General features: G+C 73.1%; 54 protein-coding genes and 2 riboswitches (2 of these 56 running past the window's edge). Of the genes, 37 read left to right on the top strand and 17 right to left on the bottom strand.

Annotated elements, in window-relative coordinates; all coding sequences use genetic code 11:
• The 3 genes from ctaD to R4Z62_RS08355 all read left to right on the top strand — a co-directional run.
• Positions 1–1,605, top strand: the 3' portion of a protein-coding gene (gene ctaD, locus R4Z62_RS08365; RefSeq protein WP_018567410.1) for an aa3-type cytochrome oxidase subunit I. Its footprint begins 141 nt before the window's first position; 1,605 of the gene's 1,746 nt are visible here — the last part of the coding sequence; its start codon lies off the left edge, out of view; the stop codon is at positions 1,603–1,605.
• Complete coding sequence (locus tag R4Z62_RS08360; RefSeq protein WP_018567411.1) at positions 1,602–2,000, top strand: cytochrome c oxidase subunit 4; 399 nt, start codon at positions 1,602–1,604, stop codon at positions 1,998–2,000. The genes ctaD and R4Z62_RS08360 overlap by 4 nt, the downstream gene beginning before the upstream one ends.
• A gap of 132 nt (positions 2,001–2,132) precedes the next feature.
• Positions 2,133–3,404: a L,D-transpeptidase gene (locus R4Z62_RS08355; RefSeq protein WP_491519450.1), complete on the top strand. Its 1,272-nt coding sequence runs from the start codon at positions 2,133–2,135 to the stop codon at positions 3,402–3,404.
• A gap of 65 nt (positions 3,405–3,469) precedes the next feature.
• On the opposite strand, the gene R4Z62_RS08350 is transcribed toward R4Z62_RS08355, so the two are convergent.
• Entirely contained in the window at positions 3,470–3,868 is a 399-nt protein-coding gene (locus tag R4Z62_RS08350; protein ID WP_491519449.1) for a response regulator, read from the bottom strand.
• Between the two features lie 201 nt (positions 3,869–4,069).
• Between R4Z62_RS08350 and ctaE the strand changes: the two genes are divergently transcribed.
• From ctaE to R4Z62_RS08320, 6 genes are all read left to right on the top strand, one after another.
• Positions 4,070–4,690 (top strand): aa3-type cytochrome oxidase subunit III, encoded by a 621-nt coding sequence (ctaE, locus tag R4Z62_RS08345; protein WP_026252473.1) that lies wholly within the window; start codon positions 4,070–4,072, stop codon positions 4,688–4,690.
• A 62-nt stretch (positions 4,691–4,752) separates the two neighbouring features.
• A complete protein-coding gene (gene qcrC / locus R4Z62_RS08340; RefSeq protein ID WP_018567415.1) occupies positions 4,753–5,562 on the top strand; it encodes a cytochrome bc1 complex diheme cytochrome c subunit in 810 nt (269 codons plus the stop codon).
• Positions 5,559–6,617 carry a cytochrome bc1 complex Rieske iron-sulfur subunit gene (gene qcrA, locus R4Z62_RS08335; protein WP_064532635.1) on the top strand — a complete coding sequence of 353 codons (1,059 nt, stop codon included), beginning with the start codon at positions 5,559–5,561 and terminating at the stop codon, positions 6,615–6,617. The genes qcrC and qcrA overlap by 4 nt, the downstream gene beginning before the upstream one ends.
• On the top strand, positions 6,614–8,254 hold the full coding sequence (gene qcrB / locus R4Z62_RS08330; RefSeq protein ID WP_064532633.1) for a cytochrome bc1 complex cytochrome b subunit: 1,641 nt from the start codon (positions 6,614–6,616) through the stop codon (positions 8,252–8,254). The genes qcrA and qcrB overlap by 4 nt, the downstream gene beginning before the upstream one ends.
• A gap of 161 nt (positions 8,255–8,415) precedes the next feature.
• Positions 8,416–9,480, top strand: coding sequence for an anthranilate phosphoribosyltransferase (gene trpD, locus R4Z62_RS08325; RefSeq protein ID WP_381743702.1), 1,065 nt, complete (start codon positions 8,416–8,418; stop codon positions 9,478–9,480).
• Between the two features lie 104 nt (positions 9,481–9,584).
• Positions 9,585–9,701: riboswitch (SAM riboswitch) on the top strand.
• Positions 9,702–9,885: 184 nt separating this feature from the next.
• Positions 9,886–11,247, top strand: coding sequence for an aminotransferase class V-fold PLP-dependent enzyme (locus R4Z62_RS08320; protein ID WP_491519448.1), 1,362 nt, complete (start codon positions 9,886–9,888; stop codon positions 11,245–11,247).
• Between the two features lie 36 nt (positions 11,248–11,283).
• On the opposite strand, the gene R4Z62_RS08315 is transcribed toward R4Z62_RS08320, so the two are convergent.
• Complete coding sequence (locus R4Z62_RS08315) at positions 11,284–11,565, bottom strand: Lrp/AsnC family transcriptional regulator (protein WP_018567420.1); 282 nt, start codon at positions 11,563–11,565, stop codon at positions 11,284–11,286.
• The gene (locus R4Z62_RS08310) at positions 11,562–12,314 is read right to left on the bottom strand and encodes a rhomboid family intramembrane serine protease (RefSeq protein WP_491519447.1); all 753 of its coding nucleotides are present in this window, start codon (positions 12,312–12,314) and stop codon (positions 11,562–11,564) included. The genes R4Z62_RS08315 and R4Z62_RS08310 overlap by 4 nt, the downstream gene beginning before the upstream one ends.
• Positions 12,315–12,468: 154 nt before the next feature.
• Between R4Z62_RS08310 and R4Z62_RS08305 the strand changes: the two genes are divergently transcribed.
• From R4Z62_RS08305 to R4Z62_RS08285, 5 genes are all read left to right on the top strand, one after another.
• Entirely contained in the window at positions 12,469–12,708 is a 240-nt protein-coding gene (locus R4Z62_RS08305) for a hypothetical protein (protein ID WP_018567422.1), read from the top strand.
• 60 nt (positions 12,709–12,768) lie between these two features.
• Entirely contained in the window at positions 12,769–14,118 is a 1,350-nt protein-coding gene (locus R4Z62_RS08300) for an NYN domain-containing protein (RefSeq protein WP_064532626.1), read from the top strand.
• 259 nt (positions 14,119–14,377) lie between these two features.
• A complete protein-coding gene (locus tag R4Z62_RS08295; RefSeq protein ID WP_064532624.1) occupies positions 14,378–15,412 on the top strand; it encodes a C40 family peptidase in 1,035 nt (344 codons plus the stop codon).
• Positions 15,413–15,670: 258 nt separating this feature from the next.
• Positions 15,671–16,708 carry a C40 family peptidase gene (locus tag R4Z62_RS08290; protein WP_064532621.1) on the top strand — a complete coding sequence of 346 codons (1,038 nt, stop codon included), beginning with the start codon at positions 15,671–15,673 and terminating at the stop codon, positions 16,706–16,708.
• A gap of 31 nt (positions 16,709–16,739) precedes the next feature.
• Complete coding sequence (locus R4Z62_RS08285; protein WP_491519446.1) at positions 16,740–17,930, top strand: hypothetical protein; 1,191 nt, start codon at positions 16,740–16,742, stop codon at positions 17,928–17,930.
• Positions 17,931–17,984: 54 nt separating this feature from the next.
• On the opposite strand, the gene R4Z62_RS08280 is transcribed toward R4Z62_RS08285, so the two are convergent.
• Positions 17,985–19,241, bottom strand: coding sequence for a glycosyltransferase 87 family protein (locus R4Z62_RS08280; protein ID WP_491519445.1), 1,257 nt, complete (start codon positions 19,239–19,241; stop codon positions 17,985–17,987).
• 134 nt (positions 19,242–19,375) lie between these two features.
• Between R4Z62_RS08280 and R4Z62_RS08275 the strand changes: the two genes are divergently transcribed.
• Positions 19,376–20,518: a glycosyltransferase family 4 protein gene (locus R4Z62_RS08275; protein ID WP_064532615.1), complete on the top strand. Its 1,143-nt coding sequence runs from the start codon at positions 19,376–19,378 to the stop codon at positions 20,516–20,518.
• 566 nt (positions 20,519–21,084) lie between these two features.
• Here R4Z62_RS08275 and R4Z62_RS08270 read toward each other — a convergent pair.
• Positions 21,085–22,881, bottom strand: a complete 1,797-nt coding sequence (locus R4Z62_RS08270) for an AMP-dependent synthetase/ligase (protein ID WP_491519444.1) — start codon at positions 22,879–22,881, stop codon at positions 21,085–21,087.
• 354 nt (positions 22,882–23,235) lie between these two features.
• Between R4Z62_RS08270 and R4Z62_RS08265 the strand changes: the two genes are divergently transcribed.
• The 6 genes from R4Z62_RS08265 to R4Z62_RS08240 all read left to right on the top strand — a co-directional run bounded on the left by R4Z62_RS08265 (position 23,236) and on the right by R4Z62_RS08240 (position 28,554).
• The gene (locus tag R4Z62_RS08265; RefSeq protein WP_064532612.1) at positions 23,236–23,991 is read left to right on the top strand and encodes a metallophosphoesterase family protein; all 756 of its coding nucleotides are present in this window, start codon (positions 23,236–23,238) and stop codon (positions 23,989–23,991) included.
• A gap of 119 nt (positions 23,992–24,110) precedes the next feature.
• A complete protein-coding gene (locus R4Z62_RS08260) occupies positions 24,111–24,578 on the top strand; it encodes an SRPBCC family protein (protein WP_385498750.1) in 468 nt (155 codons plus the stop codon).
• A gap of 67 nt (positions 24,579–24,645) precedes the next feature.
• Positions 24,646–25,827: an ArsA family ATPase gene (locus R4Z62_RS08255; protein WP_491519443.1), complete on the top strand. Its 1,182-nt coding sequence runs from the start codon at positions 24,646–24,648 to the stop codon at positions 25,825–25,827.
• Between the two features lie 57 nt (positions 25,828–25,884).
• Positions 25,885–26,592: a DUF5304 domain-containing protein gene (locus R4Z62_RS08250; RefSeq protein ID WP_491519442.1), complete on the top strand. Its 708-nt coding sequence runs from the start codon at positions 25,885–25,887 to the stop codon at positions 26,590–26,592.
• Positions 26,593–26,647: 55 nt separating this feature from the next.
• On the top strand, positions 26,648–27,601 hold the full coding sequence (locus R4Z62_RS08245; RefSeq protein WP_018567434.1) for an ROK family glucokinase: 954 nt from the start codon (positions 26,648–26,650) through the stop codon (positions 27,599–27,601).
• A 206-nt stretch (positions 27,602–27,807) separates the two neighbouring features.
• Positions 27,808–28,554, top strand: a complete 747-nt coding sequence (locus tag R4Z62_RS08240; protein ID WP_491519441.1) for an endonuclease/exonuclease/phosphatase family protein — start codon at positions 27,808–27,810, stop codon at positions 28,552–28,554.
• A 56-nt stretch (positions 28,555–28,610) separates the two neighbouring features.
• Here R4Z62_RS08240 and R4Z62_RS08235 read toward each other — a convergent pair whose 3' ends face one another.
• Together R4Z62_RS08235 and R4Z62_RS08230 are read right to left on the bottom strand one after the other, a co-directional pair.
• Positions 28,611–29,303, bottom strand: coding sequence for a hypothetical protein (locus R4Z62_RS08235; RefSeq protein WP_491521852.1), 693 nt, complete (start codon positions 29,301–29,303; stop codon positions 28,611–28,613).
• Positions 29,304–29,517: 214 nt separating this feature from the next.
• Positions 29,518–30,297 carry an alpha/beta hydrolase gene (locus tag R4Z62_RS08230; RefSeq protein WP_382847444.1) on the bottom strand — a complete coding sequence of 260 codons (780 nt, stop codon included), beginning with the start codon at positions 30,295–30,297 and terminating at the stop codon, positions 29,518–29,520.
• A gap of 161 nt (positions 30,298–30,458) precedes the next feature.
• On the opposite strand from R4Z62_RS08230, the gene R4Z62_RS08225 reads away from it, so the two are divergent.
• The 5 genes from R4Z62_RS08225 (at position 30,459) to R4Z62_RS08205 (ending at position 35,611) form a co-directional block, all read left to right on the top strand.
• Entirely contained in the window at positions 30,459–31,223 is a 765-nt protein-coding gene (locus R4Z62_RS08225; protein ID WP_491521851.1) for a lysophospholipid acyltransferase family protein, read from the top strand.
• A gap of 47 nt (positions 31,224–31,270) precedes the next feature.
• Positions 31,271–32,605, top strand: coding sequence for a MacS family sensor histidine kinase (gene macS, locus R4Z62_RS08220; RefSeq protein ID WP_491519440.1), 1,335 nt, complete (start codon positions 31,271–31,273; stop codon positions 32,603–32,605).
• Complete coding sequence (locus tag R4Z62_RS08215) at positions 32,602–33,294, top strand: response regulator (RefSeq protein WP_491519439.1); 693 nt, start codon at positions 32,602–32,604, stop codon at positions 33,292–33,294. Before macS ends, R4Z62_RS08215 begins: the two co-directional genes overlap by 4 nt.
• Positions 33,295–33,475: 181 nt before the next feature.
• Positions 33,476–34,504 (top strand): 6-phosphofructokinase, encoded by a 1,029-nt coding sequence (locus R4Z62_RS08210; protein WP_381743715.1) that lies wholly within the window; start codon positions 33,476–33,478, stop codon positions 34,502–34,504.
• Positions 34,505–34,615: 111 nt separating this feature from the next.
• Positions 34,616–35,611, top strand: a complete 996-nt coding sequence (locus tag R4Z62_RS08205) for a 2-hydroxyacid dehydrogenase (RefSeq protein WP_018567442.1) — start codon at positions 34,616–34,618, stop codon at positions 35,609–35,611.
• Here R4Z62_RS08205 and R4Z62_RS08200 read toward each other — a convergent pair.
• On the bottom strand, positions 35,563–37,455 hold the full coding sequence (locus R4Z62_RS08200) for an anthranilate synthase family protein (RefSeq protein WP_491519438.1): 1,893 nt from the start codon (positions 37,453–37,455) through the stop codon (positions 35,563–35,565). The two genes, R4Z62_RS08205 and R4Z62_RS08200, sit on opposite strands and share 49 nt — an antisense overlap.
• A gap of 115 nt (positions 37,456–37,570) precedes the next feature.
• Positions 37,571–37,633: a trp operon leader peptide gene (locus R4Z62_RS08195; protein ID WP_107440782.1), complete on the bottom strand. Its 63-nt coding sequence runs from the start codon at positions 37,631–37,633 to the stop codon at positions 37,571–37,573.
• 77 nt (positions 37,634–37,710) lie between these two features.
• Here R4Z62_RS08195 and R4Z62_RS08190 point away from each other — a divergent pair, with 77 nt between their 5' ends.
• The 3 genes from R4Z62_RS08190 (at position 37,711) to R4Z62_RS08180 (ending at position 40,966) form a co-directional block, all read left to right on the top strand.
• Positions 37,711–39,093, top strand: a complete 1,383-nt coding sequence (locus R4Z62_RS08190) for a glycoside hydrolase domain-containing protein (protein ID WP_491519437.1) — start codon at positions 37,711–37,713, stop codon at positions 39,091–39,093.
• A 97-nt stretch (positions 39,094–39,190) separates the two neighbouring features.
• On the top strand, positions 39,191–40,543 hold the full coding sequence (locus R4Z62_RS08185; RefSeq protein ID WP_389466870.1) for a class II 3-deoxy-7-phosphoheptulonate synthase: 1,353 nt from the start codon (positions 39,191–39,193) through the stop codon (positions 40,541–40,543).
• Positions 40,544–40,702: 159 nt separating this feature from the next.
• Positions 40,703–40,966 (top strand): (2Fe-2S)-binding protein, encoded by a 264-nt coding sequence (locus tag R4Z62_RS08180; RefSeq protein ID WP_491519436.1) that lies wholly within the window; start codon positions 40,703–40,705, stop codon positions 40,964–40,966.
• A 27-nt stretch (positions 40,967–40,993) separates the two neighbouring features.
• Here the strand turns inward: R4Z62_RS08180 and bfr are convergent, their stop codons facing one another.
• A complete protein-coding gene (bfr, locus tag R4Z62_RS08175; protein ID WP_381743719.1) occupies positions 40,994–41,512 on the bottom strand; it encodes a bacterioferritin in 519 nt (172 codons plus the stop codon).
• 163 nt (positions 41,513–41,675) lie between these two features.
• Between bfr and R4Z62_RS08170 the strand changes: the two genes are divergently transcribed.
• On the top strand, positions 41,676–42,332 hold the full coding sequence (locus R4Z62_RS08170) for a sulfite oxidase-like oxidoreductase (RefSeq protein WP_064532590.1): 657 nt from the start codon (positions 41,676–41,678) through the stop codon (positions 42,330–42,332).
• Positions 42,333–42,360: 28 nt separating this feature from the next.
• Here R4Z62_RS08170 and R4Z62_RS08165 read toward each other — a convergent pair whose 3' ends face one another.
• The 5 genes from R4Z62_RS08165 to thiO form a co-directional block, all read right to left on the bottom strand.
• Positions 42,361–43,284: a deoxyribonuclease IV gene (locus tag R4Z62_RS08165; RefSeq protein ID WP_491519435.1), complete on the bottom strand. Its 924-nt coding sequence runs from the start codon at positions 43,282–43,284 to the stop codon at positions 42,361–42,363.
• Between the two features lie 102 nt (positions 43,285–43,386).
• The gene (pknB, locus tag R4Z62_RS08160; RefSeq protein ID WP_491519434.1) at positions 43,387–45,336 is read right to left on the bottom strand and encodes a Stk1 family PASTA domain-containing Ser/Thr kinase; all 1,950 of its coding nucleotides are present in this window, start codon (positions 45,334–45,336) and stop codon (positions 43,387–43,389) included.
• 124 nt (positions 45,337–45,460) lie between these two features.
• Positions 45,461–46,255 (bottom strand): thiazole synthase, encoded by a 795-nt coding sequence (locus R4Z62_RS08155; RefSeq protein ID WP_064532585.1) that lies wholly within the window; start codon positions 46,253–46,255, stop codon positions 45,461–45,463.
• A gap of 4 nt (positions 46,256–46,259) precedes the next feature.
• On the bottom strand, positions 46,260–46,460 hold the full coding sequence (gene thiS / locus R4Z62_RS08150; protein ID WP_064537313.1) for a sulfur carrier protein ThiS: 201 nt from the start codon (positions 46,458–46,460) through the stop codon (positions 46,260–46,262).
• A 32-nt stretch (positions 46,461–46,492) separates the two neighbouring features.
• Complete coding sequence (thiO, locus tag R4Z62_RS08145; RefSeq protein WP_064532583.1) at positions 46,493–47,656, bottom strand: glycine oxidase ThiO; 1,164 nt, start codon at positions 47,654–47,656, stop codon at positions 46,493–46,495.
• A riboswitch (TPP riboswitch) is annotated at positions 47,654–47,765 on the bottom strand. Its footprint overlaps the gene before it by 3 nt.
• A gap of 149 nt (positions 47,766–47,914) precedes the next feature.
• Between thiO and R4Z62_RS08140 the strand changes: the two genes are divergently transcribed.
• From R4Z62_RS08140 to R4Z62_RS08120, 5 genes are all read left to right on the top strand, one after another.
• Positions 47,915–49,195, top strand: coding sequence for an NAD(P)/FAD-dependent oxidoreductase (locus tag R4Z62_RS08140; protein WP_491519433.1), 1,281 nt, complete (start codon positions 47,915–47,917; stop codon positions 49,193–49,195).
• 100 nt (positions 49,196–49,295) lie between these two features.
• A complete protein-coding gene (locus R4Z62_RS08135) occupies positions 49,296–49,661 on the top strand; it encodes an Rv2175c family DNA-binding protein (protein WP_018567455.1) in 366 nt (121 codons plus the stop codon).
• Positions 49,662–49,902: 241 nt separating this feature from the next.
• Positions 49,903–50,565, top strand: coding sequence for a thiamine phosphate synthase (gene thiE / locus R4Z62_RS08130; protein ID WP_355479885.1), 663 nt, complete (start codon positions 49,903–49,905; stop codon positions 50,563–50,565).
• Between the two features lie 153 nt (positions 50,566–50,718).
• On the top strand, positions 50,719–51,642 hold the full coding sequence (gene metF, locus R4Z62_RS08125) for a methylenetetrahydrofolate reductase [NAD(P)H] (protein WP_018567457.1): 924 nt from the start codon (positions 50,719–50,721) through the stop codon (positions 51,640–51,642).
• A 57-nt stretch (positions 51,643–51,699) separates the two neighbouring features.
• Positions 51,700–52,749: an SCO2102 family sporulation regulator gene (locus tag R4Z62_RS08120; protein WP_491519432.1), complete on the top strand. Its 1,050-nt coding sequence runs from the start codon at positions 51,700–51,702 to the stop codon at positions 52,747–52,749.
• 123 nt (positions 52,750–52,872) lie between these two features.
• Here R4Z62_RS08120 and R4Z62_RS08115 read toward each other — a convergent pair whose 3' ends face one another.
• On the bottom strand, positions 52,873–54,402 hold the full coding sequence (locus R4Z62_RS08115; RefSeq protein ID WP_491519431.1) for a phytoene desaturase family protein: 1,530 nt from the start codon (positions 54,400–54,402) through the stop codon (positions 52,873–52,875).
• 456 nt (positions 54,403–54,858) lie between these two features.
• Positions 54,859–55,488, bottom strand: coding sequence for a TetR/AcrR family transcriptional regulator (locus tag R4Z62_RS08110; RefSeq protein WP_064532572.1), 630 nt, complete (start codon positions 55,486–55,488; stop codon positions 54,859–54,861).
• Positions 55,489–55,697: 209 nt separating this feature from the next.
• Between R4Z62_RS08110 and R4Z62_RS08105 the strand changes: the two genes are divergently transcribed.
• Positions 55,698–56,318: an SAV_6107 family HEPN domain-containing protein gene (locus R4Z62_RS08105; RefSeq protein ID WP_491519430.1), complete on the top strand. Its 621-nt coding sequence runs from the start codon at positions 55,698–55,700 to the stop codon at positions 56,316–56,318.
• 174 nt (positions 56,319–56,492) lie between these two features.
• Positions 56,493–57,048, top strand: partial view of a methyltransferase gene (locus R4Z62_RS08100; protein WP_064532568.1) — the 5' portion only. Its footprint extends 230 nt past the window's final position; 556 of the gene's 786 nt are visible here — the first part of the coding sequence; it begins with the start codon at positions 56,493–56,495; its stop codon lies beyond the right edge, outside the window.

Raw genomic sequence — 57,048 nt, 5'->3', positions numbered from 1 at the left:
TACCTGGTGACGTCGTTCGCGTTCTTCTGCATCGGTGGCGTCATGGCGCTGCTGATGCGTGCGGAGCTGGCCCGTCCGGGCCTCCAGCTCATGTCGAACGAGCAGTTCAACCAGGCGTTCACGATGCACGGCACGATCATGCTGCTGATGTTCGCGACGCCGCTGTTCGCCGGCTTCACGAACTGGATCATGCCGCTCCAGATCGGCGCGCCGGACGTGGCCTTCCCGCGGCTGAACATGTTCGCCTACTGGCTCTACCTGTTCGGCTCGCTCATCGCGGTGGGCGGCTTCCTCACCCCGCAGGGCGCGGCCGACTTCGGCTGGTTCGCCTACGCGCCGCTCTCCGACGCGGTGCACTCGCCGGGTATCGGCGGCGACATGTGGATCATGGGTCTGGCCTTCTCCGGCTTCGGCACGATCCTCGGCTCGGTCAACTTCATCACCACGATCATCTGCATGCGCGCGCCCGGCATGACCATGTTCCGCATGCCGATCTTCGTGTGGAACGTGCTGCTGACCGCGGTGCTGGTCCTGCTCGCCTTCCCGGTGCTGGCCGCCGCGCTGTTCGCCCTGGAGGCGGACCGCAAGTTCGGTGCGCACATCTTCGACGCGGCCAACGGCGGAGCACTGCTGTGGCAACACCTCTTCTGGTTCTTCGGCCATCCAGAGGTGTACATCATCGCCCTGCCGTTCTTCGGCATCATCAGTGAGGTCATCCCGGTCTTCTCCCGCAAGCCGATGTTCGGCTACATGGGTCTGATCGGCGCCACGATCTCCATCGCGGGCCTCTCCGTGACGGTGTGGGCGCACCACATGTACGTCACCGGCGGTGTGCTGCTGCCGTTCTTCTCCTTCATGACCTTCCTGATCGCGGTACCGACCGGTGTGAAGTTCTTCAACTGGATCGGCACCATGTGGAAGGGCAGTCTCTCCTTCGAGACACCCATGCTGTGGGCGACCGGCTTCCTGATCACCTTCACCTTCGGTGGTCTGACCGGTGTCATCCTGGCCGCGCCGCCGCTGGACTTCCACATCTCCGACTCGTACTTCGTGGTGGCCCACTTCCACTACGTCGTCTTCGGCACGGTCGTCTTCGCGATGTTCTCCGGCTTCCACTTCTGGTGGCCGAAGTTCACCGGCAAGATGCTGGACGAGCGCCTGGGCAAGATGACCTTCTGGATGCTGTTCATCGGCTTCCACGGCACCTTCCTCGTGCAGCACTGGCTGGGCACCGAGGGCATGCCGCGACGCATCCCGGACTATCTGGCGGCGGACGGCTTCACCGCGCTGAACACGGTGTCGACGATCTTCTCCTTCCTGCTCGGCCTGTCGATCCTGCCGTTCTTCTACAACGTGTGGAAGACGGCCAAGTACGGCAAGCCGGTCAACATGGACGACCCGTGGGGCTACGGCCGCTCCCTGGAGTGGGCGACGTCCTGCCCGCCGCCGCGGCACAACTTCCTCACCCTGCCGCGGATCCGCAGTGAATCCCCGGCGTTCGACCTGCACCACCCGGAGATCGCCGCGCTGGACCAGCTGGAGAACGCCGGTCACGGCGGGTCCGAGAAGGCTGCCGTCGCCGGCGGCAAGGAGGCCGGCAAGTGAAGATCCAGGGCAAGATGTTCATCTGGCTGAGCGTCTTCCTGCTCGTCATGGCGATCGTCTATGGCGTGTGGTCGAAGGAGCCGGCCGGTACCACGGCGCTCTTCCTCTCGTTCGGCCTGAGCATCATGGTCGGCTTCTACCTCGGCTTCACGGCCAAGCGGGTCGACGCCGGCGCTCAGGACGACAAGGAGGCCGATGTCGCGGACGACGCCGGTGAGCTGGGCTTCTTCAGCCCGCACAGCTGGCAGCCGCTCGCGCTCGGCGTCGGTGGCGCGCTGGCCTTCCTGGGCGTGGCCCTGGGCTGGTGGCTGCTGTACTTCGGCGCGCCGATCATCCTGATCGGTCTGTTCGGCTGGGTCTTCGAGTACTACCGCGGTGAGAACCGCACCCAGTAGCACACGGCGCACTTCGGGGAACCCGGGCACTCCATCGAACGAGTGTCCGGGTTCCCTCTTTTTGTCGTACCGGTGTCCCCCGGACGGACGATCCACCGTGCCGGAGTTGACGGGGCTCCTTAGCGTGCTGCCATGAGCACCGAACTGTTCTCCCGGGGCGCAAAGGCCGGTCTCAGCTGCACCGCGCTGGTGGTCGCCCTCGGCGCGGGCGTCACCGCCTGCGGCGCGGACGACAACCCGCTGGCCGCCGACCCGTACGACGCGGCGGATCAGATCGCCTTCAGCGGGCCCACCGAGGCCGGCAAGAAGGCCGACCCGGACAAGCCCCTGGTGGTCACCGCCACGGGCTCCAGCGGACACCTCACGGACGTCAGCGCCGAGGACGCCACCGGACGGCACGTCGCGGGCGAACTCGCCGCCGACGGCAGCCGCTGGCACAGCACCTCACCGCTGGCCGCCGGCGCCCACTACACGCTCACGGTCCGCACCGAGAACGACGACGGCGCACCCGGCCGCAAGGTCCTCACCTTCGACACCAGCAAGCCCGCGACCACCCGGCGCCTGAACATCGAGTTCGGCCCGGAGGCGGGCACCTACGGCGTCGGCGAGCCCATCGTGGCCGAACTCGACCAGCCCGTGAAGGACAAGGCGCAGCGCGCCATCGTGGAGCGCGGCCTCCAGGTGCGCTCCACACCCGCCGTGCAGGGCTCCTGGTACTGGGTGGACGACAAGCAGCTCCACTACCGGCCCCGCGACTACTGGCCCGCGAACGCCACCGTCGAGGTGCGCAGCACCCTGGAGGACATCCGGATCGCCGACGGGCTCTACGGCGGCAGCGCCAAGCCGCTCACCATCACCACCGGGGACCGCGTCGTCGCCGTCACGGACGCGGCCACGCACGCGATGACGGTCTACCGCAACGACGAGAAGATCAAGGAGATCCCGGTCACCACCGGCAAGCCCGGCTTCGAGACCCGCAACGGCGTCAAGGTGGTCCTCGCCAAGCAGTACTTCGTGCGGATGAAGAGCTCCACCGTGGGCATCGCCGCGGGCTCGACGGACTCGTACGACCTGCCGGTCTACTACGCCACCCGGGTGACCTGGAGCGGTGAGTTCGTGCACGCCGCGCCCTGGTCGATCGGCTCCCAGGGCATCGCCAACGTCAGCCACGGCTGCACCGGCATGAGCACCCCGAACGCCAAGTGGTTCTTCGACAACATCCACGAGGGCGACGTGGTCCAGGTCGTCAACTCCAAGGGCGATCCCATGGAACTGTTCGACAACGGCTACGGCGACTGGAACCTGTCCTGGCAGAAGTGGCTCCAGGGCAGCGCCCTGAGCAGCGGCCCGCAGGCCGCCACCCCGCAGGCGGACCAGTCCAGGCTGCGCCCGCAGAGCCTCTGAGCGGCCGCACGAGGGCCTGCCCCGGGGCGGGCCGCAGCCAGCCGGCCGCGGCCCGCCCCGGGCGCTCAGGCGACGAGCGCCTTGCGGCGCAGCAGCGAGGCCAGCGCGCCGGCGAACTCCACCGGGTCCACCGGCAGGGTCACGGCCGCGTCCGCCCGGCTCCAGGTGGCCAGCCAGGCGTCCTGGGGCCGCCCGATGAGCAGCAGCACCGGCGGGCAGCGGAAGACCTCGTCCTTGATCTGGCGGCACATCCCCATGCCGCCCATCGGGACGGACTCGCCGTCCAGGACGCAGACGTCGATCCCGCCCCTGTCCAGCTCGGCGAGGACCGCCGCCGGCGTCGCGCACTCCACGAACTCCACGAGGGGCGCGTCCTGGGCCGGACGCCGGCCGGTGGCCAGCCGCACCTGCTCCCGGGTGTTGGCGTCGTCGCTGTAGACCAGCACCGTGGCGGTCGCCTGCATTGTTCCTCCACGCATCTTGACTCGAGAAGACACAGCAATGTTCGGGAACTTCCGGGTACCGATGGCGCGGATGCTACTCCCTCGTCCACCCCGCCGACACCGCCTTGAACACCCCTTCGATGGGCCATACGGGCTGGACACACCCCACAGACACTCCGAACGGCACCCCCCGGAGTGAGGGCGGGATAAGCGACCGACATAATGTCGGTCGTGGCGACAGCAACGACAGTAGAAACCGGGCACGCGCACCCGTCGGTCAACCGGCCGAACCTCACCAGCGTCGGAACCATCATCTGGCTGAGTTCCGAGCTGATGTTCTTCGCGGCCCTCTTCGCGATGTACTTCACCCTGCGATCGGTGACGGGTCCGGCGCACTGGAAGGAGATGGCGGACAGTCTCAACGTCCCCTTCTCGTCGGTGAACACCACGATCCTGGTGCTCTCCTCGCTCACCTGCCAGCTCGGCGTCTTCGCCGCCGAGCGCGGTGACGTGAAGAAGCTCCGGGGCTGGTTCATCGTCACCTTCATCATGGGTGCGATCTTCATCGGCGGTCAGATCTACGAGTACACGAGCCTGGTGAAGGAGGAGGGGCTCTCCCTCTCCTCCGACCCGTACGGCTCGGTGTTCTATCTGACCACCGGCTTCCACGGCCTGCACGTGACAGGCGGTCTCATCGCCTTCCTGCTGGTCCTCGGCCGCACCTACGCGGCCAAGAGGTTCACCCACGAGCAGGCGACCGCGGCCATCGTCGTGTCCTACTACTGGCACTTCGTCGATGTCGTCTGGATCGGCCTCTTCGCCACGATCTACCTGATCAAGTAGCCGACGAACCGATCCCAGTCCGCAAAGCATCGACGCAGAAGATCCTGACACCGGGGTAATCCGTGAAAAAGCTCTCCGCACGACGACGCCATCCGCTGGCGGCGGTCGTCGTCCTCCTTCTCGCGCTGGCGGCCACGGGGGGGCTGTACACCGCGTTCGCGCCCGCGAGCAAGGCGAAGGCCGACGAGTCGGCTCAGTCCCTCACCATCGAGGAGGGCAAGAAGCTCTACCAGGTCGGCTGCGCAAGCTGCCACGGCACCGGTGGTCAGGGCACCACTGACGGTCCGTCCCTGGTGGGCGTGGGCGCCGCGGCAGTCGACTTCCAGGTGGGCACCGGCCGTATGCCGGCCCAGCAGCCCGGCGCGCAGGTCCCGCGCAAGAAGGTCATCTACACCCAGGCCGAGATCGACCAGCTGGCGGCCTACATCGCCTCCCTGGGCGCCGGCCCGGCCGTGCCGACGACGAACCAGTACAGCCCGGAGGGCGCGGACATCGCCAAGGGCGGTGAGCTGTTCCGCACCAACTGCGCCCAGTGCCACAACTTCACCGGCAAGGGCGGTGCGCTCACGCACGGCAAGTTCGCCCCGGACCTCGAGGGTGTCGACCCGAAGCACATCTACGAGGCCATGCAGACCGGCCCGCAGAACATGCCCTCCTTCCCCGACACGACCCTGTCGGAGAAGAACAAGAAGGACATCATCGCGTACCTGAACGCGGTCAACAGCGACAACTCGGACAACCCCGGCGGTCTCGAACTGGGTGGCCTCGGGCCGGTCAGCGAGGGTCTGTTCGCGTGGATCTTCGGACTGGGCGCGCTGGTCGCCGTCGCCGTGTGGGTCGCCGCTCGGACCGCAAAGGCCAAGAAGTCATGAGTACCCAAGACATCCCAGAAGAGAACCTGCCTGCTGAGCAGGGCGCGGCGCACGGCGCCGCAGAGGTCGCGGACGACAGGAACCCGTTCGCCGACCCGGGCCTGCCGCCCCACGAGCACCGGATCCAGGACGTCGACGAGCAGGCCGCCCGCCGGTCCGAGCGCGTCGTCGCCATGCTGTTCACGGTCTCCATGCTGGCCACCGCGGGCTTCATCGCCTCGTACGTGACCATCCCGAACGACAAGTCGGTCTACGTCTTCCCGCTCGGGCACATCAGCGCGATCAACTTCGCGCTGGGTCTGACGCTGGGCGTGGCGCTGTTCTGCATCGGCGCGGGCGCGGTCCACTGGGCCCGCACGCTGATGTCGGACGCCGAGGTCGCCGACGAGCGTCACCCGATCGAGGCGTCCCCCGAGGTCCGCGCGAAGGTCCACGCCGACTTCAAGCAGGGTGCCAAGGAGTCCGCGATCGGCCGCCGGCCGCTGATCCGCAACACCATGCTGGGCGCGCTCACCCTGGTGCCGCTGTCCGGTGTGTTCCTGCTGCGCGACCTGGGCCCGCTGCCCAAGGAGACGCTGCGGCACACCCTGTGGGCCAAGGGCAAGCGCCTGGTCAACATGAACACCAACCAGCCGCTGCGTCCCGAGGACGTCATCGTCGGTTCGCTCACCTTCGCCAAGCCCGAGGGCCTGGAGGAGACGGACGAGGACTTCCAGACCGAGATCGGCAAGGCCGCCCTGATGATCGTCCGGCTCCAGCCGGACAACATCAAGGACAAGCGCGAGCTGGACTGGTCGTACCAGGGCGTCGTGGCCTACTCGAAGATCTGCACCCACGTCGGTTGCCCGATCTCCCTGTACGAGCAGCAGACGCACCACGTGCTGTGCCCGTGCCACCAGTCCACCTTCGACCTCTCCGACGGTGCCCGAGTCATCTTCGGCCCGGCCGGTCACGCCCTGCCGCAGCTGCGCATCGGCGTGGACAGCGAGGGGTACCTCGAAGCGCTCGGCGACTTCGAGGAGCCCGTCGGTCCTGCATTCTGGGAGCGCGGATGAGTACTGCAGCAAGCAACGAGCCGAACCGCTCGCGCGGTAAGGCACCGGCCGGCGAGAAGCTCGCCGACTGGGCCGACGGCCGGCTGGGCATCTACAGCCTGGCCAAGGCCAACATGCGCAAGATCTTCCCCGACCACTGGTCGTTCATGCTGGGTGAGGTCTGCCTCTACAGCTTCCTGATCATCATCCTCACGGGTGTGTATCTGACGCTGTTCTTCCACCCGTCGATGAACGAGGTGGTGTACCACGGCAGCTACGTCCCGCTCCAGGGACAGCTGATGAGTGAAGCGTTCAACTCGACCATGCACATCTCCTTCGAGGTGCGCGGTGGTCTGCTCATCCGGCAGATCCACCACTGGGCGGCGCTGATCTTCCTCGCCGGCATGTTCGTGCACATGATGCGCGTGTTCTTCACCGGCGCGTTCCGCAAGCCGCGTGAGATCAACTGGATGTTCGGCTTCCTGCTGTTCGTCCTGGGCATGTTCACCGGTTTCACCGGCTACTCGCTCCCGGACGACCTGCTGTCCGGCACCGGTGTCCGCTTCATGGAGGGCGCGATCCTGTCCGTGCCGATCGTCGGCACGTACGTCTCGTACTTCCTCTTCGGCGGCGAGTTCCCCGGCCACGACTTCGTGGCCCGGTTCTACTCGATCCACATCCTGCTGCTGCCGGGCATCATGCTCGGCCTGGTCGTCGGCCACCTGATCCTGGTCTTCTACCACAAGCACACGCAGTTCGCGGGCCCCGGCAAGACGAACAACAACGTCGTCGGCATGCCGCTGCTGCCGGTCTACATGGCCAAGGCCGGAGGCTTCTTCTTCCTGGTCTTCGGTGCCATCGCGGCCGTCGCGGCGATCGCGCAGATCAACCCGATCTGGGCCATCGGCCCCTACCGGCCGGACCAGGTGTCCACCGGCGCCCAGCCCGACTGGTACATGGGTATGGCCGAGGGCCTGATCCGCGCGATGCCCGGCTGGGAGATCAACTTCTGGGGCCACACGCTGGTCCTGGGCGTGTTCATCCCGCTGGTGCTCTTCGGTGTGGTCCTCATCGCCCTCGCGGTGTACCCGTTCATCGAGTCCTGGGTCACCGGCGACAAGCGCGAGCACCACATCCTGGACCGCCCGCGCAACGTCCCGACCCGCACCGCCTTCGGCGCCGCGTGGATCGCCTGGTACTTCGTGCTGCTGGTCGGCGGTGGAAACGACCTGTGGGCCACCCACTTCCACCTGTCGATCAACGCCATCACCTGGTTCGTGCGGATCGCGTTCTTCGTGGTCCCGGTCATCACCTTCGTGATCACCAAGCGGATCTGCCTCGGCCTCCAGCGCCGGGACAAGGAGAAGGTGCTGCACGGCCGCGAGTCCGGCATCATCAAGCGCCTGCCGCACGGTGAGTTCATCGAGGTCCACGAGCCGCTCAGCCAGGAGCAGCTGTACACCCTCACCGCCCACCACCAGTACGAGCCGGCCGAGATCGGCCCGACGGTGGACGAGAACGGTGTCGAGCGCAAGGTCGGCGGTACGGAGAAGCTGCGCGCCAAGCTCAGCAACGCGTACTACGGCGAGGACAACCAGATCTCGAAGCCGACCGTCGAGGAGTACAAGGAGATCACGAGCGGCCACGGCCACCACTGATCACTGACCCCTGAGCGTCGCCACGCCAGGCCGGAGGGCCCCGTCCGAACCCCGGATGGGGCCCTCCGCCGTCCCCCGGGCTGGATAGGGTGGACGGTGATACGACACCCCCCGTCCCATGGCCCTGAGCACCGGCCGGGACACCGGATCAGGAGCGGCTTATGAGCGCTGTGACCCCCGCTGGAGGCGACACCGCGGCGGGCCGTTCCTGGCCCGTCCTGCTGAACGGCCTGCTGGACCGCCGCGACCTCACCGCCGACGACACCGCCTGGGCCATGGACCGGATCATGGGCGGCGAGGCGACCGACGCCCAGATCGCCGGCTTCGCGGTGGCGCTGCGCGCCAAGGGCGCCACCGTCGCGGAGATCACCGGCCTGGTGCGCACGATGTACGAGCACGCCAAGGTGATCCAGGTGCCCGGCGCCACCGTCGACATCGTCGGCACCGGCGGCGACGGCGCCAAGACGGTGAACATCTCCACCATGTCCTCGATCGTGGTGGCCGGCACCGGCGCCAAGGTCGTCAAGCACGGCAACCGGGCCGCGTCCTCCGCCTCCGGCGCCTCCGACGTGCTGGAGAAGCTGGGCGTCAACCTCGATCTGACGCCTCGCCGGGTGGCGGAGGTCGCCGAGGAGGCCGGGATCACCTTCTGCTTCGCGGTGAAGTTCCACCCGGCGCTGCGCCATGTGGGCGCGGCCCGCGGCCAGCTGGGCATCCGCACGGTGTTCAACCTGCTGGGCCCGCTGACCAACCCGGCCCAGGTGAAGGCGCAGGCGGTCGGTGTGGCCGTGGCCCACGAGGCGCCCATCGTGGCGGGTGTCTTCGCCGAGCGCGGCAACTCCTCCCTGGTCTTCCGGGGCGACGACGGCCTGGACGAGCTGACCACCACGGCCACCTCGCGGGTCTGGGTGGTGCACGAGGGCACGGTCACCGAGGAGCGCTTCGACCCCCGCGACGTCGGCCTCGACCTGGTGCCGGTGGAGGCGCTGCGCGGCGCCGACGCCTCCTACAACGCGGAGGTGGCCCGCCGCCTGCTGGACGGCGAGCACGGTCCCGTACGGGACGCGGTGCTGCTGAACTCGGCGGCTGCCCTGGTCGCCCTGGAGCCGGGCTCCGGGACGCTGGCGGAGCGGATCAGGGCCGGTATGGCGCGGGCCGCCGAGTCGATCGACTCCGGGGCGGCCCGGGGCACGCTGGAGCGCTGGGTGGCCGCCAGCAACGCCTGAGCGCCCCCGCGGTACGCGTCCGCACGCGGTGAGGTGACGCGAGGCGCGGTCCACGATCCGGACCGCGCCTTGCGCACAGAAGATCGTGTGGCAGGATGGCACCAGGTCATGAGTGACAGCCATGTGGCCCCGGCCGGCTGTCCGGCAACCCTCCGTCCGTGGCGGGGTGCCCCGGGTGAAGACCAGGTCGTAGGCAGCGAGGTCTACGGCAAGCGCGGACCCCTCGCGCGCTTCCCAGGGAAGTGCGGGGCCAGGGGTCCTGGTCGGTCGAGGGAGCCTTCCGTGAGCAAGCGAATGCGTTAGGGCGTCGAGCCCCGCCTCCGCACACCCACTTCACCCTTCCGCGCCGGTGCCCCGTGCCGGGCTCGCGCGGTCGGTTCACCCTGCCTTCACGGGAGTTCCCCCATGTCTGTCTCCACCGCTGCCGCCGACCAGTCCGTCTGTGCCCCGCTGCCCGTTCTGGGCCGGGATGTCACCGTGCCGCTCGTCACCGGCGGCGAAGTCACCTACGCCGCCCTCGACTACGCGGCCAGCGCCCCCGCGCTCCAGCAGGTCTGGGACGACGTGGCCGCCTACGCGCCGTACTACGGCAGCGTGCACCGCGGCGCCGGCTACCTCTCCCAGCTCTCCACCGACCTGTTCGAGAACGCCCGGCGCACCGTCGCCGAGTTCCTGGACTGCCGCGCGGACGACCAGGTGGTGTTCACCCGGTCCACCACCGACTCGCTGAACCTGCTGGCCCGGGTGGTCCCGGCCGACTGCCGGGTGTTCGTCTTCGAGACCGAGCACCACGCCTCGCTGCTGCCCTGGCGCGACGCCCAGGTGACCTGCCTGAACGCCCCGCGCACCCCGGAGCAGGCCGTCGCCACCCTGGAGCGGGCGCTGGCCGACCGCGAGCCCTACGGCCCTGCCCTGGTCTGCGTCACCGGCGCCTCCAACGTCACCGGCGAACTGTGGCCGGTACGGGAACTGGCCGCCGCCGCCCACGCGCACGGCGCCCGGATCGTGCTGGACGCCGCCCAGCTCGCCCCGCACCACCCGGTGTCCGTCAAGGACCTCGACGTCGACTGGGTCGCCTTCTCCGGGCACAAGCTGTACGCCCCCTTCGGCTCCGGCGTGCTGGCCGGGCGCGCCGACTGGCTGCGCGAGGCCGAGCCCTACCTCGCGGGCGGCGGCGCTAGCCGCCGGGTGTCCCGCCGCGCCGACGGGGGAGTGGACGTGGAGTGGCACGACAGCGCCGCCCGCCACGAGGCCGGCTCGCCCAACGTCATCGGCGCCTACTCCATCGCGGCGGCCTGCAAGGCGCTGACCGAGGCCGGGTTCGACACGCTGGTCGCCCGCGAGCAGCACCTCATCGACAGGGTCCGGGAGGGCCTGGCCGCGGTTCCGCAGGTGCGGGTGCTCTCCCTGTTCGGGGACGACGCCCCGCGGGTCGGCGTGATCTCGTTCGTCGTGGAGGGCTGGAACAGCTCGCACTTCGCCGCCGCGCTCTCCGCCGAGTACGGCATCGGCGTCCGCGACGGGCTCTTCTGCGCCCACCCGCTGGTGCGCACCCTGCTCGGCAGCGACCCGCAGACCCAGGGTGAGTGCGGCGCCCCCGAGGCCGCGCCCGGCGAGAAGTCCCTCAACGCGATCCGTGTCAGCTTCGGCGCGGGCACCCCCGACGAGCATGTGGAGCGCTTCGTGACGGCGGTGCGCGAGCTGGTCAGCGACGGCGCCAAGTGGCGCTACCGCACGGAGGACGGCCGCTGCGTCCCGGCGGTGTGAACCCCGCGGCCCCCGAGGCGGCGGACCGGCCGGAGGTCAGGAGTCCAGACCGATGGCGAACGCCGCCTCCAGGTCGTGCTGCGAGTACGTGCGGAACGCCACGTGGGTGTCCGTCGCCTCCACCCCGGGGATCTTGCTGATCCGGCCCGGGATGATCTCCGCCAGGTCCTCGTGCCGGCCCACCCGCACCATGGCGATCAGGTCGTAGGTGCCGGTGACGGAGAAGACCTCGCTGACGCTCTCCAGCGAGGCGATCCGCTCGGCGATCTCGGGGATCCGGTCCACGCTGGTCTTGATGAGGACGATCGCGGTGATCACGGCTGGTTCTCTCCCTCGGGGGCCGGAGCGGGGCTGACCTTCACTCTAGCCGTGCGCCCGTGGCCGGCCCACGCGCAGCCGAAGCCGAGGCCGAAGCCGATGACATGGGCCAGGTACGCCACACCCGGCCCGTCGCCGGCCCGGCCCGCGGCCAGCCACTGCAGGGCCGCCCAGAAGGGCAGCACCACCCAGGCGGGCAGGCGCAGCGGCAGGAAGAACAGGAACGGCAGCAGGCTGGTCACCCGGGCCCGCGGGAACAGGTACAGGAAGGCGCCGAGCACCGCCGAGATCGCCCCCGACGCCCCGACCAGGGTCTGGCCGGAGTCCGCGTGCGCGGCGGCGTACCCGAGCAGGGCCAGATAGCCGCAGCCCAGGTAGAACAGGGTGAAGCGGACCCGGCCCAGGCGCTGCTCGGTCATCGCGCCGAAGACGTGCAGGAAGAGCATGTTGCCGAGCAGATGGACCCAGCTGCCGTGCACGAACAGGGCCGTGGCCGGGGTGAGCGCCGCCCGCGGGGAGCCCGAGAACAGGTCGGCGGGGACCACGCCCCAGCGCCGGAAGTACGCCTGCTGGGCGAGGAGCAGCCCGTGCCCGGTGCCGTAGGAGGGGAACAGGCCGGAGGCCGGACTCATCGCGAAGACCAGGCAGCACAGGGCGAGCATCGCACTTGTCACCGGCGCGCGCGTGGTCCGTACCGCCCGCAGGGCCCGGAGGACTCGGGCGGGCACCGCGTTCCTGGAGCTGGTCATGTGCACAGAGCATGGCGTAACGGGACGCATCCGCACAGAGCGCCTCGCCGCCGTGGACAGCCGGGCGCCGAGTGGCTCCCAGGCCGTAGGGTTACGGCCGACGCTCCGGGGACACCGGCGCGGCACGGTCCCGGAAGGAAAGTGAGCAGCCACGATGACGGTTCCCCTGCCGACCGCCACGACGCGGTGGCGCTGCACGCTGTGCGGCAACCTCACCCGTTTCGACGTGACGCGCTCGTCGAAGGTCGTCGAGTACGTCCACCTCGACCTGGCCGGTGAGCCCACGGTCGAGGAGCGCGAGGTCGTCAGTGAGACCATCGAGTCGGTGCGCTGCCGCTGGTGCAACGCCGTGGACAAGGTGGAACTCGTGGACAGGCCGGGCGCCGGCTCCTGAGCGGAGCGGGCCCCGCACAGGTGGTCCCCGCGGGGATCCCGTGACGCATTGGGGTGACGGATGGCGCAGACACAAGGCGGGGAGCCGGGCGACGGCGCCGCTGAGGTGCTGGACCGTCCGCTGCCCGACGGCGTACGGCGCCGGGTCGTGCAGATCGTGGCCGACGCCTTCGGGCAACTGACCGTCGGTGAGCTGCCCGCGCAGCTGCGCCAGTACGCCCGGTTCGCGCCCAACCGCCGCGCCAAGTTCGCGGGCAACGCGATGGCGGCGGCGCTGGAGACCGACCCGCTGTTCCGGCAGCGGGTCGGGGAGAAGTTCCGCGAGGCGCAGGGCGAGCTGTGCGGGGCCCTGGACTCCGGCGCGCCGCCGCCGGCCGCCGACCCGCTCGACGTGGCCGCCGCCGCCTATGTGCTGCGCCCCGCGGGCTGGGTGAAGCTGGTGACCGCGGCCGGCGAGGAGGCGCTGCGGGCGCACGCCGAGCGCGTCGACGAGGAGAGCCGGGCCGAACTGGAACGGCTGCGCGAGCAGCTCGCCGGGGCCCGCGAGCAGACCCGCGCCGAGACCGAGCGCCTGCGCGCCGAACTGGACGCGGTCCGCCGGGAGACCGAGGCGCTGCACCGCAAGCTGCGCGCCGCGCTCAGCGACGTCAAGCGCGGCGAGGCGGCGCTGCGCAAGGCGCGCGGTGAGACGGAGAGCGTGCGCGCCGAGGGGCAGGTGCAGATCTCGGCCGCCGAGAGCGAGAACCGGCGCCTCAAGGCCCGGCTGGGCGAGGCGGAGGCGGCCCTGGAGGCCACCCGCAAGGCGGCGCGCGAGGGCCGCAGCGTCGAGGACATGCGGGTGCGGCTGCTCCTGGACACCGTGCTGGAGGCGGCGCAGGGGCTGCGGCGCGAACTCGCGCTGCCCCCGGTGTCCGTACGGCCGGCCGAGACCGTGGACGCGGTGGAGCCGGGCCGGATGACGCCGAAGGACATCGCCGCGCGGGCGCTGTCCGAGCACGACCCGGCGATCCTGGACCAGTTGCTGGCGCTGCCGCAGGCGCATCTGGTCGTCGACGGCTACAACGTCACCAAGACCGGCTATCCGCAGATGCCGCTGGAGAAGCAGCGGCTGCGCCTGCTCGGACAGCTCTCGCAGCTCGCCGCGCAGACCGGCGCCGAGGTCACCTGTGTCTTCGACGGCGCGGAACTGGCGGCGCCGGTGCTGCTCGCGCCGCCGCGCGGGGTGCGGGTGCTGTTCTCCAAGCCGGGCGTCACCGCCGACGAGCTGATCCGTCAGCTGGTGCGGGCCGAGCCGCCGGGCCGGCCGGTCATCGTCGCCTCGACCGACCGCGAGGTGGCCGACGGCGTCGCCAGGGCGGGGGCGCGGCCGGTGGCGTCGGCGATGCTCCTGAAGCGCCTGTTCCGCGGCTGAAAGCGTCTGTGGCGCGGTCTATTCCGGACATAAGCAGATCTCCTGCTCATTCGTGACAGGGAGGTTTAATGCCCGAATTGACGGAACCGTCACGCGACGTAGCGTCAACCGCGCCTCACCCCAGGTGAGTTCCTGGCAAAGAATGCGGTGCGTGACGGGTTTTCTTGTCGGTAGGATTTGAATTCATCACGATGAGGTCACTAGGGTCTGGCTTCGAACCTCCGAGCGGGTGATCACTCACAAGAAGGAGCTCGCTTCCGTGGCGTCCCACCGTCGACCCAAACAGCCCAGCCGTGCCCGGGTGACCATGCTCACCACCGCGGCAGCCGCCGCCGTCGCGATCAGCGCGCAGTCGGCCAACGCGGCACCGAGCGAGAAGCCCAGCAAGGACGAGGTCAAGTCCAAGGTCGACACGCTCTACGAGCAGGCGGAGCAGGCCACCGAGAAGTACAACGGGGCCAAGGAGAAGCAGGAGAAGCTCCAGAAGGAGATCTCCACCATCCAGGACAACGTCGCCCGCGGCCAGCAGGACCTCAACAAGCTGCGCGACGGCCTCGGTTCGATGGCAGCAGGCCAGTACCGCAGCGGCGGCATCGACCCCTCCCTCCAGCTCTTCCTCTCGTCCCACCCGGACGAGTACCTGGACAAGGCCGCCACCCTCAGCCAGGTCAGCGGGCAGCAGGCCGACTCCCTGAAGAAGATCCAGGACAAGCAGCGCCAGCTCGCCCAGCAGCGCGCCGAGGCCACCGGCAAGCTCAAGGACCTCTCCGCCACCCGTACCGAACTGGGCAACAAGAAGAAGGAAGTCCAGAGCAAGCTGGCCGAGGCGCAGAAGCTCCTCAACACCCTGACCGCGCAGGAGAAGCAGCAGCTCGCCCAGGCCGAGCAGTCCCGCGCCACCCGCGGCACCGAGCGCGTGTCCATGGGCAAGGTATCGCCCGGCAGCGGCCACGCGGGCGCCGCCTTCTCCGCCGCCCAGAGCGTGATCGGCAGCCCCTACGTCTACGGCGCCACCGGCCCGTCCTCCTTCGACTGCTCGGGCCTGACCTCCTGGGCCTACGCCCAGGCCGGCGTCACCATCCCGCGTACCTCCGAGGCCCAGGCCAACGCCGGCCAGCGCATCTACTCGCAGAGCCAGCTCCAGGTCGGCGACCTGGTGCTCTTCTACGGCGACCTGCACCACGTCGGCCTGTACGCGGGCAAGGGCATGGTCCTGCACGCCCCGCACACCGGCGCCAACGTGCGCTACGAGTCGATCGGCAACATGCCCTTCCAGTTCGGCGTCCGCATCTGAGTCCGAACCGGCTCCACCGGCACGCCGTCACACCGCCCGAACGGGCGAATCGCATCAACGCACGCTGACCCCGCGCCCCGCCCCTGACCTGTGTCGGAGGCGGGGCGCCGTGTCGTACGCCCGCCGAGGTCTTTGGCCGGTGCGTGCCGACGCGGCTACTGTCGGCCGCGTTTCCCCCACCGCCGTGGCGCACCGCGCCGCACCCGCGGCCCGAGGGGAGACCGTCCGTGCTGACCAGTGGAGGGAGTTCGGCTTCCCGTGGGGTCCCATCGCCGTCTTGCACCGTCCGGTCCCGACCGGGGCACCGGTGCCGCCCGTGCCGCCGTCACCGTGCTGTCCGCCGCCGCCGCGGCCCTGGGCGCGCTGCCGGCCGCCGCCCCGGCCGCCGCCGCACCGCACGGCGGGACCCGGGCCGAGGTGGACCGCCTCTACCACGAGGCGGAGAAGGCGACCGAGGACTACGACCGGGCCGACGAACGCGCCGACGCGCTGCGCCGCCAGGTGCACGACGCCCAGGACCGCATCGCCCGCCGGCAGCAGCGCGTCAACACCCTGCGCGAGTCGATCGGTTCGGTGGCCGGCGCGCAGTACCGCTCCGGCGGCATCGACCCGTCCCTCGCCCTGCTGTTCTCCCGCGACCCGGCCGAGTACCTGGACCGGGCGAGCACCCTGGACCGGATCAGCGCGCACCAGGCCGGCGAACTCCAGGCGCTGCGCCAGGCGCTGCGCTCGCTCGCCCAGCAGCGCGCCGAGGCCACCGGCGCCCTCGCCGAACTGGAGAAGAGCCGCACCGCCGTCGCCGCCCACAAGCACACCGTGGAACGGAAACTGGCCCAGGCCCGGCGGCTGCTGAACTCCCTCAGCCGCGCCGAGCGCGACGCCTACACCCGCACCTCCCGCTCCGGCCGCGACGACCTCCTGTCCGGGCCGGACGCCGGCCCGGCCGCCTCCGGGCGCGCCGCCGCCGCCCTCGCCGCCGCCCGCTCCGCGCTCGGCCGCCCCTATGTGTGGGGCGCCAACGGCCCTTCGGGCTTCGACTGCTCGGGCCTCATGCAGTGGGCGTACGCACAGGCCGGGGTGCATCTGCCGCGCACCTCGCAGGAGCAGCGCTACGCCGGCCGGCAGATCCCGCTCTCCCAGGCCCGGCCCGGCGACCTCGTCGTCTACCGCTCCGACGCCAGCCACGTGGCCATGTACGTCGGCGGCGGCCGGGTGATCCACGCCCCGCACCCGGGCGCCCCCGTGCGCTACGACCCCGTGAACATGCTGCCGATCTCCTCGGTCACCAGGGTCTGACGGCGCCCCGGCGCCGCCGTACGATCGGGCAATGGCCGGGCGCGGACGGGTACGGGGAAGAACGGTGGCGGCGGCGTCCCTGCTGCTCGCCTCGCTGACGGCGTGCGGCGGCCCGACCGCCGCCGACACCGCCCGCGCGCAGGTGCAGCACCTGCTCGACACCCGCGCGGCGGCGGTCCTCCACCACGACGCGGCCGCCTACGCCACCACCGGCACCCGCACCCCGTACACCCGGCTGCGGGCCGTGCCGTTCACCGCCTGGTCCTACCGCGTGACCGCGGTGCGCCGCAGCGGCGCCACGGCCACCGCCGACGCCCAGCTCAGCTACCGGGTGACCGGCTACGACACCGCCCCCGTCACCGTAGGCCGCACCCTGACCCTGTCCACCGCCGCCGACGGCGCGTGGTACGTCGACTCCGAACGTCCGGCGCGCGAGGCGGCGCAGCAGCTGTGGGACCAGGGCACCGTGGGCGTGGCCCGGGGCCGCAGCAGCATCGTCCTCGGCGTCGGGCAGAGCACGCGCTCGCTGCGCGACTACGCCTCCCTCGCCGACCACGCGGTGCCCGCCGTGTCGGACGCCTGGGGCACCGACTGGAGCCGCCGCGTGGTCGTGCTGGTCCCCGGCTCGCTGGACGCCATGGCCGCGCTGCTCGGCTCGCCCGCCGACGACTACCGGGGCATCGCCGCCGTCACCACCGGCGAGGCCGGGGGCAGCGGGCGGGCCCCCGCCGACCGGGTCGTCGTCAACCCCGACGCGTACAGCCTGCTGGGCCCGCTCGGCCGGCAGGTCGTGCTCACCCACGAGACCACCCATGTCGCCACCCGCGCCCACACCGACGCCGCCACCCCGCTGTGGCTCTCCGAGGGCTACGCCGACTGGGTCGGCTACCGCGAGTCCGGGCGCACCCCCGAGCAGGCCGCGCCGGAACTCCAGCACGCCGTGGCCGACGGGCACGTCCCCGCCGCGCTGCCCGCCGACAAGGACTTCGGCTTCGCCGAGGACTCCACCCGCCTCGCCCAGTCCTACGAGGGCGGCTGGCTGGCCTGCCGGATGATCGCCGCCCACTGGGGCGAGGACCGGCTGGACGCGTTCTACCGCGCCGTCGGCGCCCACGACCGCCGCTCGGGCGCGGTCGAGGCCGCGCTGCGCACGGTGCTGGGCACGGACCTGGCGCGGTTCACCGGGCAGTGGCGGGAGTATCTGCGGGAGCAGCTGGGCTGAGCGGCGCGCGGCGCGCGGCGGAGCCGGGGAGGAGCCGACGCCGAGGAGGCCGGGTCAGGGGGCGGGGGACGGCTGCCGGGTGCGGGCGGGGGCCCGGTCGTGCGGGGACGGCGGGCCCGCGGGCCGGGCGGCGGTGCCGCGCCACAGGACGCGGCCCGCGCCCAGACAGGCGGCCACCAGCAGACCGTTGCGCAGGAACATCAGCGTCAGGCCCAGCGGGTCGCTCGCCACGACGTGCCCGAAGTACACCGGGAACTCCAGCACGGTCACCAGGGCCGCGGCCAGCACCAGGGCGACGGCCGGCCACATGCGGCTGCCCGCGCAGCACCCGCAGACCGCGCCGAGCCCCACCAGCCACACCAGGTACTGCGGGCTGATCACCCGGCTGGTCACCGTGAACAGCAGCACCGCCGTGAACGCGGCGTCCACGACCACGCACGGCGCGAGCCGCCCGTGCCGGGTCCGCAGCCGCCACCACAGCAGCCAGCCGAAGGCCGCCGCCGTCAGCACCTGCGCGCCCGCGCTCACCGCGCCGACGTACGGCCCCAGGAACTCCATCGACCCGTAGTGCAGCAGCACCTGCCCCTGCCAGCCGAACAGCCGTGCCGCGTGCAGGACGAGCGCGCCCAGCGACTCCACCTCCGTGCCCCGGCCGCCCTGCGCGGCCAGGAAGGACAGCGTGCCGGGCACGCACAGCGCGCACACCGCCACCGGCACGGCCACCGTCACCGCCGCGGCCGTCCACGCCCGCCGCCCGCTCCGCCCCCGCACTCCCGCGAGCAGCAGCACCGGCCACACCTTGAGCAGCGCCCCGAGGCCCGCCAGCACCCCCAGCACCCGGGGCCTGCGGGCGCCCGTGAGCAGCGCGGCCACGGCCACCGCGGTCACCAGCACGTCGTAGCGGGCGTAGAGGACCGGGCCCAGCAGGGGAGCGCCCGCCGTCCACACCCACGCGCCGCGCAGCGGACGGCCCAGCCGCCGCCCGCCGCACAGCAGCAGGCACAGCACCGCCAGATCGGCCGCGCACGCCAGGGCGAAGAAGGCGTCGGCGTACCCGAGGAACGGCAGCGCCAGCGGGGCGAGCAGGGCGAGCGCGGCCCCGGGCGGGTACTGCCAGGCGACGTCGTCGGCCGGGAACGCGCCCTGCCGCAGCACCTCGGACCAGCCCTGGTAGATCACCGACACATCACCGGTGACGTCCGGACCCGGGAACACCAGCACCCGCAGCACGTACAGCAGCAGCACCGCACGGCTCACCGCCCAGACCGCGAGCACCACCGCCGGACGCCGCACCCCGCCTGCCTCGTCCACCTCGGCCCCTCGTCCGTCCGCCGCCGGCCACGTCCCACGCCCATCGTCCCCGCCGCCGCGCCCGGCGACCACGCGGACACCGCCGCACGGGGGCCGGGCGGGTGGAGAGGGTGGATTGGGTAGGGTCTGCGGCGATGCACAAGACCCTCGTCGTCACCAATGACTTTCCGCCCCGCCCCGGCGGCATCCAGGCGTTCCTGCACAACATGGCGCTGCGCCTCGATCCCGGACAGCTCGTCGTGTACGCCTCCACCTGGAAGCGGAGCCGGGAGGGCGTGCGGGCGACGGCCGCCTTCGACGCGGAGCAGCCCTTCACCGTCGTCCGGGACCGCACGACGATGCTGCTGCCCACCCCGGACGCCACCCGGCGCGCGGCCGGGCTGCTGCGCGAGCACGGCTGCACCTCGGTGTGGTTCGGGGCGGCGGCCCCGCTCGGCCTGATGGCGCCCGCCCTGCGCGGGGCGGGCGCCGAACGGCTGGTGGCCACCACCCACGGCCACGAGGCCGGCTGGGCCCAACTGCCCGCCGCACGGCAGCTGTTGCGCCGCATCGGCCGGTCCACCGACACGATCACCTACCTCGGCGAGTACACCCGCTCCCGGATCGCCGCCGCGCTGACACCCGACGCCGCCGCACGGATGGCGCACCTCCCGCCAGGCGTGGACGAGAAGGTCTTCCACCCGGGTTCCGGCGGCCCCGAGGTGCGCGCCCGGCTCGGGCTCACCGACCGCCCGGTCGTCGTGTGCGTCTCCCGGCTGGTCAAGCGCAAGGGCCAGGACACCCTGATTCGCGCGATGCCCGCGATCCTCGCCGCCGAGCCGGACACCGTCCTGCTGATCGTCGGCGGCGGCCCCTACGAGCGGGACCTGCGCCGCCTCGCCGACGAGACGGGCGTCGCCGCGTCCGTGCGCTTCACCGGCGCGGTCCCCTGGAGCGAACTGCCCGCCCACTACGGCGCCGGTGACGTCTTCGCCATGCCCTGCCGCACCCGCCGCGGCGGCCTGGACGTCGAGGGCCTGGGCATCGTCTACCTGGAGGCCTCCGCGACCGGCCTCCCCGTCGTCGCCGGCGACTCCGGCGGCGCACCCGACGCCGTCCTGGACGGCGAGACCGGCTGGGTCGTCCCCGGCGGCTCCCCCCACCACACCGCCGACCGCATCACCACCCTCCTCGCCGACCCCCAACTCCGCCACCGCATGGGCGAACGAGGCCGCCAGTGGATCGAACAGACCTGGCGCTGGGACTTGTTGGCGGAACGGCTGAGGGAACTCCTGTAGCGGGAGGGCGGAGAACTCAGCTGGGGGCGCAGGGGGCTGGTCCTCCGCGGGTGCTCCGGTGGTCAGGGCAACTCCCCCGGGGGCGCTGGGGGCGGAGCCCCCGCTGGGGCCTGGGGCGGAGCCCTGAGGCTGGTTCACCGTGGGTGCTCCGGTGGTCCGGACAACCCACTTGGGGGGGGGGAGCTGGGGCGAGCCCTCGCAGGGGCCCGGAACGGATCGTCCGCGGGTGCTCCGGTGGGCGGGGGCGATCCACCTGGGGGAGCGGGGGGCTGGTCTTCCGCGCGTGCTCCGGTGGTCCGGTCGTCCCACCCGGGGGCGCAGGGGGCGGAGCCCCCGCTGGGGTCCGGGGCGGGGCCCTTGCGCGTGCTCCGGTGGTCCGGGCAACTCACCCGGGGGTGCTGGGGGCGGAGCCCCCGCCGGGGTCCGGGGGCGGAGCCCCGAGGCGGGTCCTCTTTCCCCACCGAGTCGGGCGGGTGGGTGGGACAGCTGTGGCGGGGTCCGGGGCGGAGCCCCGGGAGGGCGCCCCCGCAACCCACCGAGTCGGGCGGGCGGGTGGGCAGAGCCCCCTACTTCGAGTAGATCGCCTCGATCTCCCCCGAGAAATCCTTCGCCACCACACCCCGCTTCAGCTTCAGCGAGGGCGTGAGATACCCCGCCTCCTCACTGAACTGCGCCCCGAGCACCCGGAACTTCCGCACCGACTCCGCCTTCGACACCGCCGCGTTCCCGTCGTCCACCGCGCTCTGCACCGCAGCGAGCAGATCCGGGTCCTCCCGCAGGGACTCGGCCGTGGACCCGGCGGGCTTGCCGTGCTCCGCGCACCAGCGCCCCAGGAACTCCTCGTCGAGGGTGATCAGCGCCCCCACGAACGGCCGCCCGTCCCCGACCACCATGCACTCCGCGACCAGCGCATGCGCCCGGATCCGGTCCTCGATCACCGCGGGCGCGACGTTCTTGCCGCCCGCCGTGACGATGATCTCCTTCTTGCGGCCGGTGATCCGCAGATACCCGTCCTCGTCGAGCGTGCCGAGGTCCCCGGTGTGGAACCAGCCGTCGGCCAGCGCCTCCCGCGTGGCGTCCGGATTGTTCCAGTACTCCTTGAACAGGTGCTCGCCGTGCAGCAGCACCTCCCCGTCGTCCGCGATCCGGATGACCGAACCGGGCAGCGGCTGCCCGACGGTGCCGATCTTCGGCCGGTCCCACGGGTTGAAGGCGGTGGCCGCGCAGGACTCGGTCAGCCCGTACCCCTCCAGGACGGTGAAGCCGATACCGCGGAAGAAGTGACCCAGCCGCTCACCGAGCGGCGCCCCGCCGGAGATCGCGTACTCGCCGCGCCCCCCGAGCACCGACCGCAGCTTGCCGTACACCAGCTTGTCGAATATCTTGTGCCGCAGCCGGAGGCCGAACGACGGTCCGGAGACGGTGTCCAGCGCCCGGCTGTAGGCGATCGCCGTGTCCGCCGCCCGGTCGAAGATCTTCCCCTTGCCGTCCGCCTGCGCCTTGGCGCGCGCCGCGTTGTACACCTTCTCGAACACCCGCGGGACGCCCAGTATCAGCGTCGGCCGGAACGAGGCCAGTTCCTCGGTGAGGTTCTTGATGTCCGGGACGCAGCCCAGCCGGATCGGCGCCATCATCGGCGCGATCTGCACCAGCCGCCCGAAGACGTGCGCGAGCGGCAGGAAGAGCAGCACCGAGCACTCACCGGTGCGGAACAGCGGACGCAGCCGCTCCACCACGTTGCCGCACTCGGCGAAGAAGCTGCGGTGGGAGAGCACACAGCCCTTGGGACGGCCGGTGGTGCCGCTGGTGTAGACGATGGTCGCCGGGTCGTCGGCCTTGGCCAGCGAGCCGCGCTCCTCGACCGTGGCGTCGCTGACGTCCTGCCCGGCCCGCCCCAGCTCCGCGACCGCGCCGGCCTCGATCTGCCAGACGTTCTTCAGCGCGGGCAGGCCCTCGCGCACCGACTCCACGGCGGCGGCGTGGGCGTCGGTCTCCACCAGGCAGGCCGTCGCGCCCGAGTCGCCGAGGATCCACCGCACCTGCTCGGCCGAGCTGGTCTCGTACACCGGCACGGTGACGGCGCCCGCGCTCCAGATCGCGAAGTCCAGCAGCGTCCACTCGTAGCGCGTACGGGACATCAGACCGACGCGGTCGCCGGGCTGGACACCGGAGGCGATGAGGCCCTTGGCGGCGGCCCGCACCTCGGTGAGGAACTCCCGCGCGGTGACGTCCTGCCAGACCCCGCCCGCCTTGCGGGCGATCACGGCGACCTCGGGATGCTGCGCGGCGTTTCTGCGGACGATGTCGGTCAGATTCCCGTCCGCGGGGACCTCGTACAAAGCCGGAAGGCTGAACTCGCGCAAGACTGCTGCTCCTCATAGGGCGCCGACGCCACGACGTTGTGTGATGCGACGGTGCGGTCCAAGGCTCGGTCGTGCCCGGGACCTCGCCGGGAACCTCGGGGGCCCGGTGGCCGAAATCCGGAGCACGACTGGACTGCCCGGACGTTACCCGCCGGTATGGCTTTTTCGACAGGGGGTCCCGGTGAGATGTTCGCTGCGTCACACGATGGGTGTCTCCTTGCGCACAGTAGTCGACCCGTTGAACGACTGGCCAGTAACCGCAGGTCCGGCCACCCCCGGCACGGCCTACCCTTCTTGCTCATGGTTTCCCTCTCGGCACCCGGTCCCACACGCCCCGGCGGCACCCGTGTCCATGTGGTCAGCGACGTGCACGGCAACGCCCGTGACCTGGCCCGCGCCGGCGAGGGTGCCGACGCCCTGATCTGTCTGGGCGACCTCGTCCTCTTCCTCGACTACGCCGACCACTCGCGCGGGATCTTCCCCGACCTGTTCGGCGTGGAGAACGCGGACCGCATCGTCGAGCTGCGCACCGCCCGCCGCTTCGCCGAGGCCCGCGAACTCGGCGCCCGGCTGTGGGGCGAGCTGGACGGCGACCGCGCCCAGGTGATCGAGGCGGCCGTGCGCCGCCAGTACGCCGAGCTCTTCGCGGCCTTCCCCACCCCGACGTACGCCACCTACGGCAATGTCGACATGCCGCCCCTGTGGCCGGAATTCGCCCACGAGGGCACCACCGTCCTGGACGGCGAACGCGTCGAGATCGGCGGCCGCGTCTTCGGCTTCGTCGGCGGCGGCCTGCGCACCCCCATGCGGACGCCGTACGAGATCGGCGACGAGGAGTACGCCGCCAAGATCGAGGCGGTCGGCGAGGTCGACGTGCTGTGCACCCACATCCCGCCCGAGGTGCCCGAACTCGTCTACGACACCGTCGCCCGCCGCTTCGAACGCGGCAGCCGCGCCCTGCTCGACGCCATCCGCCGCACCCGCCCCCGCTACGCCCTCTTCGGCCACGTCCACCAGCCGCTGGCCCGGCGCATGCGCGTCGGCGCCACCGAGTGCGTGAACGTGGGGCACTTCGCGCGCACCGGCACCCCCTGGGTCCTCCAGTGGTGAGCCCGGCCATGACCGCAGGTGGCAGTGGAGTCCGCCGTCCGCCTGCGCGGTAGCCTTCACGCTGCGCACATGTGCGCACGACGACCGACTTTGGGCCCGCACCTGGAGGAGCCACGGCGATGGCGGAACACACCAGCTCGAGCATCACGATCGAGGCGGCCCCCGCCGACGTGATGGGGGTGATCGCCGACTTCGCCCGCTACCCCGACTGGACCGGGGAGGTCAAGGAGGCCGAGGTCCTCAGGACCGACGAGCAGGGCCGCGCCGAGCAGGTCCGCCTCGTCATGGACGCGGGCGCCATCAAGGACGACCAGACCCTCGCCTACACCTGGACCGGCGCCGACGAGGTGTCCTGGACCCTGGTCAAGTCCCAGATGCTGCGCTCCCTGGACGGCTCCTACCTGCTCAGGCCGGCCGGCGCGGGCGCCACCGAGGTGACCTACCGCCTCACCGTCGACGTCAAGATCCCCATGCTGGGCATGATCAAGCGCAAGGCCGAGAAGGTCATCATCGACCGCGCCCTGGCGGGACTGAAGAAGCGGGTGGAGTCGGGCCCGGCGCCCGACGGACCGTCCCTGGAGAAGTAGCGCGCGACCCCGGCCCCGGGGCGGCCCGGGATCCCGTACGTCCCGGGCGCGGGTAGCGTTCACCCTCATGCGCACCCTGCTGATCACCGGACCGGGCGGTTCCGGCCGCACCACCGTGGCCGCGGCCACCGCGCTCGCCGCGGCCCGCGAGGGACTCCGTACCCTCGTCCTCAGCGCCGACCGCACCGACACCCTCGGCGCGGCCCTGGGTGCGCCCACCGGCGCGCGGCCCGCGCCCGCCGCCCCGGACCTCACCGCCTGGCGCCCCGACGCCGCGGCCGACTTCCGGGCCGACCTCGCCGCCTTCCAGGACCGCGCGGCGAGCGTCCTCGACCTGCTCGGCGCCGCCCGGCTGGACGCCGAGGAGGTCACCCCGCTGCCCGGCGCCGAGGAGCTGGCCCTGCTGCGCGCGCTGCGCGACGCGGCCCTCTCCGACCGCTTCGACCTGCTCGTCGTCGATCTGCCGGGCGCCCCGCAGGCCCTCGCCCTGCTCGCCCTCCCCGCCGAGCTGCGCCGCTATCTGCGCCGCCTGCTGCCGCCCGAGCGGCAGGCCGCCCGCGCCCTGCGCCCGGTCCTCGGCCGTCTCGCCGGCGTCCCCCTGCCCGCCGAGCGGTTCTACGAGACGGCGGCCCGCTGGGACGTGGAACTGGCCGCCGCCGAGGCCGTCGTCACCGACCCGGGCACCGCCGTACGCCTGGTCTCCGAGCCCGGTCCGGCCGGCACCGACGCCGTCCGCCGCACCGCCCTGGGCCTCGCCGTGGGCGCCCTGCCCGTGGAGTCCCTGGTCGCCTCCCGCGTCCTGCCCGACGCCCCGGCCGACTCCTGGCTGGCCGGCCCGGTCGCCCAGCAGCGCAAGGCCCTGGAGGAGTGGCAGCAGACGTACACCGTCCACCCGGCCGCCCACCTGGGCCGGGACCCGCGCGGCGCCGACGACCTGACCGCCCTCGCCGTCCCCGCGCCCGGCGCGGCCGCGGGCGCCGCGCCCGCCCCTGTCGAGTGGCCGGTCGAGGACCGGATCGCCGACGACGGCGTCCTGGTGTGGCGCATCCCGCTGCCCGGCGCCCGCCGCGACGAACTCGACCTCGTCCGGCGCGGCGACGAACTGGTGCTCACCGCCGGGGGCTTCCGCCGCATCGTGGCACTGCCCTCGGCGCTGCGCCGGTGCACCGTGGACGGCGCCGCGCTGCGCGAGGACGAACTGCGCATCCGGTTCGCGCCGGACCCGGCGCTGTGGCCCCGCGACAGGTGAACGGCCGGGCCCCGTTCGGGTAACGTCGGAAGGACGAACCGTAGTCAGGAGCCCGCCATGAGCGAAGAGCGCCCACCGTCCGACGACGCCGCGCGGGACGACGCCGCTCAGGAGCGCACCACCGGTCCCACCAGCACCGGCGGCCCCACCGGCCCCACCGGTCCCACCGGCCGCGCGGACGCCCCCCGGCACGGCAGGGACGAGGACCCGGAGCCGCCCCGGGCCACCGACGCCGACGCCTGGGCCACCGCCTGCGCCGAGGACCTGGAGGCCGAGCAGGCCCGGCGCCGCGCGCGGTACGGACCGCCCCCCGGCTCGGCCGCCGAGGAACTGCGCAAGTTCGTCGACACCGTCGCCGACAAGCTGTCCTCCTTCCGCTCCCCGCTGCTCGGCGCCCTCGCCGGACCCGCCGCCGAGCAGCTGGTGCGCCAGGCGGTGCGGCAGGCCAGGGCCGCCGTCGAACCGGTGGTGGAACGCAACCCCGGCGTCTTCGACCACCTCGCGGCGGCCGGCGGCGAACTGCTGGCCGCCTACCGCTCCGCCGTCGAGGCCCAGGAGCACCGCTGGACCTCCCGCGCGTCCGGCGCGGACGGTCTCCGCGACGACCGGACGGGAGGCGGTCGGCGGGACGGCCGCGAGGACGGTTCACGGGGCGGTCGAGAGGACGGCTCACAGGGCGGCCCGCAGGCCGGTCCGAAGGGCTTCGGCGACCGTCGCGACCCCGGCGAGGGCACCGGCGGCGGCGAACGCATCGACGTGGACTGACGGTCCGCTCGGGTACGGTTGGCCGTAGCGGGGCTCGACCGGAACTGAGGGATTCATGGGACTCACCATCGGCGTCGACATCGGCGGCACGAAGATCGCGGCCGGCGTGGTCGACGAGGAAGGCAACATCCTCTCGACCTTCAAGGTGCCGACCCCCACCACACCCGAGGCCATCGTGGACGCCATCGCCTCGGCGGTGGAGGGCGCGCGTGCGGGGCACGAGATCGTCGGCGTCGGCATCGGCGCTGCCGGATACGTCAACCGGCAGCGCTCCACGGTCTACTTCGCGCCCAACATCGACTGGCGCCAGGAGCCGCTGAAGGAGAAGGTCGAGGCGCGCGTCGGCCTCCCGGTGGTCGTGGAGAACGACGCGAACGCCGCGGCCTGGGGCGAGTACAGGTTCGGCGCGGGCAAGGGCCACCGCAACGTCATCTGCATCACCCTCGGCACCGGCCTCGGCGGCGGCATCATCATCGGCAACAAGCTGCGCCGCGGCCACTTCGGCGTGGCCGCCGAGTTCGGCCACATCCGGATGGTCCCGGACGGGCTGCTGTGCGGCTGCGGCTCGCAGGGCTGCTGGGAGCAGTACGCCTCCGGCCGCGCCCTCGTCCGGTACGCCAAGCAGCGCGCCAACGCCACCCCCGAGCGCGCCGAGGTGCTGCTCGCCCTCGGCGACGGCACGCCCGACGGCATCGAGGGCAAGCACATCTCCATGGCCGCCCGGCAGGGCTGCCCGGTCGCCGTCGACTCCTACCGCGAGCTGGCCCGCTGGGCCGGCGCCGGCCTGGCCGACCTGGCCTCCCTCTTCGACCCCTCCGCCTTCATCGTCGGCGGCGGCCTGTCCGACGAGGGCGACCTGGTCCTGGACCCGATCCGCAAGTCGTACAAGCGCTGGCTGGTCGGTGGGAACTGGCGCCCGGTCGCCGATGTGATCGCCGCCCAACTCGGCAACAAGGCCGGTCTGGTGGGCGCGGCCGACCTCGCCCGGGAGCCCGACCCGGTCATGTGAACCACCCCGCCGCGCCGTCGCGGCGGCACGCGCCCACCGTCCCCTCCGTCCGGGCCGGTGGGCGCCGTCGTCCGCGCACCCGGACCGCGCCTCCTGCCGGGCCGAGGACGCCGGAAGGCCCCGGCGGACCGTGCGCGCCCCCGGCCCCGGTCCGCACGGGGAACCGCTGTTCGGCAGTGCCCCCGGCCCCGCGTATGTTGATCGTCATGCAGCTGCCCAACTCCCGCACTGAAGCCGACGGTTCCGCCGTCGTCCGCGTCCTGAGCCTCAACATCCGGTCGATGCGGGACGACACCGCCGCCCTCGCCCGGGTGATCAGCGCCTGCGCGCCCGATCTCGTCCTCCTCCAGGAGGCGCCGCGCTTCTTCCGCTGGCGCAAGAAGCTGGCGCGGCTGGCCTCGGCCTCGGACCTGGTGATCCTCACCGGCGGCGGGACGGCCGCCGGTCCGGCCGTCCTGTGCTCCCTGCGGGCCACCGTGGAACGCACCGAGGACGTCCTGCTGCCCCTCACCCCGGGCCTGCACCGGCGGGGCTTCGCCACGGCCGTGGTCCGCTTCGGCGGCGCCCGGCTCGGCGTGCTCGCCTGCCACCTCTCGCTCGACAGGAACGAGCGGTACGCGCAGAGCGGCGCGCTGCTGGGCCGGCTGGCCGGGATGGGCGTGCGGCACGCCATCGCCGGCGGCGACCTCAACGAGGGCCCCGAGGGACCGGCCTTCCAGCGGCTGGCCGGCACCCTCCAGGACGGCTGGGCGACGGCGCCCTGGGGCGGCGAGCACACCTTCCCGGCCCGCGCCCCGCGGCGGCGTATCGACGCGCTGCTCGCGACCGAGGGCATCGAGATCCTCGGCTGCGGGGTGCCGCGGGAACTGCCCGGGGTGACGGAGGAGGACCTGAGGGCGGCCACCGACCACCTCCCGGTCCTGGCCGCCGTCCGCATCCCGGCGGACGCCTGACAAAGCCGGGTCCGGGCGGGGGCGGACCGCCCCCGCCCGGACCCGCGCCGACGTGTCTAGACCACGGCTCCGCGGCCCGGGTCGTCGTCGTCCTCGTCACCCGGGTTCATCCGGGCCACCAGTGTCGCCACGCCGCCGACGAAGCCGCCGATGCCGAGGGTGGTCAGCCACCAGGTCATCTCCCAGCCGAGCAGGACGGCCAGCAGGAGCAGCACGGGACCGCCGAGCACGCCCAGCCACGCGAACTTCGCGGTGGCGTCCGCCTCGGGCAGCGGCGGCGGCTCCGGCGGGACGAAGTGGCCCTCGTCGTCGTCGGACGGCTCGCGCGGCGCGTAGTCGCGCGGGCCCGGCCCGGCGAGGCCCGGCGCGAAGGAGACGGAGCTGCCCAGCGGCTTGGCCGGGCGGTTCTCGCCGCCGGTGCCGCCCGCGCCGCCGGTGCCGTCGCCGGCGGTGCCGTCACCCTCCTCGTCCGGGGGTTCCGGCAGCAGCAGGTCCTCGATGGGCTTGAAGGGCTTGACGCCCGGCGGGTCCGGCGGCTCCTCGCCGTACCCGGCGACGATCGCCGCCCAGACGGCGTCCTCGTCGAGCGCCGCCGCCTCCTTGCCGGAACCGGCCCCTCCTGGCCCTGCTGGCCCACCGGCCCCACCGGCATCGCCCGTACCGGCGGAACCACCGGTGTCGCCCGGCCCACCGGCCCCTTCGGCGCCGCCCGTCACATCAGCGACCTCCGCGAGGTCCGCCGACGCCACCGGCTCCACGGGCTTGACCGGTTCCGCGGGCTTGACGGGGTCCACGGACCGTACGGGATCAACGGACTTGACGGGGTCCACGGACTTGACGGGGTCCACCGGCCGTACGGGCTGCGCGGCGCCCGCCGGGTCCACCGGCTGCGCGGGAGCGGCCGGCGGCGGTGCGGGCTCGACCGGCTCACGGTTCTCCCGGCCTTCGCGGTCGGAGTCGTGCTCAGCCACCTGCGGCCGTCCCTTCCTTGCCGACACTGGGTGCGATCCGGCCGATGAAGGCGAGGCTCTCCTCGAAGATCCGGTCCGCGTCGTGGTCCAACGTCGCGACGTGGTAGCTCTGTTCCAGCAGGATTTCCGTGACGTCCACGGAGGAGACCCGGCCGAGGATCCGGGCCGAGTCGGCGGGCGGCACCACATGGTCCCGCGGGCTGCGCAGGAGCAGCAGCGGCTGGGTGACCTGCGCCAGCTCGCCGTCGACCAGCCGGAAGAAGGTCCGCAGCGAGTGCGCGCTGTGCAGCGGCACCCGGTCGTACCCCAGTTCGGCGCTGTCCTCCTTGGCGATGTCGCTGGCGATCCCCTTGGTCGTCCGCACCAGGTGCCGGGCCACCGGCAGCGCGTACGCGGACAGGCCGTGCACCTTGTTGGCCGGGTTGACCACCACGACACCGGAGACCGCGTCCCCGTGCTTCGCCGCGAGCCGCAGCGCCAGGGCGCCGCCCATCGAGAGACCGGCCACGAACACCTGTGCGCACCGCTCGCCGAGCACACGCAGCTCGCGGTCCACCTCCGCGTACCAGTCCTGCCAGCCGGTGACCTGCATGTCCTGCCAGCGGGTGCCGTGGCCCGGCAGCAGCGGGAGCGAGACCGTCAGGCCGTGCCCGGCCAGGTACTCGGCCCAGGGGCGCAGCGACTGGGGGGAACCGGTGAAGCCGTGGCAGAGGAGGACGCCGACCTCGCCGCCCTCGTGGCGGAACGGCTCGGCTCCGGGGAGGACCGGCACGTCGGTCTCCTGTTCGTGGAGTGGGCTGGGCACGTCGATGGCAGGTACTTCACCGTACGCGACGGCACTGACACCGACCAGGGCCGTAGGCGCCTTCCGTGCCGCTCCGGGTTATGGTCTGAGCGACACACACGGGAGGCAGTCGGTTGTTCTACGGCACGATGAAGGTCGCCATCGGGGGGCCGCTGAAGCTCGCCTTCAGGCCCTGGGTGGAGGGACTGGAGAACATTCCGGCCGAGGGCGCGGCCATCCTGGCCAGCAACCACCTCTCGTTCTCGGACTCGTTCTTCCTGCCCGCGGTGCTCGACCGCAAGGTCACGTTCATCGCCAAGGCCGAGTACTTCACGACGCCCGGGGTGAAGGGCCGGCTGACCGCCGCCTTCTTCAAGGGCGTCGGCCAGCTCCCCGTGGACCGCTCCGGCGCGCGCGGCGCGGGCGAGGCGGCGGTGAAGAGCGGCATAGAGGTGCTGGAGCGCGGCGAGCTGTTCGGCATCTACCCCGAGGGCACGCGCTCGCCCGACGGCCGCCTCTACCGCGGCAAGCCGGGCGGCCTGGCCCGGGTGGCGCTGGCCACCGGGGCGCCGGTGATCCCAGTCGCGATGATCGACACCGAGAAGATCCAGCCGCCCGGCAAGGTGGTCCCCAAGCTGATGCGTCCGGGCATCCGGATCGGCAAGGCGCTCGACTTCAGCCGCTACCAGGGCATGGAGGGGGACCGCTTCGTCCTGCGCGCGGTGACCGACGAGGTCATGTACGAGATCATGAAGCTCTCCGGCCAGGAGTACGTCGACATCTACGCGACCGCCGCCAAGCGGCAGATCACCGAGGCGGCGAAGGCCGAGAAGGAGGCGGAGAAGGCCGCGAAGGCCGCCCTCGCCCAGGCCGCCAAGGAACAGCAGGAGCAGGCGGAGCAGCGGGAGCAGTAGCCGCCCCGCGCGGCAGGGGGCGGACGGGGACAGGGGGACCGGGGGAGATGGCCGGACGCGTGCGCGTCATGAGGATGTCGGTCGAGCAGCCGCTGTGGCGCGCGCTCGCCGGCTACCGGGTGCTCACCCTCTTCTACGCGGTCGGCCTGTTCGCCACCGCCTACGCCCGCTTCCCGCACCCCTGGGTGGCCATCGCGTACTACGGCGTGCTGTTCGTCTGGACCCTGGGCACCCTGCCCCGGGTGGCGAGCGCCGCGAACTGCACCAAGCGCTTCCTCGCCGCCGACCTGGCGCTCGCGGTGGGCGGCATCCTGCTCACCCCGCTCGCCGACGCCCACACGCGGATCGCGCACGGCGGGCCCACCCTGCCGTCGATATGGACCGCGGGAGCCGTCCTCGCCTTCGCCCTCAAGGGCGGCTGGCGCTGGGCCGCCGTCGCCTCCACCGCGGTCGCCGTGGCCAACCTGGTCGAGCGCGGCACCCCGGCCCGCGACACCGTGCACAACGTGATGCTGGTCTGGGTCGCCTCCATCGCCATCGGCTACGTCGTCGAGGTGGCCCGCGCCTCCGAACGCACCCTGGCCCGCGCCCTGGAGATCGAGGCGGCGACCCGGGAGCGCGAGCGGCTGGCCCGCGACATCCACGACAGCGTGCTCCAGGTGCTGGCGATGGTGCAGCGGCGCGGCGCGGTCATCGGCGGTGAGGCGGCGGAGCTGGGCCGGCTGGCGGGCGAGCAGGAGGTGGCGCTGCGCACCCTGGTCTCCGGCGGGCTCAACCCCGTCTCCCGGGTCTGTGAGGACGCGGCCGACGGCGCGGTGGTCCGGCTCGTCGACGAACCGGACCCGGAGAGCGCCGACGAGCCCCTCGACCTGCGCGCGCTGCTCGCCCCGTACGCCGGTTCCCGGGTCGCGCTGGCCGAGCCGGGCGCCCCGGTGCCGCTGCCGGCCGCGGCGGCCCGCGAGGTGGCCGGGGCGGTCGGCGCCGCGCTGGACAACGTCCGCCGCCACGCGGGCGAGGACGCGCGGGCCTGGATCCTGGTGGAGGACGAGCCGGACACGGTGCTGGTGACGGTGCGCGACGACGGTCCGGGCATCCCGGAGGGACGGCTCGCCCAGGCCGAGGGCGAGGGCCGGCTCGGGGTGGCCCAGTCGATCCGGGGCCGGCTGCGCGACATCGGCGGCACCGCCGAACTGATCTCGGTACCCGGCCAGGGCACGGAGGTCGAACTGTCCGTGCCCAAGGCGGCGATCCACCCGAGCGGCGCCAAGAGCACCCGCCGGACCAAGAGCACCACGAGTCCCGGCAGCCTCGAAAGCACCACGAGCATCACGAGCACGAAGAGCATCAGGAACACCATGAGGGGGAGGGCGGAGAGCCGATGACGGCGACGAGCGGACGGCAGGGCCCGGTCAGGGTCATGGTGGTCGACGACCATCCGATGTGGCGGGACGCCGTCGCCCGCGATCTGGCCGAGGCCGGCTTCGACGTGGTCGCCACCGCGGGCGACGGCGAGCAGGCGGTGCGCCGCGCCAGGGCGGCCGCGCCCGACGTGCTCGTCCTCGATCTCAACCTGCCCGCCAAGCCCGGCGTCCAGGTCTGCAAGGAACTCGTCGCGGACAACCCGGCGTTGCGGGTGCTGGTGCTCTCCGCGAGCGGTGAGCACGCCGATGTGCTGGAGGCCGTGAAGTCGGGGGCGACCGGCTATCTGCTGAAGTCGGCCTCGACGGAGGAGCTGCTGGACGCCGTGCGCCGCACCGCCGTCGGCGACCCGGTGTTCACCCCCGGCCTGGCCGGACTGGTCCTCGGCGAGTACCGCCGCCTCGCCGCCGAGCCCCAGCCGGCGGACACCGCCGCCGACGGCGAGCCGAAGACCCCCCGGCTCACCGACCGCGAGACGGAGGTGCTGCGCCTGGTCGCCAAGGGCCTGAGCTACAAGCAGATCGCCGAGCGCCTGGTCATCTCGCACCGCACCGTCCAGAACCATGTGCAGAACACCCTGGGCAAGCTCCAGCTGCACAACCGGGTGGAGCTCGTCCGGTACGCCATCGAACGCGGACTCGACGGCGAGTAGGCGAGCGGGCGCGGACGGCCCCGGTCAATCCGCGTCCCGCGCGCGTCCACTCGTCCGAGTGGATTTGCTCTGATCAACTGCCGGACATTCCACCGGAATTGACTTTTCCGCCCATGTCGGAGTGACGTGGGTCACCATTACCGTGCCCTTCACCAGGCAACCGTGGCGAAGGGACATTTCCATGCGCGTCGGAGTACTGACCGGTGGCGGCGACTGCCCCGGGCTCAACGCCGTCATCCGGGGGATCGTCCGCAAGGGCGTCCAGGAGTACGGCTACGACTTCGTCGGCTTCCGGGACGGCTGGCGCGGTCCGCTGGAGAACGACACCGTCCGCCTCGACATCCCCGCCGTACGCGGCATCCTGCCCCGCGGCGGCACCATCCTCGGCTCCTCGCGCACCAACCCCCTCAAGCAGGAGGACGGCATCCGCCGGATCAAGGACAACCTCGCCAAGCAGGAGGTCGAGGCGCTCATCGCGATCGGCGGCGAGGACACCCTCGGCGTGGCCGCCCGGCTCAGCGACGAGTACGGCGTGCCCTGCGTCGGTGTGCCCAAGACCATCGACAACGACCTGTCCGCCACCGACTACACCTTCGGCTTCGACACCGCGGTCGGCATCGCCACCGAGGCCATCGACCGCCTGCACACCACCGCCGAGTCCCATATGCGGGTCCTGGTCTGCGAGGTGATGGGCCGGCACGCCGGCTGGATCGCCCTGCACTCGGGCCTCGCCGGCGGCGCCAACGTCATCCTCCTGCCCGAGCAGCGCTTCGACGTCGACCAGGTGTGCGCCTGGGTCACCTCCCGCTTCCGCGCCTCGTACGCCCCGATCGTGGTCGTCGCCGAGGGCGCCATGCCCAAGGACGGCGAACTGGTCCTCAAGGACGGGTCGCTGGACTCCTTCGGGCATGTGCGGCTCTCCGGCGTCGGCGAGTGGCTGGCCAAGGAGATCGAGCGGCGCACCGGCAAGGAGGCGCGGACCACCGTCCTCGGGCACATCCAGCGCGGCGGCACGCCCAGCGCCTTCGACCGCTGGCTGGCCACCCGCTTCGGGCTGCACGCCGTCGACTGCGTCCACGACGGCGACTTCGGCAAGATGGTCGCCCTGCGCGGCACCGACATCGTCCGTGTCCCGATCGCCGAGGCCACCGCCAGGCTGAAGACCGTCGACCCGGCGCTGTACGCGGAGGCGGGCGTCTTCTTCGGCTGACCGCGCGGACCGGCCGCGGGGCAGGTCCCCGCGCCGGTCGCGCCGGGGCAGGGGCCGGATGTCCGCGCACACCCGTATATTCGGCCCATACCCCATCGAACGGGAGGCACCGTGGAGATCCTGGCCTTCGGCGTGCAGGCCGACGAGAAGCCCCTGATCGAACACGCCTTCCGGGACCACCACGAGGTCCGCTGCCTGGACGTCTTCCTCACCGAGGACACCGCCCCCATCGCCGCCGGCTACGAGATCGTCTCCACCAGCGTCAACGCCGAGCTCGGCGGCCGGGTCCTGGAGACCCTCGCGGCCGGCGGGACCCGGCTGGTCGCCCAGCGCTCCACCGGCTTCAACAACATCGACCTGCACGTCGCCGAACGCCTCGGCATGACGGTCGCCCGGGTCTCGTACTACTCGCCCCACGCGGTCGCCGAGTTCGCCTGGACGCTCGCCCTCGCGGTCAACCGGCGCATCGTGCGGGCCGCCACCCGCACCCGCGACTTCGACTTCCGGCTCGACGGGCTGATGGGCCGCGACCTGCACGGCCGCACCGCCGGAGTGATCGGCACCGGCAAGATCGGCGAGGCGTTCACCCGCATCGCCCACGGCTTCGGCATGCGCCTGCTCGGCTGGGACGTCGCCGAGAACCCGGCCTGCATGGAACTCGGCATGAAGTACGTCCACAAGGACCAGCTGCTCGCCGAGTCCGACCTCGTCTCCCTGCACGTCCCGCTGATGCCGCAGACCCAGCACCTGATCGACGCGGCCGCCCTCAAGGCGATGAAGGACGACGCGATCCTGGTCAACTCCAGCCGCGGCGGCCTGATCGACACCGAGGCCCTTGTCGCCGAGCTGCGCGAGGGCCGTTTCACCGGCGTCGGCCTGGACGTCTACGAATCCGAGGCGGGCCTGTTCTTCCTCGACCGCTCCCTGGAGGCCATCGAGGACGACACCCTGGCCCGCCTGGTCACCTTCCCCAACGTCCTGGTGACGTCCCACCAGGCGTACTACACCGAGGACGCGCTGCGGCAGATCGTCGACGCCACCGTGCGCAACGTCCTCGACTACCGGGCGGGCCGCCGCTCGGAGAACGTCCTGGTCCCGCACAGCTGACCCATGAGCCCGGTCACGATCGCGGCGCCGTTCAGCGTCAGCACCGACTCCGGGTGGAACTGCACGCCCGCGAAGCCCGGCCCGCGCAGCGCGTGCACCTCGCCGCCCGCGCCGCGGCTCACCTCCACGCCGTGCGCGGCCAGCTCGGCGCGGGCCTCGTCGTCGCAGCGTGCCGTGAAGCTGTTGTAGAAGCCGACGGTCTCCGGGCGCCCGAACAGGTCGACCGTCGTCTGCGCCCCCTGGTACGGCACCTCCTTGCGGACGATGTCCAGGCCCAGTTCGGCCGCGATCAGCTCGTGCCCCAGGCAGACGCCGAGCACCCCGTGCCGGTGCCCGGCCAGCACCTCGGCGGTCAGCGCGCGCAGCAGCCGCATCTTGGGGTCGGCAGGGTCGCACGGGTCGCCGGGGCCGGGTCCGAGCACCAGTGGCCCCTGGTGCGCGAGGACGGCCGCGCGCAGCCCGGCCTCGTCGTAGCGGCGCACGGTGATGTCCAGACCCGAGGAGCGCAGCACATGGGCGAGCATCGCGGTGAAGGTGTCCTCGCCGTCCACCACCAGGGCGTGCCCCGCCAGGGCCCGCGACCGCTCCTGCATCCGCAGCCAGAACGGCGCCAGCGCGGCCCGCCGCCCGTCCAGCGCGGCCCGCACCCGCGGATCCTCCGCCAGCCGCGGCAGCTCCCGCTCCCCGCCCGGTGCGCCGGGGCGCACGCCCAGCGCGGCCAGGACGCCCGCCGCCTTCGCGTGCGTCTCCGCGACCTCGCCCGCCGGGTCCGAGCCGCGTACCAGGGTGGCGCCCACCGGCACGCGCAGCCGTCCGTCCGCGTCGATGTCGGCGGTCCGGATCAGGATGGGGGAGTCCAGCGTCTGGGCGCCGCCCGCGTCCCGGCCGAGCAGTGCGAGCGCGCCCGCGTAGTAGCCGCGCCCGCCGGACTCGTGGCGTTCGATGACCCGGCAGGCGTTCTGCACCGGCGACCCGGTGACGGTCGCCGCGAACAGCGTGTGGCGCAGCACCTCGCGCACGTCCAGCGAGGACCGGCCGCGCAGCTCGTACTCGGTGTGCGCGAGGTGCGCCATCTCCTTCAGCCGGGGCCCGACCACCACCCCGCCCATGTCGCCGACCGTGCACATCATCTTCAGTTCCTCGTCGACGACCATCGACAGCTCCTCGATCTCCTTGCCGTCGGCGAGGAAGCCGAGCAGGTGCTCGGGGGTCGGCCCTCCGGCGGGGTAGCGGTAGGTGCCGCTGATCGGGTTCATCACGACCGTGCCGCCGGACATGCGCACATGCGCCTCGGGGCTCGCGCCCACCAGCGTCCGCCCGCCCGGCCCGTCCCCGGTGTGCACGACGAACGTCCAGTACGCGCCCCGCTCGCCCGCCAGCAGCCGCCGGAACAGCGCGAGCGCGTCGGCCCGCCCGAAGCCGGGGATCTCGCCCCGGTAGGTCCGCCGGATGACGAAGTTGGCGCCCTCGCCGGTGCCGATCTCCTCCTCCAGCACCCGCCCGACGATCCGCGCGTACTCCTCGTCGTCCACGTCGAAGCCGCCGTCCGCGACCCGCACCCCGTGCTCGGGCAGCCGTGCCAGGGCGTCGGCCAGCGGGACGGTGTACGACTCCTCGGGGGTGAGGACCGCCAGCGGGGTGCCGTCGTCGCGGACGTCGAAGCCGCGCTCGCGGATCTGCCGGAACGGCACCAGGGCCAGCCCCTCGTCGGGCAGGTCGGCGAGCCGTTCGCAGGTGGTCACCGGGCCGATCAGCACCTCGACCAGGTCGTGGTCGTGTCCGGGCGTGCGGCGCCGGAGCAGGGCGAAGGGGCGGGAGTCGTGCAGCAGCCTGGCCAAGTCCATGGGGTCGGTTCCTCTTCCCTCGGTGGTGCGTCGATGTCGGGGAGGAACGGCCGGGCTCCGCGAACGCCGAAGGCCGCCCCTCGGGCGGCCTTCGCGAAGTCTGGGATACGCGCAGTCAGCGGGCCGCCGGAGAAGCGGTCCACCACCAGTTCTGGATCTGGGTCGAGTGCGCGGACATGCCCGCACCTTATCCCATCCGCGCGGGCCGCCGGATCGCCCGGACGCACCACACCCGGTTTCCGCCGGGCCCGGCCGGTGGAAGGAGGGCGGGCGTCCCCACCCGCCCGGCACCAGGAGCACACCATCGCCACGCCACGCCCGCGCCGCCGCGCCGCGCGCCCCCTCAGAGCACTGGCCGCGCTGGCCGCACCGGCGCTCTGCGCGGCCCTGGCCGCCGGCCGGCCGCCCGCCGCCCTCCCCGACGCGTCCCCGGCTGCGTCCCGCACCGACGCGTCCCCGGCCGCGTCCCGGACCGCGCCCCCGGCCGCGCCCCGGAGCGTGCCGCCGACCGCGTACCGGACCGTCGCCTACCGCGGCCACACCTTCACCGTCCCCGCCGACTGGCAGGTCGTCGACCTCACCGCCGACCCGGCGGCCTGCGTCCGCTTCGACCGGCACGCCGTCTACCTGGGCACCCCGGGCGAGCAGCAGGACTGCCCGGCCCGCGCCACCGGCCGCACCGAGTCCCTGTGGGTGCGGCCCGCCACCGCCGAACGGGCCGCCGTCACCGAGAACCGCACCGCCCGCCTCTTCCACGCCACGGCGTCGGCCGAGGGGATCGCCGTCACCGCCCCCTACCGCGAGGACCGCGCGGTGGTCGAGGAGGTGCTGCGCAGCGCGGGACTCCCGGTACCGGCGGCGCGCACCGGGACGGTTTCGGCGGCCCGCACCGGGACGGGGGACGGCAGCGCGCAGTCCGTCCCGGCGCTGCCCGCCGACGCCACCGTGTACCGCGGCCGGGGCTTCGACACCTGTGCCGCGCCGGGCCAGAAGGCCATGGACGCCTGGCGGGCCGCCTCGCCCTACGGCGCCGTCGGCGTCTACATCGGCGGCGTCAACCGCGCCTGCGCCCAGCCGAACCTCACCGACACCTGGGTGCGGACGCAGTACACCAGCGGCTGGCGCCTGCTCCCGCTCTACGTCGGCCCGCAGCCCTCCGCCGGTGCCGGGAGCTGTGCGGACGACTGCGCCGCCATCACCGACCCGGCGCCCCAGGGCCGGGCCGCCGCCGAGGACGCGGTGGTCCAGGCGGGCGCCCTCGGCCTCGGTCCCGGCGCGGTGCTCTACAACGACCTGGAGCAGTACACGCCCGGCGCGGCCCTCACCGCGCGGGTGCTCGGCTATCTGGAGGCGTGGACCCTGCGGCTGCACGAGCTGGGCTACCGCTCGGGCGCGTACGGCAGCGTCTCCTCGCTCGTCGCCGACCTGGTCGGCAACGCGGCGCGGACCACCCTGCCGGACGTGATCCACTTCGCGCGCTGGAACGACGAGGCCGTCACCACCGACGCCGCCCTCCCGGCCGGTCTGTGGAGCCAGGGCCGGCGCGTCCACCAGTACGCGGGCGACCGCGCCGAGACGTACGGGGGCACGCGGATCAGCGTCGACCGGGACCAGCTGGACGTCGGCGCGGGCACCTGACGGGGGCGGTTCCGGAAGTGTCCGCAAACAAGCGGTGTCCGTCTCACTTGATGAGCAGATGAAGGGACCCGCTCAGTGACCCCTTAGGGTTTGTGGTGTGACCGTGAACGCTAAGACCAGCACGAGTGCTGGCAACACCTGGCGAGACCTGCCCGCGGCGCAGCAGCCCGAGTACCCCGACACCGAGGCTCTGCGCGCAGTGATCGCGGACCTCGAGTCGTATCCACCGCTCGTCTTCGCGGGCGAGTGTGACCAGCTGCGCGCCCGGATGGCGGCCGTCGCCAGGGGAGAGGCGTTCCTCCTCCAGGGCGGCGACTGCGCGGAGTCGTTCGACGCGGTGTCCGCCGACGACATCAGGGCCAAGCTCAAGACCCTGCTCCAGATGGGCGCCGTGCTCACCTACGCCGCCTCGGTGCCGGTGGTCAAGGTCGGGCGGATCGCGGGGCAGTATTCCAAGCCGCGTTCCAAGCCGACCGAGACCCGCGACGGGGTCACCCTGCCGACCTACCGTGGCGACTCCGTCAACGGCTTCGAGTTCACCGAGGCCGCCCGGATCCCGGACCCGGAGCGGCTGAAGCGGATGTACCACGCCTCGTCCTCCACGCTGAACCTGGTGCGCGCCTTCACCACCGGCGGCTACGCCGACCTGCGCCAGGTGCACGCCTGGAACCAGGACTTCGTGAAGTCCTCCCCGTCCGGCCAGCGCTACGAGCAGCTCGCCCGCGAGATCGACAACGCGCTGAACTTCATGCGGGCCTGCGGCACCGACCCGGCCGAGTTCCAGACGGTCGAGTTCTACTCCTCCCACGAGGCGCTGCTGCTCGACTACGAGTCGGCGCTCACCCGCACCGACTCGCGCACCGGCCAGCTCTACGACGTCTCCGGGCACATGGTCTGGATCGGGGAGCGCACCCGGCAGCTCGACCACGCGCACATCGAGTTCGCCTCCAGGATCCGCAACCCGATCGGCATCAAGCTCGGCCCGACCACCACGGCCGAGGAGGCGTTGCAGTACATCGAGCGCCTGGACCCGGACCGCGAGCCGGGCCGGCTGACCTTCATCGTGCGCATGGGCGCCGACAAGGTCCGCGACAAGCTGCCCGAGCTGGTGGAGAAGGTCACCGCCTCGGGCGCGACCGTGGCCTGGGTGACCGACCCGATGCACGGCAACACCTTCGAGGCGGCCTCCGGGCACAAGACCCGCCGTTTCGACGACGTGCTCGACGAGGTCAAGGGCTTCTTCGAGGTGCACAAGGAGCTGGGCACCCACCCGGGCGGCATCCATGTGGAGCTGACCGGCGACGACGTCACCGAGTGCGTGGGCGGCGGCGACGAGATCTTCGTCGACGACCTCCACCAGCGCTACGAGACGGCCTGCGACCCGCGGCTCAACCGCAGCCAGTCGCTGGACCTGGCCTTCCTGGTCGCGGAGATGTACCGGGACCAGTGAGCCGTCGGCCGGGCACCGGCCGGTGAGTGGGGCGCGGATCACACACGGTCCGCGCCCCCCTCTCTTTCTCGCGTCCGGTACGACGGGTAAGGTTAGGTTTGCCTCACCGAGAAGTCGGGGCGGCACCACTGATCGATCCCGGCGGGAGGTGAGCCGCGCGTGTACGTCTGCAGTTGCTTCGGCATCACCGAGCAGCAGGTCCAGCAGCACGCGGAGAGCGGTGCCTGCACCCCCCGCCAGATCGCCTCGGCCTGCAAGGCGGGCACCGACTGCGGCGGCTGCGTCCGCCGCATCCAGGCCCTGCTCGGCCGGGGCGCCTGCCCGCGGCGCGAGCTGATCGAGCGGCGCGCCCCGGCGTTCGCGCGGCTCACCGCCGGGGACGACGCGGGCGCCGCCCGCAGGGAACTGGGCGACGCCGCGTAGGGGTCCGTCCGGCCGGGGCCGGGTGCCTCAGTGGGTGGAGAACCCGCTGGTGCCGGGGCCCGAGGAGTCCGGCTGGCTCTGCTCGATCACGGTCGAGAGGTACAGCGCCTCGCCCAGCTTGTCGACCAGCTCCAGCTGGGTGTCCAGGTAGTCGATGTGGTGCTCCTCGTCGGCGAGGATCGCCTCGAAGACATTGGCCGACGTGATGTCGCCCTTGTCGCGCATGACCTCCACGCCGCGGCGCAGCCGGTCGATGGCCTCGACCTCGATCTGCCGGTCGGCCCGGAACATCTCGGTCACCGTCTGCCCGACCGACACATGGAAGAGCCGCTGGTAGTTCGGCAGGCCGTCCAGCAGCAGGATGCGGTCGGTGAGGATCTCCGCGTGCCGCATCTCGTCGAAGGACTCGGCCCGGGTGTACTCGGCGAGCTTCGACCACCCCTTGTGATCCTGGAGCTTGGCGTGCAGGAAGTACTGGTTGATCGCGGTCAGCTCGGCGGTGAGCTGCTCGTTGAGCAGTTCGATGACCTCGGGGTCGCCTTGCATGCGGGGCACTCCTTCTGTGCTGGTACGGGCCGTCACGGGCCGATAGCGCCGCATGATTCCATCGGCCTCCACGTCAGTCCAGTAAGTGCACACTTAGTATGAGTTGCCCGAATTGGTCCAGGGCTGGTCCCGCGCACCCCGCCCCGTCTGTCAGGATGGAGGCATGGGTCAGCCGGTGGAACGCGCGTCCGGGGAGGCGTCGGGAGCAGCGCAGGGAGCAGCGGCACAGCCGGAGCTTCCGCCGGGCCAGCGGCTCCAGCGGGGCTGGCCGGTCACCCACTACGGTCCGGTGCCCAGGTTCCGGCCCGAGCGCTGGGAATTCAGGGTCTTCGGCGCCACCGCCGACGGCGAGAAGCACTGCTGGACCCATGAGGAGTTCACGGCGCTGCCGTACACCACCGTGGTCGCCGACCTGCACTGCGTCACCAAGTTCAGCATGCTCGGCGCCGAGTGGGGCGGCATCCCCGCGCGCACGGTCCTGGACATCGCCCCGCCCGCGCCCGACGTCACCCATGTCATGGTCTGGGCCGAGTACGGCTTCAGCTCCAACCTGCGCCTGACGGACTTCGCCGCGGACCGGACCCTCTTCGCCACCCACAAGGACGGCGAACTGCTCACCGCCGAGCACGGCTTCCCGCTGCGCCTGGTCGTCCCCCACCTGTACGCCTGGAAGGGCCCCAAATGGGTCCGCGGGGTGGAATACATGACCGCCGACCGCCGGGGCTTCTGGGAGGAGCGCGGCTACCACAACATCGGCGACCCCTGGCAGGAGCAGCGCTACTCCTACCAGGAGGAGCCCGGGGACGGCCCCGGGCTGTGAGGCTCCGGCTCAGCCGTCCCTGACCGGCTCAGCCGTCCCTGAGCCGCTTCAGCCGGGCCACGTCCGCCGCGTGCCCCTCCTTGCCGCCGGGCGTCTCGATCACCAGCGGCACACCCGCGGTGGCGGGATGCGCCATCAGGGCCCGGAAGGGGTCCTCGCCGATATGGCCGGAGCCGATGTTCTCGTGCCGGTCCTTGTGGGCTCCCACCACGTCCTTGGAGTCGTTGGCGTGGATCAGTTTCAGCCGGCCCTCGCCGACCGTGTCCACCAGCAGGTCCAGGGTCTGGCGCATGCCGTCCGGGCCGGTCAGGTCGTGGCCCGCGGCGAAGATGTGGCAGGTGTCCAGGCAGACGCCCAGCATCGGATGGGCGTCCAGCGCCTCGAAGTACGGCCCGAAGTCCCAGGTGCGCGAGCACAGCGACGCGCCCTGTCCGGCGGTCGACTCCAGGAGCAGACACGGGTCGTCGTCGTGGGTCAGCTCGTCCAGCAGCGGCAGCATGTGCTCCCGTACCTGCTTCAGCGCCACCGCCCGGTCCCGGCCGCCGGTCGCGCTGCCGGTGTGCACGACGACGCCGAGCGCGCCGATCTGCCGGGCGCGCCGCAGCGAGTGCCGCAGCGAGGTGACGGAGCGCTCCACGGTCGCCTCGGTGTGCGAGCCGAAGTTGATCAGATACGGGGCGTGCACATAGGCCGGGACCGACTGCTCGGCGCAGGCCGCGCGGAACGCCTCGTCCTGGCGCGGGGCGCCGGTGGGCGTGGCCCAGCCGCGCGGATTGGCGACGAAGACCTGCACGGTCTCGGCCCCCAGCTCACGGGCGTAGGACAGGCCCACGGAGTGCAGCCCGCCGGCCACGGGGACATGACCGCCGACCGGATTGCGCGCGGCGCCGGACAGGGCCGGGACCGGGGCCGCGGCGGACGGGGAGGGGGCGGGGGACTGCTGGCTGCTCACCTGTTCAGGGTGTCATGCGGGCCGGGGCCACCGGACGCCGGCCGAGGTGATCCCCGTCTCCTCCGCCCGCTCCTGCCGTGCCCTGCGGGCACCCCGGCGGGATCACCTGATGGTGATCTTTATCGTCGAGCCCTTCGGCGCCTGCCCGCCGCCCGCCACCGACTGCTTCTTGACGGTGTCGCCGAACAGGCCGAGCAGCCCGCGGTCCTCGGAGACCTTGAAACCGGCGTCCTCCAGCGCCTTGTGCGCATCGTCGACGCTGTCGCCCGTCACATCCGGGACCTCGATCATCTCCGGGCCCTTGGACAGGGTCAGCGTGACCGTGTCGCCCTCGGCCGCCTGGCCGCCGGCCGCCGGGCTCTGCCGGGCGACCTGCCCCTTGTCGTGCTCGGAGTTGACCTGCTCGGAGGCGACCGTCACCTTCAGGCCCGCCTCCTCCAGCTCGGACCTCGCCTGGTCCAGGTCGTCTCCCGCGACGTCCGGCACGTCGACCGGGCTGCCCCTGCTGACGGTGAGCGCGATCGCCGAGCCCGCGTGCCGCTCGGTGCCCGAGGCGGGGTCCGTGCCGGTCACCGAGCCCTTCGCGACGTCCTCGCTGAACGCGCGGCGCACCATGCCCGGCTCCAGACCGGCCTTCTTCAGCAGGCGCTGGGCCGCGTCCAGCGTGCGGCCCTTCAGATCCGGCACCTTCACGGTCTCCGGGCCGTCGGAGACGGTGAGCGTCACCGCGTCGTTGCTGCGGATCCGGGCGCCCGCCGCCGGGTCGGTGCTGATGACGGTGCCGCGCTTCACGGTGTCGCTGTAGGCGTGCTTGACGTCCTTGACGTCCAGACCGGCCGCGTCGAGCCGCTTCCTGGCCTGTGCCTCGGTCTTCGCCAGCAGCGGCGGCACCTTCGTGAACTGGCCGGAGTTGATGTACCAGACGCCGCCGCCGACACCGAGGAGCAGCAGGACGGCGGCGACCACGGTCAGCACCATCCGCTTCGGCCGCCGGACGGACCGCCGGGGCGCCAGGGCCGCGGACGCCTCGAAGCGGCTGGTGCGGTGCAGCGGGTCCCCGCCGCCCGCACCGGCCGGGTCCGGCGTGTCCTCGTTCACCGGCAGCGGACGCGGCACCGTCAGCGCGCGCGGGATCACGCTCGTACGGTCCTCGCCGTTGTCGTGCTCCGCGGTGCGGGCCTGCGGCGGCAGGGCGTCGAGCTGCTGCGCGGAGAGCGCGGCGCGGGCCTCGCGGACCCGCGCCAGCAGCGCCACCGCGTCGTGCGGCCGGACGCCGGCGGTGCGCGCGGTGGCCGCGGCGACCAGCTCGTCCAGCGCGTACGGCAGGCCGGGCACCGCTGCGGACGGGGCCGGCACGTCCTCGTGCAGATGCTGGTACAGCACCTGGGCCGGGCTGTCGCCCTGGTGGGGCTTGCCGCCGGTCAGCATCTCGTAGAGCACCACACCGCACGCGTACACGTCGACGCGGGGATCGGCGGTGCCCTGCTCTATCTGCTCGGGGGCCAGGTAGGAGACGGTGCCCAGGACGGCGCCGGTGGTGCTGGTGACCGAGTCCACCGCGCGGACCAGCCCGAAGTCGGCGACCTTGACCCGGCCGTCGTCCCCTATCAGCACGTTCTCCGGCTTCATGTCGCGGTGCACGAACCCGGCGCGGTGCGCCGCGCCGAGCGCCGCGAGCACCGGCTCCAGGATGTCCAGCGCGGCCCGCGGCTGGAGCGCCCCGCGCTCGCGCAGCACGTCACGCAGCGTGCACCCGGCGACGTACTCCATGGCGAGGTAGACGTACGACCCGTCGGTGCCCTGGTCGAAGACCTGCACCACGTTCGGGTGGTCCAGGCGGGCCACCGACTTGGCCTCCCGGATGAACCGCTCCACGAAGGAACCGTCGACCGCGAGCGCCGGGTGCATCACCTTGAGCGCGAGCACGCGGTCCAGACGGGTGTCCAGGGCCCGGTAGACCGTGGCCATCCCGCCGACGGCGATCCGCGCGTCGACGCGATACCGGCCGTCGAGCACCTGCCCGACGAGAGGGTCCTGAAGGGTCGTATCCACGCACGTGAGTCTACGAGCCGCCACCGACACCCTCACCGCCCCGCGGGCCCCGGCGCCGGGACTGCGACCGAGCTGTGACGCTTCCCACGCGCGCGGGGCCTGTGACGGGACCCTGTGACGGGACCTAGAACGCGGGCCGTTCCGGGTCCAGGGCGGCCAGGCCCTGCTCCGGGGACGACGCCCGCGCGAAGTGGCGCTTGGGGATGCGGCCCGCCAGCCGGGCCAGCCGGCCGGCCGTCACCGCGTGCCGCATCGCCTCCGCCATCACCGCCGGCTCCTGCGCCCGCGTCACCGCCGAGGCGAGCATCACGGCGTCGCAGCCCAGCTCCATGGCCAGCGCCACGTCGGAGGCCGTACCGGCGCCCGCGTCCAGGATCACCGGCACGCGCGCGTGCTCCACGATCAGCTCGAAGTTGTGCGGATTGCGGATGCCGAGGCCGGAGCCGATCGGCGAGCCCAGCGGCATGACCGCGGCACAGCCCACGTCCTGGAGCTTGCGGGCGAGCACCGGGTCGTCATTGGTGTACGGCAGCACCGTGAAGCCGTCGTCGACCAGCGTCTCCGCCGCGTCCAGCAGCTCGATCGGGTCCGGCAGCAGGGTGCGCTCGTCGGCGATGACCTCCAGCTTGACCAGGTCGGTGCCGAGCGCCTCGCGGGCCAGGCGGGCGGTCAGCACCGCCTCGCCCGCCGTGAAGCAGCCCGCCGTGTTGGGCAGCACCCGGATGCCGAGCCGGTCCAGCACGGACAGCACCGAACCGTGCGACGAGGGGTCCACCCGGCGCATCGCGACCGTGGTCAGCTCGGTGCCGGAGGCCACCAGGGACCGTTCCAGCACGTCCAGGCTGGGCGCACCGCCGGTGCCCATGATCAGCCGGGAGGTGTAGGACGTGCCTCCCAGGAGGAAGGGGTCGTCGGCCATGGGGTCAGCCTCCTTGGACGGCGGTGAGGATCTCGACGCGGTCGCCCTCGGACAGCGCGGTGGCGGGCCACTGGGTGCGCGGGACGACGGTCTCGTTGACGGCGGCGGCCACCCCGGAGGGCGCAGCCGTCACGGCGCGCACGACGGCGTCCAGGGCCGTGCCGGGCGCGATCTCGCGCGGCTCGCCGTTGACGGAGACGGACAGGAGCGGGGGCGGGGGCGGGGGTGCGGAGGTGTTCATACGGGCTGCTCCGTGCGGGCGGCGGCGAACCGCCGCGGGGTGAAGGGACGGGCCTCGTCCGGCAGCGCGCCGGTGGTCAGGGCGTGCGCCATGACGTCGCCGGTGACCGGGGTGAGCAGCACGCCGTTGCGGTGGTGCCCGGTGGCCAGCAGCAGCCCGTCCAGACCGGTCGGGCCGAGCAGCGGCGCGTTGTCCGGGGAACCGGGGCGCAGTCCGGCGCGGGTCTCGGTCAGCGGCAGCTCGGTGATCCCGGGCACCAGCTCGTGCGCGTCGCGCAGCAGCTCGTAGACGCCGCCCGCGGTCACCGTCGTGTCCCAGCCCAGCTCCTCGCTGGTGGCGCCGACGACCAGCTCGCCGTTCAGGCGCGGCACCAGGTAGACGTGGCCGCCGCGCACCACGGCGCGCACGGTGCGGCTCAGGAACGGCGCGTACCGCTTCGGCACGGTCAGCCGCAGCACCTGCCCCTTGACCGGGCGCACCGGCGGCAGCACCTCGTCCGGGACCCCCGCCAGGCGTCCGCTGAGGCTGCCGGCGGCCAGCACCACCTGCTCGGCGCCGAGCGCCGTGCCGTCGCGCAGGACGCACCCCGCGGCCCGGCCCCGGGCGAGGGTGAGCCGCTCGGCCCGGTCGCGGTGGAAGACCACCCCGGCGCGCTCGCAGGCGGCCACCAGGGCGGCGGACAGACGGCGCGGGTCGATCTGGTGGTCGCCGTCCACCCGCAGACCGCCGCGCACACCCGGCGCGAGCATCGGCTCCAGACGGCGGCAGTCCCGCCCGGACAGCCACTCCGCCTCCAGCCCGCAGCGCAGTTGCAGGGCGTGCAGGTCCCGCAGGTGGGCGCGGTCGTCGGTGTCCAGCGCGACGGCGAGCGTGCCGCAGCGGCGGTAGCCGAGGTCGTGCCCGGTGGCCTCGGTCAGCTCGGCCGCGAAGTCCGGATAGCGGCGGGCCGAGGCCAGGTTCAGGCCGAGCAGCGTCTCCTCGCCGTAGTGCAGCTCCGTGACGGCGGCCAGCATCCCGGCCGCCACCTGCGCGGCCCCGCCGCCCGGCTCGGGATCCACCACGGCCGTGGACAGCCCGCGCAGGGCCGCCCGCCAGGCGGTCACGAGCCCGATGATTCCGCCCCCGACGACGAGGACGTCTGACGTACGTGGCGACGACATGGGCGTCCAGCCCCTCCCTTCGCCGGCATGACCCGGATCAGGTTCGTACGGTCGGAGGCCGCCAGCCTCCCTCTCAGCCCGGTGCGTCCGGGCTCCCGCGAGTGCTTGTACGGTCGCCAGCCTAGCCCCACGAGCAGCGCCTCTGTAAGGGAGCCTCCGGTGCGCCGCCTCCCCGCGGACCGGGGCCCGGACCGGACCGGTACCCGCGCCCGGACCGGCCCCCTGCCTGACGCCTTGTCAGGTGACTATGGTGATCGGGTGAGCGAGCAGACACCGGAACCGGGACAGGCGCAGGCGCAGGCGCGGGAGCAGGAGCACGGGCGGGCCCGGCAGGGCGCGCCGCAGCCGCGGCGCGTGGTCGTCGTCGGCGCGGGCATGGCCGGCGTGCAGACCGCGGTCGCCCTGCGTGAACAGGGCTTCACCGGCACGGTCACCCTGATCGGCGCCGAACCCCACCAGCCCTACGACCGGCCGCCGCTGTCCAAGGCCGTCCTGCTCGGCAAGGCGGAGGGCTCCGCCTTCGACGTCGACTTCGAGGCCCTCGGCGTCGAGCTGCGCCTGGGCTGCGAGGCCCTGGCCGTACACACCGACGTCCATGTGCTCGACACCTCCGCGGGGCCCGTCCCGTACGACGTGCTCGTCCTGGCCACCGGCGCCGAACCGGTGCGGCTGCCCGGCACCGAGGACGTCCCCGGTGTGCACCTGCTGCGCACCCTGGACGACGCCGAACGGCTGCGCCCGGTCCTCGCCGGACAGCACGACGTCGTGGTGGTCGGCGCGGGCTGGATCGGCGCCGAGTTCGCCACCGCCGCGCGCGAGGCGGGCTGCGCCGTGACGGTCGTGGAGGCCGCCGGCCGGCCGCTGGCGGGCGTCCTGCCCGCCGAGGTGGCCGCGCCCATGACCGCCTGGTACGCCGACAGCGGCGCCGTGCTGCGCACCCACGCGCGCGTGGCGGCCGTCGAGCCCGGAGCGGTCGTCCTCGACGACGGCGAGCGGCTGCCCGCCGGTGCCGTGGTCGTCGGCATCGGCGCCCGCCCCGCCACCGCCTGGCTGGCCGGTTCCGGCATCGCCCTGGGCGAGTGGGGCGAGGTGCTCGCCGACGACCATCTGCGCACCAGCGCCCCGGACGTGTACGCGGTCGGCGACTGCGCCTCCTTCCCCTCGCGCCGCTACGGCGAACGCCTGCTGGTCCACCACTGGGACAACGCGCTCCAGGGGCCGCGCACCGTCGCCGCCGACGTGATCGGCCTGACCCCCGCGGCCTACGACCCGGTGCCGTACTTCTGGTCCGAGCAGTTCGGCCGGTTCGTGCAGTACGCCGGGCACCACACCGCGGCCGACGCCATGGTCTGGCGCGGCGAGCCGTCCGGTCCGGCGTGGACGGTCTGCTGGCTGCGCCAGGGGCGGCTGGTCGCCCTGTTGGCGGTCGGCCGGCCGCGGGATCTCGCCCAGGGCAGACGGCTGATCGAGGGAGGCGCGCCGATGGACCCCGAGCTGCTGGCGGACCCGGCGCGGCCGCTGAAGACGGCCGTCGGCTAGCTATAGCCAGGGGAGGTCCCAGGGCGCGGTGCCCGGCCGCGCCGCCCGGGTGGACGGGGTCGGCTTCCGCGTGTCAGTGGCAGATGGCACGCTTGGTTCTGTGACCGAGATTGACGCGAAGACCGATGGGCTCGTCCCCGCCTGGCTCACCCTCCCCGACATCGCCGAGATGCTCGGCGTCGAGGTGACGCGTGTGCGGCAGCTGGTGAAGGAGGGCCAGCTCATCGCCGTACGCCGGGGTGAGAACCGCGCGCTGCACGTCCCCGCCGCCTTCATCGACGGGGACAAGGTCGTCAAGGGCCTGACCGGGACCCTGACCCTGCTGCGGGACGACGGCTTCACGGCCGAAGAGATGATCGAGTGGCTCTTCACCCCCGACCCCAGCCTGCCCGGCACCCCCGCGCAGGCCCTCAGTGAGAACCGCGGCACGGAGGTGAAGCGCCGCGCCCAGGCGCTGGCCGTCTGAGCCCGAGGCCGGGACGACCGGCCCACCGAGCCGTGCGGGGCGTAGCCGCGCCGGACGGCGGACGCGGACGGGGCGTGCGCGCCGCGCGCGCCCCGTGCCTCCCTCCGGCCCGCACGGCGACCGGAACACCAGCACGTACGCACGCACAGGTACGCACACGCGTAGGCACTGCGCGCGGTACGCACGCCCCGCAGCACGCACGACCACGCACCACTGATCCGATCGCAGGGGGACTCCACGCATGTCCGACACCGCCGCAGCCGCCGCCCGCGCCCGTCTGGCCGACGCGCGCCTGTATCTGTGCACGGACGCCCGCAAGGACCGGGGCGACCTGCCCGAGTTCCTGGACGCGGTCCTCGCGGGCGGGGTCGACATCGTGCAGCTGCGCGACAAGGGCATGGAGGCCGGGGAGGAGCTGGAGCACCTGGAGGTGTTCGCCGACGCCTGCGCCCGCCACGGCAGACTGCTCGCGGTCAACGACCGCGCGGACGTCGCCCACGCGGCCCGCGCCGACGTGCTGCATCTGGGCCAGGGCGACCTGCCGGTCCCGGCGGCCCGCGCCGTCCTCGGCGGCGACATCCTGATCGGCCGCTCCACCCACGCCGAGTCCGAGGCCGCCGCTGCCGCCGTCCAGGACGGCGTGGACTACTTCTGCACCGGCCCCTGCTGGCCCACCCCGACCAAGCCCGGCCGCCACGCGCCCGGCCTCGACCTGGTCCGGTACACCGCCTCCCTGGGCACCGACCGCCCCTGGTTCGCCATCGGCGGTATCGACCTGGGCAATCTGGACCAGGTGCTGGAGGCGGGCGCCCGGCGGGTCGTCGTGGTCCGGGCGATCACCGAGGCCGCTGATCCCGGCGCCGCGGCGGCGGAGTTCGCGAAGCGGCTGCGCGAGACGGTCTGACCCCGGCCCCGGCCCCGATCTCAGCCCCGGCCGCGGACCGGTCCGGCGCGTCCGTGGACAGAAAGTGTCCAAGGAGTGGACAACAACTCGGCAAACCGGGCAAAAAGCCATCGTTCGGTTGGGTGGCCGCCGCACCCTGGCTAACCTGCGGGTATGGCCCTCGGCACCGCATCCACCAGGTCGGACCACGCCCGCACGGTCCGCGACATGCTCGCGACCGGCAAGACGACGTACTCCTTCGAGTTCTACGCCCCGAAAACCCCGAAGGGCGAGCGGAACCTGTGGAACGCGCTGCGCCGGGTCGAGGCCGTGGCGCCCGACTTCGTCTCGGTGACCTACGGCGCGGGCGGCTCCACCCGCGCGGGCACGGTCAAGGCGACCGAGGCCATCGCCTCGGACACCACGCTCACCCCGATCGCCCACCTCACCGCCGTCGACCACTCCGTGGCCGACCTGCGCAACATCATCGGGCAGTACGCCGACGCCGGGATCCGCAACATGCTGGCCCTGCGCGGCGACCCGCCCGGCGACCCGATGGGCGAGTGGGTGCCCCACCCCCGCGGTCTGCGCTACGCCGCCGAACTCGTCGAGCTGATCAAGACCTCCGGTGACTTCTGCGTCGGTGTCGCGGCCTTCCCCGCGATGCACCCGCGCTCCGCCGACCGGGACACGGACGTCCGCCACTTCGTCGACAAGTGCCGGGCCGGCGCCGACTACGCCGTCACACAGATGTTCTTCGACCCGGAGGACTATCTGAGGCTGCGCGACCGGGTCGCGGCGGCCGGCTGCGAGACCCCGATCATCCCCGAGATCATGCCCATCGCCAGTGTGAAGACGCTCGCGCGGATCCCGTCGCTCACCAACGCCGTCTTCCCCGGCGCCCTGAAAGAGCGCATCCTCGCGGCGCAGGACGATCCGGCCGCTGTACGCTCCATTGGCATCGAGTTCGCCACGGAGTTCTGCGCGCGGCTGCTGGCCGAAGGAGTGCCCGGACTGCACTTCATCACGCTCAACAACTCCACGGCGACCCTGGAGATCCACGAGAACCTGGGCCCGCACCGCTCACCGCGGGCCTAGACCGGTCGCATCACGGGTGCGACACACTGCGGAACGGCCACTGGGAGAGGGGCGTACATGGGCTGGGCGGTCCTCTACATCGCGTTCGGCGGCGTCGCACTGTGGTTGCTCGGCGAGGTGCTGCTGCAGTACAAGGCGCGGCTGCGCTGGCGGCTGCTCGCCTTCGGCGGCTTCCTCTGCGTGGTCCTCGGTGTGCTCCTGCCGTCCGTCCTGGTCATCGCCCTGGGGGCGATCGCCTTCGCGACCGGGCAGACCTATGTGACGCTGTCCTTCCGCCGCGGCTTCGTCGCGGGCTGGGCGGTGCGGCAGCCCGGCGCCGCCGAGGGCACCAAGCGCCGCCGGGGCAGGGGCGGCCGCAAGGACGCGGCCCCGGAGAACCCCGGCCCGGAGGCCGCCGTCGACGGCCCCGGTGAGGCGTTCGGCGCCGACGACCCGGCCGGCGCGTACGACGGGCCCGGACCCGACGCCTCCGCCTACGGGCACGACGACGAGCCCGACGACGTCTTCACCCCGACCCGTCCGCCGGAGCCCACGGCCGCCGAGTCCACCGCCGTCTACGCCCCGCAGCCGCTGCCCGACGACACCGGCTCCTACGGCGTCTACGGCGGCACCGGCCACTCCGCCGGCAGTCCGGCCCCGGACCCGTACGCCGCCACCGCCCAGGCCCCCGACCAGGGCTACGGCTACGACTACTCCGGGTACCAGCAGCAGGGTTACGGCTACGACGGCACGGGCCAGCAGCAGTATGCCGCCTACTCGGACCCGTACATCGGCACCCAGACCTACGACGGCGGCACCGGCACCGGCCACCCCGGCGACTACGGCCGGCAGGGCTACGGCGGCCAGGACCAGTACGCCGCGGGCGGTCCGGGCGGCGGCTACGGCGGCGAGACCCCGCCGGGCGGCGTGTGGGTCCCGCAGCAGCGCGGCGACGACCCCTACGGCGGCCAGCTCCCGCCGGAACAGCAGCCGTACCCGTACCAGGGCGACGGACAGGGCGACGGCACCCACGGCCAAGGGCCCGGCCAGGGGCAGACGCACGGCCAGGCACCCGGCCACGGCCAGGCGCCGCACGGCGCGGGCTACGACGAGCAGTACCGTTTCTGAAGCAGCCTCACCGGCCGCCCCGGGCAGCTTCCTCGGCCCTCGGGCGGCCCTGCCGGCCCTCCGGCGGCCTCACCGCCCTGCTCCTGAGCCGGCCTCAGTACTCGTCGCGCCCGCGCCCCCGGCTCACTGCGAGCCGCGGAAGTCCGGGCCCTCCACGACGAGCCCGGCCACCAGCGCGCCCGACATGCCGGCGTGCGGCAGCCCGCCGCCGGGATGCGCCCAGCCGCCCACGGCGAACAGGCCCTCGGTACCGGTGGAGTTCGCCGGATGCAGCAGCCGTCCCCGGCCCGCGGCCAGCGCCGGCGCGGGCACCGACCCGCCCGGCGCGCCCGTCTCCCGCGCGATGTCGGCGGGCGTGCGGACCTCGTGCCACAGCAGCCGGTCGCGCAGTCCGGGCACGGCTCGGGCGGCGGCGGTGATCATACGGTCGGCGTGCGCGGCCAGATCCCGCGGCCCGGCGGCCGCCGCCGAACCCTGGGTCGGGACCGTGGCCGTGAGCGTGACCGCCTCGTGCTCCGGGTCCGGGACCAGCGCGGGATCGCCGGGGCGAGCCACGACGACCGTGGGCCGCGCGGGCAGCCCCGTACCGCCCGTACCGCCCGCACCGTCCGCGCCGAACAGTGCCTCGAACTCCTGCGCGGGGTCGGGCGCGTGCACCACGGTCCGGTGGGCCGTCCCCTCCGGGCGGGCGCCGCGCAGCGCCAGCAGCACGGTCAGCCGGCTCGGCAGCCCCCGCTGCGGCGGCACCGCGCCCGCACCGTCCGGCACCGCGCCGGGGCCGCCCGGCGTCCCGGGGGCCGCAGCGGTGACCACGAACTCCGCCTCGGCGCCGCCCCCGTCCGCGAACTCCACCCCCGCCACCCGGCCGTCCTTCTCGACGACCCGGGCGACCTCGGTGCCGAAGACGAACTCGACCCGGCGGGCCGTGCACCGCTCGTACACCGCGCGCGCCAGCTCGCGCAGACCGCCGCGGACGTACCAGACGCCGAAGGCGTGCTCCATGTACGGCAGCACGGCGGCGCTCGCCGGGGCGGTCCGGGGATCGAGCCCGTACGCGAGCGCGTGGCTGTCCAGGAGCGCGGCCAGGCGCGGATCACGCAGCTCCCAGGCGCCGATCTCGGCGAGTGTGGCGGCCCGGCGGGTGCGCAGCAGGCGCTTGTGCGGAACCGCCGGATAGGGCTCGCGCTCGGCCAGCACCTGCCAGTCGGGCCACAGCGGCTCCTCCAGCAGCGGGCGCCGGGTGCGGTCCCACGCCTCGCGCGCCCGCACCAGGAAGTCGCCCCAGCGCTGCCCGGCGCCCGCGCCGAGCGCGTCGTCCAGGGCGGCGACGACGCCCGCGCGGGAGGCGTTCGGCAGGGCGCACTCGGTGCCGTCCGCGAAGACGTGCCGCGCCGCGGGGGCGACCTGGACCAGCTCGACGCGGTCCTCCAGGGGCTCCTTGCCGGTCTTCACGAACAGGTCGCGGTAGACCGCGGGCAGCGGAAGCAGGGCGGGACCGGTGTCGAAGGTGAAGCCGTCCCGCTCGAAGCGGCGCACCGCTCCGCCGTACGTCTGTGTCCGCTCGTACACCGTCACCCGGTGGCCCGCGACGGCCAGCCGGGCAGCCGCCGCCATCGCGCCCATCCCGGCGCCGATCACCGCAATCCGTGCCATGCCCGCGACCCTACCGACCACCACCGACAATCCCCGTTCCGGGTGCCGCGGCCGGCGCCTGCGCGGGAGGCGCGGGGCCGTCCGGGCCGGGTGCCCGGGGACGGGTACGGAGGGCTGAGTACTCGTACCTAGACGGCGAGATGAGTACCTGCGCGGATGGGCCCCGGCCCGCGCGGACGAGAGAGTGGAGGCACGGGAAGGGGCACAGCGCCGGTACCGCCGACACGGGGCGGCGGAACGGCGCTGCCCTGGACCGCTCCTTCCGCCGGCCCAGGTCGGCGGGAGCGAGGCACGGGGGAGCCCGGAACGACCGAACGGGGTCCGACGGGGGAGCAGCGAGGTACGGGGGAACAGGGGGACACGGGGGAACACGGGGGAACACCGGGAGGCGCCGGTGCGTGGTGGCCCGCGGGGGACGCGGCCACGGCGCACCGGCGCCTCTTCCCGCGCGTGTTCTCAGCGGGAGCCGCTCACCCGGCCCTGGAGCAGCCGCGACAGCGCGGCGTGGACGTCGTCCAGGGAGCGCTCCGGCTGGAACGCCTTCCAGTCCAGGGCGGCCACCAGCACCATCCCGACCAGCGCGGCGGCGGTCAGCGGCACATCGATCTCCGCGCAGAACTCGCCGCTCGCCATGCCGTCGCGCAGCACGTCCTCGACGACCGCGACCGCCTGCTTCCGGACCACCATGAGCGTGGACTGCCAAGCCCGGTTGGTGCGCCACAGCTCGGCCACGTACAGCTGGGTGAAGGCGGGATAGCGGTCGATGAAGACCAGCCCGGCGCGGATCATCGCGTCCAGGGCGTCGACCCGGCCGCCGCCCGCGCGCGCCGCGTGCTCGGCCGCCTCCCGCAGGGAGGCGGTGAGGAGGCCCACGCCGTGCCGCAGCAACTCCTCGAAGAGGACGGACTTGCTGGCGAAGTTGTAGTAGACGGTGCCCTTGGCGACCCCGGCCCGCTCGGCGATCTCGTCCACCGTGGTCGCGGAGAAGCCCTGCTCGGCGATGAGTGTGACGGCTGCCTCGTAGAGCTTCTGCCGGGTGGCCTCGCGGCGGGTACGGCCGCCCGGCGTGGCGCTGCTGCTTTCCATGGCCCTGATTGTCACAGGAACGGGCCGCCCGCCGAGCGCCGCCACCGGTCGCGGCCCCGGGCCACCCCACGCCGGGCGGCCCCGCGCCGCCGCCGGGCCCGCACGGACGAGCGAGGCAAAAGACCAGGTCAGAACGGATTGTCAGTGGCATACCACACGATGGGCACATACGGCACCCGTGCCGTCACCCAGACGACAGGAGGTTCGTCATGGCCAAACCCTCCGCGGCCGCCGCCCGCCGGCGCCGCGCCACCGGCCCTGCCCCCTCACTGACCGGCCCGGCGAGCGACGTGCACCCCGTGCTCCGCCGGGCCACGGCCCCGCCCGCCGCCCTCGACCTGCTCGCCCAGGCCCGGTCCGGCCTCGAAGAGGCGGCCGTCCTCCCCACACCGAACGAGCGCTACGCCACCGCCCACCTCGCCGCCCTGCGCACCGCCGCCGCTGTGCTCGCCGCGCGGGCCCGCCCGGAGACCGGCTCCCGGCGGCGGGCCCGGATCCGCAGCGCCTGGGAGGTGCTCCCCGAGATCGCACCCGAACTGACCGAGTGGAGCGCCCTGTTCGCCTCGGGCGCCCGCCGCCGCGCGCTGGCCGAGGCCGGGGTGCGGGGCGCGGCGGGCCACCGGGACGCCGACGACCTGATGCGGGACGTGGCGATGTTCCTGCGCATCGTCGAGCGGATGCTGGTCCTCCAGCCGGTCCTGCCGCCGCCCCGGCCGGGGGAGCCGGCGGCAGGACCGCACACCGCCGGGACCGAGCAGGCCGGAGGTCCGCGGACCGGCGGCGCGCGGGTTGCGCGACCACCGGCCGACGGCATACCGGACGCGGGCTGACCCGCGCGGGTCCGGGGCGGCGGGAGGCGGCGCCGAGGCGACGGGCGGACCGGGCGGCGGAGGCAATAGGGTGGAGACGCCTGAAGCCTTCCCACCTCCCGTGTCGCGGGCCGGGGAGGCAGCCCGATCGCTCCGCCGTACCCGAGGCGGTGCCGCCGCGAGGAGTCAACTGCCGTGTCGGACCCGATGCGCCCACCCGTCGCCCGATCCCGCGCCTCGCTTCGCACGGCCGTGGTCTGGGACGTCCTGCGGGACGCCCTCGACCGGCTGGCCAAGGCCACGGGCCGGGAGTCGCTGGACGTCCTCGACACCGGCGGCGGCAGCGGCAACTTCGCCGTGCCCGTGGCCCGCCTCGGCCATCGTGTCACCGTCGTCGACCCCAGTCCCAACGCGCTCTTCGCGCTGGAGCGCCGCGCCGGTGAGGCCGGTGTGGCCGACCGGGTGCGCGGCGTGCAGGGCGATGTGCACGGCCTCTTCGACGTGGTCGAGCGCGGCGGCTACGACGCGGTGCTCTGCCACGGCGTCCTGGAGTACGTCGACGACCCGGCCGCCGGCGTCGGCAACGCGGTCGCGGCGCTGCGCCCCGAGGGAGTGCTCAGCCTGCTCGCCGCCGGTCTCGGCGGCGCGGTGCTCGCGCGGGCCCTGGCCGGCCACTTCACGGAGGCCCGGCAGGCGCTGGGCGACCCGGAGGGGCGCTGGGGCGAGGGCGACCCGGTGCCGCGGCGCTTCA

The organism is Streptomyces sp. PL-25, assembly GCF_058344915.1.
This window is presented reverse-complemented; position numbering and strand designations above follow the sequence as displayed.

Bases quoted from the DNA above. Each gene is read 5' to 3' on its own strand.
- R4Z62_RS08355 (WP_491519450.1), top strand. From the start codon at position 2,133: ATGAGCACCGAACTGTTCTCCCGGGGCGCAAAGGCCGGTCTCAGCTGC.
- R4Z62_RS08350 (WP_491519449.1), bottom strand. From the start codon at position 3,868: ATGCAGGCGACCGCCACGGTGCTGGTCTACAGCGACGACGCCAACACC.
- ctaE (WP_026252473.1), top strand. From the start codon at position 4,070: ATGTCGGTCGTGGCGACAGCAACGACAGTAGAAACCGGGCACGCGCAC.
- qcrA (WP_064532635.1), top strand. From the start codon at position 5,559: ATGAGTACCCAAGACATCCCAGAAGAGAACCTGCCTGCTGAGCAGGGC.
- qcrB (WP_064532633.1), top strand. From the start codon at position 6,614: ATGAGTACTGCAGCAAGCAACGAGCCGAACCGCTCGCGCGGTAAGGCA.
- trpD (WP_381743702.1), top strand. From the start codon at position 8,416: ATGAGCGCTGTGACCCCCGCTGGAGGCGACACCGCGGCGGGCCGTTCC.
- R4Z62_RS08320 (WP_491519448.1), top strand. From the start codon at position 9,886: ATGTCTGTCTCCACCGCTGCCGCCGACCAGTCCGTCTGTGCCCCGCTG.
- R4Z62_RS08310 (WP_491519447.1), bottom strand. From the start codon at position 12,314: ATGACCAGCTCCAGGAACGCGGTGCCCGCCCGAGTCCTCCGGGCCCTG.
- R4Z62_RS08305 (WP_018567422.1), top strand. From the start codon at position 12,469: ATGACGGTTCCCCTGCCGACCGCCACGACGCGGTGGCGCTGCACGCTG.
- R4Z62_RS08300 (WP_064532626.1), top strand. From the start codon at position 12,769: ATGGCGCAGACACAAGGCGGGGAGCCGGGCGACGGCGCCGCTGAGGTG.
- R4Z62_RS08285 (WP_491519446.1), top strand. From the start codon at position 16,740: ATGGCCGGGCGCGGACGGGTACGGGGAAGAACGGTGGCGGCGGCGTCC.
- R4Z62_RS08275 (WP_064532615.1), top strand. From the start codon at position 19,376: ATGCACAAGACCCTCGTCGTCACCAATGACTTTCCGCCCCGCCCCGGC.
- R4Z62_RS08260 (WP_385498750.1), top strand. From the start codon at position 24,111: ATGGCGGAACACACCAGCTCGAGCATCACGATCGAGGCGGCCCCCGCC.
- R4Z62_RS08255 (WP_491519443.1), top strand. From the start codon at position 24,646: ATGCGCACCCTGCTGATCACCGGACCGGGCGGTTCCGGCCGCACCACC.
- R4Z62_RS08250 (WP_491519442.1), top strand. From the start codon at position 25,885: ATGAGCGAAGAGCGCCCACCGTCCGACGACGCCGCGCGGGACGACGCC.
- R4Z62_RS08245 (WP_018567434.1), top strand. From the start codon at position 26,648: ATGGGACTCACCATCGGCGTCGACATCGGCGGCACGAAGATCGCGGCC.
- R4Z62_RS08240 (WP_491519441.1), top strand. From the start codon at position 27,808: ATGCAGCTGCCCAACTCCCGCACTGAAGCCGACGGTTCCGCCGTCGTC.
- R4Z62_RS08225 (WP_491521851.1), top strand. From the start codon at position 30,459: ATGAAGGTCGCCATCGGGGGGCCGCTGAAGCTCGCCTTCAGGCCCTGG.
- macS (WP_491519440.1), top strand. From the start codon at position 31,271: ATGGCCGGACGCGTGCGCGTCATGAGGATGTCGGTCGAGCAGCCGCTG.
- R4Z62_RS08215 (WP_491519439.1), top strand. From the start codon at position 32,602: ATGACGGCGACGAGCGGACGGCAGGGCCCGGTCAGGGTCATGGTGGTC.
- R4Z62_RS08210 (WP_381743715.1), top strand. From the start codon at position 33,476: ATGCGCGTCGGAGTACTGACCGGTGGCGGCGACTGCCCCGGGCTCAAC.
- R4Z62_RS08200 (WP_491519438.1), bottom strand. From the start codon at position 37,455: ATGGACTTGGCCAGGCTGCTGCACGACTCCCGCCCCTTCGCCCTGCTC.
- bfr (WP_381743719.1), bottom strand. From the start codon at position 41,512: ATGCAAGGCGACCCCGAGGTCATCGAACTGCTCAACGAGCAGCTCACC.
- R4Z62_RS08170 (WP_064532590.1), top strand. From the start codon at position 41,676: ATGGGTCAGCCGGTGGAACGCGCGTCCGGGGAGGCGTCGGGAGCAGCG.
- R4Z62_RS08155 (WP_064532585.1), bottom strand. From the start codon at position 46,255: ATGGCCGACGACCCCTTCCTCCTGGGAGGCACGTCCTACACCTCCCGG.
- thiO (WP_064532583.1), bottom strand. From the start codon at position 47,656: ATGTCGTCGCCACGTACGTCAGACGTCCTCGTCGTCGGGGGCGGAATC.
- thiE (WP_355479885.1), top strand. From the start codon at position 49,903: ATGTCCGACACCGCCGCAGCCGCCGCCCGCGCCCGTCTGGCCGACGCG.
- metF (WP_018567457.1), top strand. From the start codon at position 50,719: ATGGCCCTCGGCACCGCATCCACCAGGTCGGACCACGCCCGCACGGTC.
- R4Z62_RS08120 (WP_491519432.1), top strand. From the start codon at position 51,700: ATGGGCTGGGCGGTCCTCTACATCGCGTTCGGCGGCGTCGCACTGTGG.
- R4Z62_RS08115 (WP_491519431.1), bottom strand. From the start codon at position 54,402: ATGGCACGGATTGCGGTGATCGGCGCCGGGATGGGCGCGATGGCGGCG.
- R4Z62_RS08110 (WP_064532572.1), bottom strand. From the start codon at position 55,488: ATGGAAAGCAGCAGCGCCACGCCGGGCGGCCGTACCCGCCGCGAGGCC.
- R4Z62_RS08105 (WP_491519430.1), top strand. From the start codon at position 55,698: ATGGCCAAACCCTCCGCGGCCGCCGCCCGCCGGCGCCGCGCCACCGGC.